Source organism: Clostridium mediterraneense (assembly GCF_900091705.1).
Lineage (GTDB): Bacteria > Bacillota > Clostridia > Clostridiales > Clostridiaceae > Sarcina > Sarcina mediterraneense.
This window is the reverse complement of the sequence record NZ_LT594785.1, coordinates 1,845,371-1,903,041: the sequence shown is the minus strand read 5'-3', so window position 1 is coordinate 1,903,041 and position 57,671 is coordinate 1,845,371. Positions and strand designations below refer to the sequence as shown.

Annotated in this window: 55 protein-coding genes (2 of these 55 running past the window's edge); 43 read left to right on the top strand and 12 right to left on the bottom strand. The window is 26.3% G+C overall.

The genetic code is table 11. From position 1 onward, the window contains the following. On the bottom strand, positions 1-655 hold the 5' portion of the coding sequence (locus BN8917_RS10965; protein ID WP_066874361.1) for a phosphatase domain-containing putative toxin. The gene continues 272 nt to the left of window position 1, outside the view; only the first 655 of its 927 coding nucleotides appear in the window; the start codon lies at positions 653-655; its stop codon lies beyond the left edge, outside the window. Between the two features lie 77 nt (positions 656-732). Then, complete coding sequence (locus BN8917_RS14655) at positions 733-1,488, bottom strand: helix-turn-helix domain-containing protein (RefSeq protein ID WP_066874359.1); 756 nt, start codon at positions 1,486-1,488, stop codon at positions 733-735. Positions 1,489-1,613: 125 nt separating this feature from the next. Here BN8917_RS14655 and BN8917_RS10955 point away from each other — a divergent pair, with 125 nt between their 5' ends. The 7 genes from BN8917_RS10955 to BN8917_RS10925 are packed head-to-tail and all read left to right on the top strand — an operon-like array spanning position 1,614 to position 8,025. Next, positions 1,614-2,366 carry a nucleotide-binding protein gene (locus BN8917_RS10955; protein WP_066874356.1) on the top strand — a complete coding sequence of 251 codons (753 nt, stop codon included), beginning with the start codon at positions 1,614-1,616 and terminating at the stop codon, positions 2,364-2,366. 11 nt (positions 2,367-2,377) lie between these two features. Continuing rightward, positions 2,378-3,265, top strand: a complete 888-nt coding sequence (locus BN8917_RS10950; protein ID WP_066874354.1) for an ABC transporter substrate-binding protein — start codon at positions 2,378-2,380, stop codon at positions 3,263-3,265. Between the two features lies 1 nt (position 3,266). Beyond that, positions 3,267-4,259 (top strand): FecCD family ABC transporter permease, encoded by a 993-nt coding sequence (locus BN8917_RS10945; RefSeq protein WP_235830003.1) that lies wholly within the window; start codon positions 3,267-3,269, stop codon positions 4,257-4,259. Then, positions 4,260-5,072, top strand: a complete 813-nt coding sequence (locus tag BN8917_RS10940) for an ABC transporter ATP-binding protein (protein ID WP_066874350.1) — start codon at positions 4,260-4,262, stop codon at positions 5,070-5,072. Continuing rightward, positions 5,062-6,318, top strand: coding sequence for a nitrogenase component 1 (locus BN8917_RS10935; protein WP_066874348.1), 1,257 nt, complete (start codon positions 5,062-5,064; stop codon positions 6,316-6,318). Before BN8917_RS10940 ends, BN8917_RS10935 begins: the two co-directional genes overlap by 11 nt. A 2-nt stretch (positions 6,319-6,320) precedes the next feature. Continuing rightward, positions 6,321-7,523, top strand: coding sequence for a nitrogenase component 1 (locus BN8917_RS10930; protein ID WP_066874346.1), 1,203 nt, complete (start codon positions 6,321-6,323; stop codon positions 7,521-7,523). A 40-nt stretch (positions 7,524-7,563) separates the two neighbouring features. Further along, entirely contained in the window at positions 7,564-8,025 is a 462-nt protein-coding gene (locus BN8917_RS10925) for a HugZ family pyridoxamine 5'-phosphate oxidase (RefSeq protein WP_066874344.1), read from the top strand. Between the two features lie 41 nt (positions 8,026-8,066). Here the strand turns inward: BN8917_RS10925 and BN8917_RS10920 are convergent, their stop codons facing one another. Then, the gene (locus tag BN8917_RS10920; RefSeq protein WP_066874342.1) at positions 8,067-9,176 is read right to left on the bottom strand and encodes a DEAD/DEAH box helicase; all 1,110 of its coding nucleotides are present in this window, start codon (positions 9,174-9,176) and stop codon (positions 8,067-8,069) included. 163 nt (positions 9,177-9,339) lie between these two features. Continuing rightward, positions 9,340-9,561 (bottom strand): hypothetical protein, encoded by a 222-nt coding sequence (locus BN8917_RS10915; RefSeq protein WP_066874340.1) that lies wholly within the window; start codon positions 9,559-9,561, stop codon positions 9,340-9,342. A 219-nt stretch (positions 9,562-9,780) separates the two neighbouring features. On the opposite strand from BN8917_RS10915, the gene namA reads away from it, so the two are divergent. From namA to BN8917_RS10895, 4 genes are all read left to right on the top strand, one after another. After that, positions 9,781-10,806, top strand: a complete 1,026-nt coding sequence (gene namA, locus BN8917_RS10910; RefSeq protein WP_066874338.1) for an NADPH dehydrogenase NamA — start codon at positions 9,781-9,783, stop codon at positions 10,804-10,806. Positions 10,807-10,972: 166 nt separating this feature from the next. Further along, positions 10,973-11,125, top strand: coding sequence for a zinc-ribbon domain-containing protein (locus BN8917_RS10905; protein ID WP_066874336.1), 153 nt, complete (start codon positions 10,973-10,975; stop codon positions 11,123-11,125). Positions 11,126-11,214: 89 nt separating this feature from the next. After that, on the top strand, positions 11,215-11,865 hold the full coding sequence (locus tag BN8917_RS10900; RefSeq protein WP_407641395.1) for a pentapeptide repeat-containing protein: 651 nt from the start codon (positions 11,215-11,217) through the stop codon (positions 11,863-11,865). Between the two features lie 200 nt (positions 11,866-12,065). Next, on the top strand, positions 12,066-12,218 hold the full coding sequence (locus tag BN8917_RS10895) for a zinc-ribbon domain-containing protein (RefSeq protein WP_066874332.1): 153 nt from the start codon (positions 12,066-12,068) through the stop codon (positions 12,216-12,218). A gap of 78 nt (positions 12,219-12,296) precedes the next feature. Here the strand turns inward: BN8917_RS10895 and BN8917_RS10890 are convergent, their stop codons facing one another. Then, complete coding sequence (locus tag BN8917_RS10890; protein ID WP_066874330.1) at positions 12,297-12,923, bottom strand: DNA-3-methyladenine glycosylase; 627 nt, start codon at positions 12,921-12,923, stop codon at positions 12,297-12,299. Positions 12,924-13,162: 239 nt separating this feature from the next. On the opposite strand from BN8917_RS10890, the gene BN8917_RS14080 reads away from it, so the two are divergent. The 3 genes from BN8917_RS14080 (at position 13,163) to BN8917_RS10875 (ending at position 15,143) form a co-directional block, all read left to right on the top strand. Next, the gene (locus BN8917_RS14080; RefSeq protein WP_084748611.1) at positions 13,163-13,663 is read left to right on the top strand and encodes a hypothetical protein; all 501 of its coding nucleotides are present in this window, start codon (positions 13,163-13,165) and stop codon (positions 13,661-13,663) included. Continuing rightward, the gene (locus BN8917_RS10880) at positions 13,650-14,360 is read left to right on the top strand and encodes a hypothetical protein (protein WP_066874328.1); all 711 of its coding nucleotides are present in this window, start codon (positions 13,650-13,652) and stop codon (positions 14,358-14,360) included. Before BN8917_RS14080 ends, BN8917_RS10880 begins: the two co-directional genes overlap by 14 nt. 384 nt (positions 14,361-14,744) lie before the next feature. Next, complete coding sequence (locus tag BN8917_RS10875; RefSeq protein WP_066874325.1) at positions 14,745-15,143, top strand: cupin domain-containing protein; 399 nt, start codon at positions 14,745-14,747, stop codon at positions 15,141-15,143. Between the two features lie 63 nt (positions 15,144-15,206). On the opposite strand, the gene BN8917_RS14650 is transcribed toward BN8917_RS10875, so the two are convergent. Further along, the gene (locus BN8917_RS14650; protein ID WP_235830002.1) at positions 15,207-15,659 is read right to left on the bottom strand and encodes a hypothetical protein; all 453 of its coding nucleotides are present in this window, start codon (positions 15,657-15,659) and stop codon (positions 15,207-15,209) included. A gap of 271 nt (positions 15,660-15,930) precedes the next feature. On the opposite strand from BN8917_RS14650, the gene BN8917_RS10865 reads away from it, so the two are divergent. The 8 genes from BN8917_RS10865 (at position 15,931) to BN8917_RS10830 (ending at position 25,880) form a co-directional block, all read left to right on the top strand. Continuing rightward, on the top strand, positions 15,931-16,857 hold the full coding sequence (locus tag BN8917_RS10865; protein WP_066874324.1) for a ComEC/Rec2 family competence protein: 927 nt from the start codon (positions 15,931-15,933) through the stop codon (positions 16,855-16,857). A 240-nt stretch (positions 16,858-17,097) separates the two neighbouring features. Continuing rightward, positions 17,098-18,195 carry a tRNA 2-thiouridine(34) synthase MnmA gene (gene mnmA / locus BN8917_RS10860; protein WP_066874321.1) on the top strand — a complete coding sequence of 366 codons (1,098 nt, stop codon included), beginning with the start codon at positions 17,098-17,100 and terminating at the stop codon, positions 18,193-18,195. A 188-nt stretch (positions 18,196-18,383) separates the two neighbouring features. Next, positions 18,384-21,731 (top strand): AAA family ATPase, encoded by a 3,348-nt coding sequence (locus BN8917_RS10855; RefSeq protein ID WP_066874319.1) that lies wholly within the window; start codon positions 18,384-18,386, stop codon positions 21,729-21,731. Positions 21,732-21,812: 81 nt separating this feature from the next. Then, positions 21,813-22,112, top strand: coding sequence for an ArsR/SmtB family transcription factor (locus BN8917_RS10850; RefSeq protein WP_096030723.1), 300 nt, complete (start codon positions 21,813-21,815; stop codon positions 22,110-22,112). Positions 22,113-22,238: 126 nt separating this feature from the next. Next, on the top strand, positions 22,239-23,576 hold the full coding sequence (locus BN8917_RS10845) for an MATE family efflux transporter (RefSeq protein ID WP_066874314.1): 1,338 nt from the start codon (positions 22,239-22,241) through the stop codon (positions 23,574-23,576). A gap of 28 nt (positions 23,577-23,604) precedes the next feature. Then, on the top strand, positions 23,605-24,015 hold the full coding sequence (locus BN8917_RS10840; RefSeq protein WP_066874312.1) for an arsenate reductase ArsC: 411 nt from the start codon (positions 23,605-23,607) through the stop codon (positions 24,013-24,015). 150 nt (positions 24,016-24,165) lie between these two features. After that, the gene (locus BN8917_RS10835; RefSeq protein WP_066874310.1) at positions 24,166-24,624 is read left to right on the top strand and encodes a hypothetical protein; all 459 of its coding nucleotides are present in this window, start codon (positions 24,166-24,168) and stop codon (positions 24,622-24,624) included. 140 nt (positions 24,625-24,764) lie between these two features. Beyond that, a complete protein-coding gene (locus BN8917_RS10830; protein ID WP_066874308.1) occupies positions 24,765-25,880 on the top strand; it encodes a chitinase in 1,116 nt (371 codons plus the stop codon). A gap of 64 nt (positions 25,881-25,944) precedes the next feature. On the opposite strand, the gene BN8917_RS10825 is transcribed toward BN8917_RS10830, so the two are convergent. Continuing rightward, positions 25,945-27,516: a hypothetical protein gene (locus BN8917_RS10825; protein ID WP_066874306.1), complete on the bottom strand. Its 1,572-nt coding sequence runs from the start codon at positions 27,514-27,516 to the stop codon at positions 25,945-25,947. Between the two features lie 358 nt (positions 27,517-27,874). On the opposite strand from BN8917_RS10825, the gene BN8917_RS10820 reads away from it, so the two are divergent. Next, complete coding sequence (locus BN8917_RS10820) at positions 27,875-28,402, top strand: TroA family protein (protein WP_066874304.1); 528 nt, start codon at positions 27,875-27,877, stop codon at positions 28,400-28,402. A gap of 45 nt (positions 28,403-28,447) precedes the next feature. Here the strand turns inward: BN8917_RS10820 and BN8917_RS10815 are convergent, their stop codons facing one another. From BN8917_RS10815 to BN8917_RS10800, 4 genes are all read right to left on the bottom strand, one after another. Beyond that, positions 28,448-29,086 (bottom strand): hypothetical protein, encoded by a 639-nt coding sequence (locus tag BN8917_RS10815; RefSeq protein WP_066874302.1) that lies wholly within the window; start codon positions 29,084-29,086, stop codon positions 28,448-28,450. Positions 29,087-29,114: 28 nt separating this feature from the next. Continuing rightward, the gene (locus BN8917_RS10810; RefSeq protein ID WP_066874300.1) at positions 29,115-31,280 is read right to left on the bottom strand and encodes a HelD family protein; all 2,166 of its coding nucleotides are present in this window, start codon (positions 31,278-31,280) and stop codon (positions 29,115-29,117) included. A gap of 120 nt (positions 31,281-31,400) precedes the next feature. Beyond that, positions 31,401-31,682: a hypothetical protein gene (locus BN8917_RS10805; protein WP_066874298.1), complete on the bottom strand. Its 282-nt coding sequence runs from the start codon at positions 31,680-31,682 to the stop codon at positions 31,401-31,403. A gap of 386 nt (positions 31,683-32,068) precedes the next feature. After that, on the bottom strand, positions 32,069-32,491 hold the full coding sequence (locus BN8917_RS10800; RefSeq protein WP_066874296.1) for a hypothetical protein: 423 nt from the start codon (positions 32,489-32,491) through the stop codon (positions 32,069-32,071). A gap of 464 nt (positions 32,492-32,955) precedes the next feature. Between BN8917_RS10800 and BN8917_RS10795 the strand changes: the two genes are divergently transcribed. From BN8917_RS10795 to BN8917_RS10775, 5 genes are read left to right on the top strand one after another with little or no spacing between them, the layout of a single operon-like run. Continuing rightward, positions 32,956-33,924 carry an ABC transporter permease gene (locus BN8917_RS10795; RefSeq protein WP_066874294.1) on the top strand — a complete coding sequence of 323 codons (969 nt, stop codon included), beginning with the start codon at positions 32,956-32,958 and terminating at the stop codon, positions 33,922-33,924. Next, positions 33,914-34,813 (top strand): ABC transporter permease, encoded by a 900-nt coding sequence (locus BN8917_RS10790; RefSeq protein WP_235830001.1) that lies wholly within the window; start codon positions 33,914-33,916, stop codon positions 34,811-34,813. The genes BN8917_RS10795 and BN8917_RS10790 overlap by 11 nt, the downstream gene beginning before the upstream one ends. Positions 34,814-34,830: 17 nt before the next feature. Then, entirely contained in the window at positions 34,831-36,405 is a 1,575-nt protein-coding gene (locus tag BN8917_RS10785) for an ABC transporter substrate-binding protein (protein ID WP_066874290.1), read from the top strand. A 46-nt stretch (positions 36,406-36,451) separates the two neighbouring features. Next, complete coding sequence (locus BN8917_RS10780) at positions 36,452-37,441, top strand: ABC transporter ATP-binding protein (protein WP_066874289.1); 990 nt, start codon at positions 36,452-36,454, stop codon at positions 37,439-37,441. A gap of 2 nt (positions 37,442-37,443) precedes the next feature. Next, entirely contained in the window at positions 37,444-38,340 is an 897-nt protein-coding gene (locus BN8917_RS10775) for an ATP-binding cassette domain-containing protein (RefSeq protein ID WP_235830000.1), read from the top strand. A gap of 71 nt (positions 38,341-38,411) precedes the next feature. Here BN8917_RS10775 and BN8917_RS10770 read toward each other — a convergent pair whose 3' ends face one another. Next, the gene (locus tag BN8917_RS10770) at positions 38,412-39,851 is read right to left on the bottom strand and encodes an MDR family MFS transporter (protein ID WP_084748609.1); all 1,440 of its coding nucleotides are present in this window, start codon (positions 39,849-39,851) and stop codon (positions 38,412-38,414) included. 511 nt (positions 39,852-40,362) lie between these two features. On the opposite strand from BN8917_RS10770, the gene BN8917_RS10765 reads away from it, so the two are divergent. From BN8917_RS10765 to BN8917_RS10695, 15 genes are all read left to right on the top strand, one after another. Further along, positions 40,363-42,975: a cation-translocating P-type ATPase gene (locus tag BN8917_RS10765; protein WP_066874285.1), complete on the top strand. Its 2,613-nt coding sequence runs from the start codon at positions 40,363-40,365 to the stop codon at positions 42,973-42,975. Positions 42,976-43,182: 207 nt separating this feature from the next. Beyond that, positions 43,183-44,580 (top strand): HAD-IC family P-type ATPase, encoded by a 1,398-nt coding sequence (locus BN8917_RS14835; RefSeq protein ID WP_066874283.1) that lies wholly within the window; start codon positions 43,183-43,185, stop codon positions 44,578-44,580. A 207-nt stretch (positions 44,581-44,787) separates the two neighbouring features. Beyond that, positions 44,788-45,612, top strand: coding sequence for a hypothetical protein (locus tag BN8917_RS10755; protein ID WP_066874281.1), 825 nt, complete (start codon positions 44,788-44,790; stop codon positions 45,610-45,612). A 613-nt stretch (positions 45,613-46,225) separates the two neighbouring features. Further along, positions 46,226-47,026 (top strand): nicotinamide riboside transporter PnuC, encoded by an 801-nt coding sequence (pnuC, locus tag BN8917_RS10750; protein WP_066874279.1) that lies wholly within the window; start codon positions 46,226-46,228, stop codon positions 47,024-47,026. A gap of 128 nt (positions 47,027-47,154) precedes the next feature. Further along, positions 47,155-47,826, top strand: coding sequence for a pseudouridine synthase (locus BN8917_RS10745; RefSeq protein WP_066874277.1), 672 nt, complete (start codon positions 47,155-47,157; stop codon positions 47,824-47,826). 339 nt (positions 47,827-48,165) lie between these two features. Continuing rightward, the gene (locus BN8917_RS10740; protein WP_066874275.1) at positions 48,166-48,909 is read left to right on the top strand and encodes a YveK family protein; all 744 of its coding nucleotides are present in this window, start codon (positions 48,166-48,168) and stop codon (positions 48,907-48,909) included. Further along, positions 48,900-49,556 (top strand): CpsD/CapB family tyrosine-protein kinase, encoded by a 657-nt coding sequence (locus tag BN8917_RS10735; protein WP_066874273.1) that lies wholly within the window; start codon positions 48,900-48,902, stop codon positions 49,554-49,556. The genes BN8917_RS10740 and BN8917_RS10735 overlap by 10 nt, the downstream gene beginning before the upstream one ends. 133 nt (positions 49,557-49,689) lie before the next feature. Continuing rightward, positions 49,690-50,829 (top strand): aminotransferase class I/II-fold pyridoxal phosphate-dependent enzyme, encoded by a 1,140-nt coding sequence (locus tag BN8917_RS10730; RefSeq protein WP_066874271.1) that lies wholly within the window; start codon positions 49,690-49,692, stop codon positions 50,827-50,829. Between the two features lie 18 nt (positions 50,830-50,847). Beyond that, complete coding sequence (locus BN8917_RS10725; RefSeq protein ID WP_096030722.1) at positions 50,848-51,483, top strand: sugar transferase; 636 nt, start codon at positions 50,848-50,850, stop codon at positions 51,481-51,483. Next, positions 51,452-52,234 (top strand): GNAT family N-acetyltransferase, encoded by a 783-nt coding sequence (locus tag BN8917_RS10720; protein WP_084748607.1) that lies wholly within the window; start codon positions 51,452-51,454, stop codon positions 52,232-52,234. Before BN8917_RS10725 ends, BN8917_RS10720 begins: the two co-directional genes overlap by 32 nt. A gap of 7 nt (positions 52,235-52,241) precedes the next feature. Beyond that, entirely contained in the window at positions 52,242-53,291 is a 1,050-nt protein-coding gene (locus BN8917_RS10715; RefSeq protein ID WP_066874265.1) for a lipid II:glycine glycyltransferase FemX, read from the top strand. Positions 53,292-53,316: 25 nt separating this feature from the next. Further along, positions 53,317-54,465, top strand: a complete 1,149-nt coding sequence (locus tag BN8917_RS10710) for a glycosyltransferase family 2 protein (RefSeq protein ID WP_066874263.1) — start codon at positions 53,317-53,319, stop codon at positions 54,463-54,465. 15 nt (positions 54,466-54,480) lie between these two features. Continuing rightward, complete coding sequence (locus tag BN8917_RS10705; protein WP_066874261.1) at positions 54,481-55,761, top strand: UDP-glucose dehydrogenase family protein; 1,281 nt, start codon at positions 54,481-54,483, stop codon at positions 55,759-55,761. 24 nt (positions 55,762-55,785) lie between these two features. Further along, positions 55,786-56,598 (top strand): glycosyltransferase family protein, encoded by an 813-nt coding sequence (locus tag BN8917_RS10700; protein WP_066874259.1) that lies wholly within the window; start codon positions 55,786-55,788, stop codon positions 56,596-56,598. Further along, a protein-coding gene (locus BN8917_RS10695; RefSeq protein ID WP_066874257.1) for an oligosaccharide flippase family protein crosses the window boundary here: on the top strand, positions 56,591-57,671 show its 5' portion. 203 nt of this gene lie beyond the right edge of the window; only the first 1,081 of its 1,284 coding nucleotides appear in the window; the start codon lies at positions 56,591-56,593; its stop codon lies off the right edge, out of view. Before BN8917_RS10700 ends, BN8917_RS10695 begins: the two co-directional genes overlap by 8 nt.

Here is a 57,671-nt window from a genome sequence, read left to right as displayed (position 1 = left end):
CAAAATAATTAACTCTTTCAGCACTTGGTAATTCTCCATCAGTTACAGGAATACGGTCATAAAATAATGAGTGAGCTTTAGTTAAGTCAAGTTCATTTTGTACCCTTTCAGGAACTATTTGTTCTTTAGAATTAGAAAATTGTAGAGGTTTATTAAGTTGCACAGAATTTAATAACTTATTTTCAGCATCTATAATTTCTAAAAAACTAAGACCTTTATTAGCATTATTATGTGCATTTTTCCAACTAACAGCTATTCCATTTATAAATCCGTGAGATTCTTCTCTTAAATCAATAACGTAAATAGGCATCTTATTTCCGAGAGCTTGTTTTACTACTAAAAGTTCATTTTCAGAAAATTGAGCACTACCAGATATATTTAACTTATCTAATCCATTTAAATTTAGATTTGGATTTTGAGAAGTATTTATTTCATCAGTACTCCTTCGAAATCTTTTTGGAAGCACAAGTACGTTATCAGCTTCCTTTACAAGACTTAAAGGTGGTGGAGTTTGTGCTTGATTAGGAGCTGGAGCAGGTGCTGGTGCAGGACTAGGAGTTGCAGTTGGTTGTGCATTAACATATCTAATAATCGGATTAAAAGAAATAAATATAATCGAAAATATTAATAAACTAATTTTAATAAATTTTTTCATATGTAAAACACCTTTCAATAATTAATATCTAATTTTAGTATAATCATTTCAAGGTGCTTTATTCATATTTACATTGTTTATAGTAGATTTCTATATTCTAGAGGTGTAATGTTATTTAATTTTTTAAAACTCATAGAATAGTAATTTTGACTATTAAATCCTACCGAAATTGCTACATCTAATATTGATAAATTAGAGTTTTTTAATAACTCTTTACTTTTTTCAACTCTAAATTTCTTTAAAAAATTAGTAAATGTTAATCCTGTCTCTTTTTTAAAGAGATTACAAAAATAACATTTATTAATATTTAATTGATCAGCCATAAAGTCAGTACTGATATTAGTATCAAAATTTTTATGAATATGTTCTATTGCCTTTCTTGTGTTTAGGCTCATAAAGTTTGCTTCTTTATCATTAATTAAACTATCATTAATAATTATTTTTAATAATTCACCCAAATATGAAAAACAGTATTCAGGTATAAAAGTAGCATTTGAACAGGAGTCTATATCTAATTCTTTAATTTCATGTCTAAAAGGAAAGAATACAAAGTAATGATTAATTAATTTATTGTTTGAAATAAAGATAACAGGTAACTTTAATTTATTAGTTAGATTTATAAATTTTATAGATTTAGAATTTTTTATATCATTATTAAGTTTTATATTATTAGAGATTTCTTTGATATAACAATCAGGCAAAGAAATATTATCATGACCTCCTTTATATATGATTAGATTATCTTTTGTATCTAACATTAAAATAGGTGATTTGGTTATTAAATAAAAATTTTCTAGTATCGTAGCAAATTGAGTGTTTTTTATTAGATTCATCTTTCATCCCCCTAAATTTAAATTATTTTATGTAAAAATAGTATAAAAAATCTAAAAATAATTAATAATGATAATCATTTTCATTATATAATAAATTTATAAATTATGGAAGGGTGTCAAAATAAATGAAAAAAATTGCTATATACGGAAAAGGTGGAATAGGAAAATCTACAACAGTTTCAAATTTATCAGCTGCATTATCAGTTTTAGGATATAAAGTTATGCAAGTTGGTTGTGATCCAAAGGCAGATTCTACTAAAAATTTAATGAAAGGTAAATTTATACCTACAGTTTTAAATGCTATGAAAGAAAAAGGAGATGACTTAGAACTTAGTGATATAGTTTTTGAAGGTTTTAATGGAGTTTTATGTGTTGAGGCAGGTGGACCAACTCCAGGAGTTGGATGTGCTGGAAGAGGTATAATTGCAGCATTTGAAAAACTTGAAGAATTAAATGCTTTTGAAGTATATAAACCAGATATTGTTATTTATGATGTTTTAGGAGATGTTGTTTGTGGTGGCTTTTCAATGCCAATAAGAAATGGATATGCAGAAGAAGTTTTTGTTGTAACATCAGGAGAAATGATGTCAATGTATGCAGCAAGTAATATTTCAACTGCTGTAAAACAATTTAGAAATAAAGGTTATGCAACTTTAAAGGGACTTATATTAAATGCTAAAAATGTTGAAAATGAAAAAGAGCTTGTTGAGAAGCTTTGTGAGGAAATAGATACAAGTATTATTAAATATATACCTAGAGATAAGACTGTTCAAACTTCTGAAAATGATGGAAAGACAGTTATAGAATATGATGAAAAGTCTGATATGGCTGGTACATATTTTGATTTAGCTAAAAAAATATTAAATAGTGAAAATTAGGGGAGAGAATTATGTTAAAAAAATTAGTGTTAAGTGTATTAGTAGGAGCAGGTTTACTTTTAGTTTCTTGCGGGGGACAAGCAGAAGAAAAAGTAGTACAAGAACCTAAAAAAGAATTAAAAATAGTTTCATCTACTGTTGCGGCTACTCAAGTTATGGATAAGCTAGATTTAGACTTAGTAGGTATTCCTACTACAAAATCTACATTACCTGAAAGATATAAAGATGTAAAAGCTGTAGGACAATCTTTTGAGCCTAATTTTGAGGTTATAACATCTTTAACTCCAGATCTTTTAGTTATAGATAGTAATTTTAAAGATAAATTTGAAGAGCAATCAAATAAATATGGAATAAATACATTCTATTTTGATACAACAAGTTTCTCAAATTTTAAAGAAAGTATAAAGAAACTTGGAGTAGAAACAGAAAAAGAGGAAGAAGCAAATAAATTAGCTGATGAGCTTCAAACTTCTGTTGATGATGTTTTAAAAATTAAAGAGAAAACAGGTAAAACTCCTAGTGTTGCAGTTCTTTTTGGAACATCAGAAAGTTTTATGTTAGCAACTGATAAATCTTATGTTGGAGATTTGCTTGATACTATTGGTGTTAAGAATGTTACAGATGATGTGGAAAGTGTAGATTCAGCATATTTAAACTTTAGTATGGAGCAAATCTTAAAGATGAATCCAGATTATATTTTAAGATTATCTCATGGAGATCTAGAAACAAGTAAAAAAGCTTTTGATGATGCTTTTAGTAAAGACCCAGCTTGGAAATCTTTAGATGCAACTAAAAACGGAAACGTAGTTGATTTAGATCCTACTATTTTTGGAGTATCTGCAAATCTTAAAGTAACAGAAGCTATTAAACAACTAGGGAATATAGTTTATGGAGAATAGTATGAAAAAGAAATCTTTAGATAAAAAAAAGCTTGTAATTATATGTACAAGCTTTGTGATATTAATAGCTTTAATATTTTTATTTGGAACAATAGGAAGTGTTAGATTATCTTTTAGTGAAATGATAGCAGGTTTATCTGGTGAGAATAAAATGGCATCAACTATTTTATATGAGATGAGACTTCCTAGAAATGTATTAGCAGTCTTAGTTGGAGCAAGTCTTGCAATAGCAGGACTTTTACTCCAAGCTGTTATGAAAAACCCTTTAGCTGATCCAGGAATAACAGGTGTATCTTCTGGAGCTAGTGTTATGGCTATAATAATTCTTTTATTATTACCTAAATATGTAGGAATTCTTCCTTTAGTAGCTTTTGTTGGAGGAGCAATTGCTTGTATTGTAGTTTATCTTATGGCTTGGAAAAATGGGCTAGATCCAATTAGGGTAGTTTTAGCTGGAGTTGCTGTAAATGCTATTTTAGGTGGAATAATAGCATTACTTACAACTTTATATAGCGATAAAATTCAAGGAGCTTTATTATGGCTTAATGGAAGCCTTGCTTCAAAAACCTGGGATGATGTTAAAATTGTAGCTTTTTATTCTGTAATTGGATTATCTTTATCATTATTATGTGCAAGAGGTGCAAATGTATTAAGTCTTGGTGATAGTTCTGCAACTAGCCTTGGATTTAATGTAAATAAAACAAGAGTATTATTATCAGTAGTAGCAGTATTTCTTGCAGGTACTTCAACAGCAATTGTTGGTATTATAAGTTTTGTTGGGCTTATTGTTCCACATATAAGTAGAATGATTATTGGTTCTGATCATAAATATTCAATTCCATTTTCAATGATACTTGGAGCAATAGTGCTTTTAGTAGCTGATACTTTAGCTAGAACTATACTTGGTTCATTAGAAATACCAGTAGGAGTAATAATGTCTATAGTTGGAGGACCATTCTTCTTATACTTACTTAGAAAAAGAGGTGCAAAATAGATGTTAAAGGCAATGAACATTAATGTTGGATATGAAAATAAGAAGATAATAAATGATTTATCTCTTCATATTAAAAAAGGTGAAATAGTTTCTATAATAGGGCCAAATGGTTCAGGAAAATCAACTCTTTTAAAATCTTTGTCTAGATTATTAAAAAAAGAGTGTGGTGAAATATTTATTATGGATAAATCTATGGATTTAATGAAAGATAATGAAATAGCTAAATCATTAGCTATACTTTCACAACATAATTCATCACCAAATGATATAAGTGTGAAAGATCTTGTTTATTATGGAAGAATACCACATAAGAAGTGGTATGAATCTAAAAATAAAGAAGATTTAGAAATAGTAGATTGGGCCTTAGAGAATACTGGAGTTAAAAAATATGAGGATAGAGCTGTTTCAAATCTATCAGGTGGAGAAAGACAAAGAGTATGGCTTTCAATGGCTCTTGCTCAAAAAACTAATATATTACTTTTAGATGAGCCAACTACATATTTAGATATGTGTCATCAGTTAGAATTAATGGAACTTGTTAAGAGTATAAATGAAAAATTTAATATGACTATTCTTATGGTTTTACATGATTTAAATCAAGCAGCTAGATATAGTCATAGAGTAATTATTATGAAAGACGGAAATATTGTTGCAGATGGAAAACCTGAGGATGTTATAAATAAAGAAATTATTCATAGTGTTTATAATGTTAAATGCTGCATAAATAAAGAGCCTATAAATAATAAACCTCAAATATATCCATTAGAAGTATGTTATAAAAGTGAGGAAAGGTGTAAGAACTGTGAATTATAATTTAGATGTTTTAAATAGATTAGATAAGATAAAAGAAGATAAAGATATTAAGGGATTAAGTTATGCTATTTTCCCTGGAACACATTGTCCTTTATTTGGAGTAGCTCTTACAGCTTCATATATTAAGGGATTAGCCTTATTAGTTGTTGGGACAAGCGAATGTACTTATTATACAAAGGTATTTTCAAATCACAGACATAATGGAAATGATAAAGTATTTTCTTTAGTTTTAAAAGAAAATGATGTTGTATTTGGAGCAGATAGAAAAGTTAAAGAAGCTGTTGAGTATATAGCTAAAAATAATGATATTACTGGAGTAATGGTAGTTACTACTTGTGTTCCAGAACTTATAGGTGAAGACTATGAAGGAATAGTTGATGAAATTTCAGATGATTTAGATATACCAGTTTTAGTTGTAAAGACTGAACATTATAAGTGTAATAGCCATATTCCAGGAATGACAAGATCAATATCAGCATTAATTAATTTAATGAAGAAGAAAGAAAATAATAATGGAATAAATATTTTAGGACATAGACAAGAGGGAGTAGAAAATACTGAACTTATCAAACTTCTTAAAGAAGAAGGGATAGAAATAAATACTATAATTCCTTCTAAATGTGAAATTGATGAAATTAGAAATGCTACTAAAGCAAAACTCAACATAGTTACAGATATGATAGCTTTAGATTTAGCAGAAAAAATGGAAAAAAGATTTAATGTTCCTTATATATTCTTTGACAAGCATATGAATAAAGAAACAATAGATGAGTGCTATAGAAAGATAGAAGAAATTTTAGAAATAAAATTACAAGATAAATTAGTACAAATAAGAGATGAGTATGATTGTCTATTTGTAGAAGCAAAGAAATTACTTGATAAAAAGAAATTTATATATGGTAATACTCCTATGATGGCATTTGAAACAGCTGAGTTTTTAGTTGAACTTGGACTTGAGCCAGAGTTAATACAAGTTAGAGAATTATATGATGTTGATATTAAGTGGAAGGATAAAATTTTAGAAAAAGGATTTAATCCTTATATAACAAGAATAGCTAATATTGCACCACTTAGACATTTATATGATAAGTTAAATTCAGAAATATATATAGGTCATGAAAATCCTATGCTATTAAAACAAAAAGGCTTAAAGCAATTAACTTTAGATGCTAATGCACAAAAAATAGGATATGAACTTCCTATAGGAATTATGAAAGTTTTAATAGAAAGTTTTAAGGAGGATTAGTAATGAATTTATATAAATATTATCCTGTTGCTTCAGATAGAATGGGAATTATATGGACATTATGTACTATAAAAGATGTTTGTATTATAGAATTTGGACCAGCTGGAACTACTCACTATGCAATTGAAGGAATAGGAACTTTAAATGCTGATGATTTATGTACTTTATATTCAACTCATATGGATCAAAGTGATATAACTTTTGGTTCATATAAAAGAATAGAAAATTGTATTAGAGAAGTTGATGTAAATGTAAAACCTAAATATATATTTATAATGGCATCATCAGTTTCATCTATAATTGGTGCAGATATTGAGAGTGTTTGTATGGAACTTGCAAATGAAGTAAATGCAAAGCTTATACCAATAACAACAGGTGGATTAAAGGATGATTACAATGCTGGAGTTGAAGAGGCCTTAGGATTAATAGCTAAAAATATGATTAAAGCTCCAAGTGAAAAGAAAGATACTTATAACATTATTGGAAGTACAGCTGATTGTTATAACTTTATGCAGGATAGTGTAGAAGTAAAAAGAATGATGAAAGAAGTATTTAATAAAGATTTAAATACTATATTTACTGCTTATACTTCAGTAGATGAAATAGAAAAAGCTTCAGAGGCTTCTTTAAATATCGTACTTAGAAAAGAAGGATTAAAAGTAGCTAAGTTTATGGAGAAAAAATACAATATTCCTTATGTATATAAAAAGCCTGTAGGTTTAACCCAAACTCTTGCTTGGATTAATGAAATTTCAGAACTTATGAAATATGAGATTAATAAACAAAGAGTAGAAGAAGAGGAAAAACTTATAAAGAAATATCTTTTTAGACTTAGATTTAAAATAAGAGGCTTAGAAAATAAAGATGTTGCTATATTTGGTGATAGAGATACTGTTATTTCTATGAAAGATTTTATAAGTGAGCTTGGTTTAAATGTTAGTAGAGCAGAAGTTTTACATGGTGTAAAAGAAAAATTAGATGATATTATTGTAAATTCTTCAGAGATGGAGAGAGAACAATTTTTAAGAGATAATAAATTATTTATGCTTTTAGCTGATGGTGTAAGTATAGATATGAAACATGAAAGTTCTATGGAACTTCAAATAAGTAACCCTAATATTGATAAAGTAAATATATATCCTTATACACCATTTGTAGGATTTAGGGGATGTTTATATTTATTAGAAAAGATATTATCAGCGTAATCAATAAAATTAAAAGTGAAAAAAATAGGGGGAAATAATAATGCAAAGTATATTAAATAAGCAAAAGACTTTAATAATAAGTTCTTTAGATAGTGAAAAAAATCCCAGAATAAGTTATGCACCATATGTTTTTATGGATAATAAGTTCTATATTTATATAAGTAAAGTAGCAGAGCATTACGATAATATATCAAATAATTCTAATGTAAGTATAATGGTTATTGAAGATGAGAGTAATGTTGATGTAACATTTGCAAGATCAAGAATATCATTTGATGCTGAGGCTAAGATGATAGAAGATAAAGAAGAAATTATGAGTAAGTTTAGTGAAATTCAAGGAAAAACTATAATGGATTTATTAAGAGGTTTAGACTTTAATCTATTTGAGATAAATGTAGGTAAAGGAAGACTTGTTAAAGGCTTTGGAAAAGCTTATGATGTTGAACTTAAAGATGGTGAGTGGCAAACTACTCAAGTTGTAATAGAAAAACAACATCAATAATAAAAAAAGAGTTACCTAAAAACTTAGGTAACTCTTTTTTACTATCTTAAAACTTCACGTCTAGGTATGCTAAATCCTAGTTTTTCTTCAATTTCAGCTAAAAGATTTTGATTCTTAGGATCTACAAATAAACAAGTATATCCTTCTTCACCAGCTCTTCCTGTTCTACCTATACGATGTATATAGCTTTCAGGAGTTTCTGGAATATCATAATTATAAATATGAGTAACTCCAGTAATATCTATACCTCTTGATGCAACATCAGTAGCTATTAAATATTGAATATCAGCATTTCTAAATGATTTCATTATTCTTTCACGCTTAGCTTGAGGAACATCACTATGTATCTTTTGACAATTGAATCCTCTTTGATGTAAAGCTATTTCAAGAACATCAGCTCTTCTTTTAGTTCTACAAAAGATTATAGCCATAAATGGATTATCTTCTTCTAAAACTTTGCAAAGAGAATCTTGCTTCCATCTATCAGTAGTTTCTACAACATCTTGTTTTATTTTATCAACTGTTACAGAATTATCTTTTACATCTATAAATATAGGATCATTCATATATCTATAAGCAAGTTTTTTTACTTTTGAATCCATAGTAGCAGAGAAACAAAGAGTTTGTTTCTTTTTAGGAGTAGACTTCATTATTTCTTCTATTTCATTCTTGAATCCCATAAGTAACATTTGGTCAGCTTCATCTATAACTACAGTTTTTAATTTACTAAGGTTTATAGTTTTTCTTCTAAGGTGATCAAGAAGTCTACCAGGAGTTGTAACAACTAGATGAATATTATTTTGTAATTTCTTTATTTGAGAACCAACATCTTTTCCACCATAAGCAGCTAATATATTTATTTCATTATTTGTATTAAGTTTATTAGCTTCTTCTGTTATTTGTATTGCGAGTTCTCTTGTTGGAGAAATAATTAATACTTGTGTTGTTTTACTTTCCTTTGAAATATTTTGAAAGATAGGAAGAAGAAATGCTAAAGTTTTTCCTGTACCAGTTTTAGCTTCACCAATAACATCTTTATTATTTAATATTGCTGGTATACTTTCAATTTGTATTTGAGTTGGATTTTTTATTCCATTCTTATTTAAAGTTTTTATTATGTATTCATTTATTCCTAAATTTTTAAAATCCACAATTTATGCTCCTTTCATGAGTAGAGTTTGTAGATAAAATAAAGTAGAGCTTGGCATCCGGCGAAAGACAAACCAAGCTCTACGAATAATTAGCACTTATGTACCAACTGTTAGATAGATAATAACATTTAATTACTTAATGGTCAATAGATATGAATTATTATTATGCTCTGTGATTAGTCATTATATTTTTAACCTCATCTATATATTCTGGTTTTATTAATTCTAACATTCTTGGAATAAAATTCATCATATATTCTTTATTAAAACTTCCGTCAGCTTGTTTTGCAAAACTTTCACTAAGTAATTCTTTTGCTTTAGCTTGCTTTTCTAATTCTACTCTTTCCATTATAAAGTTGAAAAATTTTTCTTGTCCTGAATTCATTAAGTTCATCTCCTTATGTAGATATTTTAGTTTAATAATTTATATTAAATATCTGGAATGTGATTTTAAAATTTATTTAATTATACTAGATATTTATAAAAATTAAGATTTAATTTATATGCAATAAAGTTGTAAATGCTATTTGGCATTATAATCAATTTGAAGTGATATAATAAATTTAAAGATGATTTTAATAGATAATTAGGGAGTGATATAGATATGAAGGGGATTTTTAAACAATATAATTTAAAGAATCTTTCTTTAAGAAATAGAGCAGTTATGGCACCTATGTGTATGTATATGGCTGAAAATGATGGTATGGTTAATAATTTTCACTATGTTCATTATGTAAATAGAGCTATAGGTGGAATAGGAGCTATAATTTTAGAAGCAACAGGGGTAGAACCAAGAGGCAGAATAACTGATAAAGATTTAGGTATATGGAGTGATGAACATATTACAGGCTTAAAGAAAATAGCTGATGAAGTAAAGAAATATGGTTCAGCAGTGGGAATTCAATTAGGTCATGCAGGAAGAAAGTGTGAAATAAAGGATGAAACAATAATAGCTCCTTCAAAAATTGCTTTTAGTGATAATTATGCTGTTCCAGTTGAAATGGGTAAAAAAGAAATGGAAGAAGTAAAGCTTGCATTTAAAGAAGGTGCGAGAAGAGCAAATGAAGCAGGTTTTGATTTTATTGAAATACATGGAGCACATGGATATTTACTTTCAGAATTTTTATCACCTTTAGCTAATACTAGAACAGATGAATATGGTGGAAGTATTGAAAATAGAACAAGATTTGTTGTTGAAGTAATTAGAGAAATTAAAAAAGTTTGGCCAAGTGATAAAGTACTTGCTATAAGAGTTTCTGCTGAAGATTATGCAAAAGGTGGTAACACTATGGTTGAAATGAGCAAAATAGTAGAAATACTAAAATCAGAAGGAATAGATTTAGTTAATGTAAGTACTGGTGCAGTAGTTGCAGATGCTAAAATAAATGTATTTGCTGGATACCAAGTTCCACATGCTGAATATATAAAGAAAGAAACAGGGGTTCCTGTTATTGCTGGAGGTTGTATAACTACTGCTAAGGAAGCAACTGAAATTATTGAAAATAGTAGAGCAGACCTTGTATTTTTAGCAAGAGTTTTATTAAGAGATCCATACTTTATGATAAATGAAAGTATAAAGGAAAATATAAAACTAGATTACATTCCAGAAGCTTATAGCAGAGGATTTTAACATTATATCTTATAAAAAAATATTGAAAGCTAATAATTTATATGATATAATAATATAAAACAAGGGAAACTTGTGGAATAAATAAAGAATTTTTTTTGAAAAATAATTTCTCTAAATTTAGAGGTTATTATCGAATTAGAATCTTTAAATTTAGGAGGAATTAATAATGACAGATAAGACAATCGTATGTAGAGATTGCGGATCAGAATTCGTATTTACAGTAGGAGAACAAGAATTCTACAAAGAAAAGGGATTCGATAACGATCCTGTAAGATGTGCTGCATGTAGAAAAGCAAGAAAAGAACAAAATAGAAGATAATTTTGATTTGTTTAATACAAAGCTGTGGGTTTTACCTACAGCTTTTTTGATTATATAATTAAAAAATATTTTTATAAAGGGGAATTTTAATGAATAAAAACTCAAATACTAAATTTAATTACAACAAAGCACAAAAGACAAATAAAAATTTTATGTATAATGATTTAAGAAGAAGTAATTGTTATAATACTGATTTTTCAGGATCAAATTTTAATTTTGCAAGTTTTAGAGGAGCTCATTTTAAGTCTTGCGATTTCTTTGCTTGTACTTTTGATTCAGCAGAATTTATAGCAAGTAATTTAAAGAAAAGTAAGTTTAAAAAAGCTATATTCCAAAATACAATATTTGAAGCTGTAAATTTAGATGGAGTAGATTTTAGTGGAGCAGAATTTAAAAATGTTATATTTATAGCAACTGATTTATCTAAGGCAAATAATTTAGAGTTTTCAGAAAAGGATGTTAAGATATTTGATACAATGCCAGAACTTAAAATAAGTGAGCAGTTAGAAGAGGCTATAAATTTAGCTATGGAAAATGAATTTATAAAAAAATCAAGAGTATTAGATACTAAAGAAGGGAATATAAACCCTATAAGCGTAATGATATTACTAGAAAACTTTAAGGAAAAATTCTTAATAGAAGGCTTAAAAATGATTTCAAAAGATTTAGAAAAAGATTTTTGTACCTTAAGTTATATAATTAAATTATTAAAAAAATATCAAAAAGAAGGGCTTATTTAAAATAAATTATTTAGAAATTAAATATTTTTTTAATATTTTATAAATAAATACTTGCTATAATTTTAAAACTGTGTTACTATAAGAGAGTAGCAGAAATGCTAACATATAAATAAAGAAAAAGTTTTAGTTAGGTAAATAGTTTCTCATAAATTTGAGATTATTATCGAAATTAGAATCTTTAAATTTAGGAGGAATTAATTATGACAGATAAGACAATAGTATGTAGAGATTGTAGTTCAGAATTCGTATTCACAGTAGGAGAACAAGAATTCTATAAGGAAAAGGGATTCGATAACGATCCAGTAAGATGTGCTTCATGTAGAAGAGCAAGAAAAGAACAAAATAGAAGATAATTTTAATTTTTGTATACAGACTGTAGTTTAACTACAGTCTTTTTTTATTTATAAGAATATCTAAATAATAGATATTCTTTATTTTTTTGATACATAAGGGTTATCTTTTATATAAAATCTCCAAGGGAAGTATTTTGCTTCTTCTGCATAATCTATACCTATTCTTGTAGTTTCAACTATTTCAAAATCTTTAAAATTATCATCAACAATATAAAGTTCTTCTTTTATATAAAGAGGATTATTTATTAAACTTTTATCTATAGAAAAAGCTTTGCATAGCTTTCCAGGCCCATTTGTTAAACCAAGTCTTTGTGATTTATTAAGTTCACTATAATTATTTTTATTAAATCTTTTTTCAGATAAATAATCAAATTCATTTAAAGGTTCTAAAGCTCTTATTAAAACACCCTCAGCTTCATCCTTTTTACCTGTAATAACATTAAAACAATGATACATTCCATAAATTAAATAAACATATGTAACTCCACCTTCTGCATATAAAGTTTCTGTTCTAGCTGTTCTTCTACCATTATAGGCATGAGATGCTTTATCTATTTTTCCTATATAGGCTTCAGTTTCTACTATGCGTCCTTTAAGTTCTAATCCATTAATATTTCTAACTAGTATTTTACCTAAAAGTTCTTTTGATAAACTTAAGCAATCTCCCTTAAAAAAGTCTTTTTCTAAAAGTGTAGCATCTTTCATTTCTTTCTCCTTTAAATAATACTTTTATAATTATTATATAATAAAATATTTGTTATTTTATAATTTATAAATTAAGAAGTGTACTAGTTTAGTATGTACTTAGAGTCAAGGATTTATTTGTATATAATAAAATACTTATAGTTAAAAGCTATTAAAATAAGTTTTTACAATTATTCATATTAGTATATCTTTTGGAAATAATAATATAGTGAATATTAATTGACTAGGAAGTGTGTTTTATGGAATTATTAAAAGTTAATTCAGTAGATGAATTGAAGAGAATGGGGAAACTTAAAGATTTAAAAGTAGTTATGAAAGAATATTTAAAAAGTAATTTAAATATTGATGATGAAAGTAAACTTATAAATATAAAGGCTAGAACTTATAAAGATATGTATAATAAAATTTTTATGTTAAAGCAGTTAAGTAATATAATTTATGAAAATTCAAATATTGATTCAAAGAGTATTTTAATTAATGATAATAAGAGTTCTGTAGAATATTTTAAGAGTGAGGAAGATAAGTTTATATATTATCTTTTAGAGTTAGATGGTGAATTAAGAAGGAAAAAACTAAAAATATATAGATCTCATTATAGTGATGCAAATAAAGCGAAAAAATGGTATAGAGATATAGCAAAGACTATTCACCCAGACAAAAGTAAAAATACCAAGGCTACATTAGCCATGGCTGAACTTACAACAATTTATGGAAGGATGAAGAGTAGTGCAACAAAATAATCAGCTTATAGTTATTAAAGGAGATTTTCAGAAGTTTAAATTTGAGAGAAGTGAGTTAAGTAATAATTTATATAATAGAACATTAACTAGCATAGAAAATGCTTTTAGAAATTGTGTTGTGGATAATAAAGGATGGATATGGGTTCCTGTATCAAAATTACATTGTATACTTAGAACTCATAGAAGTACAGCTATGTATTATATTGAGGGGGTAGATGATAGAGAGTTAAGTAATTTTGCAGGTAAGGATTATATACGAGGATCAAAAGTTATTAGTTTTTTATATAAGTTTATGGAAGAAAAAGAAAACAATGATTATTTAAAAGTTTCAAAAGAATATTATGATAGGCTAATGGACTCTGATAAGGTAGAAAATCTAAAGTTAAAGTATCATAGGTTATTAATAAAAGAACAAAAGATGCTAAAGAGAAAAAGAATATTAAAATATGGATTAAAAGTAGATGAGCTTACAGGTAAAATATTAGATACTATTAATTCTCAATTTCATCATATAAGAAATAAAGCTATTTATGTAGAGTTTTCAGATAATATAAATTGTGGAATTATAATAAATAAAGATGTACATGACGATATAACTAAAAATAATATAAAAGATGAAGACGAGTTATATGATTATTGTATTGAAAATAAAATGAATACAGATTGGTATGAGCGTTTTAAAGAAATAGTTAATTAAATATAGATAAATTAAAATATGAGTAAAAATAACATTAAAGAAATAACTTGGTAAATTTGATGCTATCAAGTTATTTTTTTGTTTAATGGAGTATTATTAGTAGCAATAGCTATAAATAAAGAAATAAGTGTACTATAAAATAAATTAGATAGAAATAGTAGTTAAAATATTATTAGTTGTTTTACTAATATTTTATAATTTAGTTAGTTTGTATAGATAAAAAAATATTAAAATAAAGCTTGACTTAGAGTTAACTTCAAGTAGTAAGATAAATTTAAATCAATTAAAGAAATAAAAGATAGGAATAAAAATTACTTTTAAATAGCTATTTGGAGGAAGAATTTAAAACTATATTAAATTTATAAAGAAAAGGAGAAATTAATAATGAATGAATTTAAAGATATTTTTCCAAGAGGAGATAAAAATGATGGATATGCAAAATACTTTATAGGACAAAGTTATCTTAATATGCTTACAATGGATAGTGCTATAATAGCGAATGTAACTTTTGAACCAGGATGTAGAAATAATTGGCATATCCATCATAAAGGAAGACAAATTCTTCTTTGTACATCAGGAAGAGGCTGGTATGTTGAAGAAGGAAAAGAAGCTAGAGAATTAGTACAAGGTGATGTTGTAAGTATATCACCAGAAGTAAAACATTGGCATGGAGCAGCAAAGGATAGTTGGTTTGCACATATTGCTATTGAAGTGCCAGTAGAAGGTGCTTCTACTGAATGGTGTGAAGTAGTTAGTGATGAAGAATATAGTAAATTAAAATAGTTATAATTTAAATTAGAATATTTAAAAAGCTATCTCATAAAGAGATAGCTTTTTTATTTTATATTAAGCTCTAATCCATTCGACAACTTGAGGTGTTAATGAAGCAACATCATTTGCATCAACTTTAGTTACAAAAATCATATCTTCTGATTGAACAACAGCTTTAAGTTTAGCTAAAATTTCTTCTGCACTTAAATCTGTTTTAACTAAGAAACTATGAGGCATCATATGAGCCCATGCTCCTAAAGTTTTGATTTCTCCAATTATTTGGAATTCATCTCTTGGATGTGTGTGCATGTGTTCTTCATGGCTGTGGTGGTCATGGTGTCCATGATTGTGGTCATGTTCGTGATGATCATGTTCATGATGGTCATGGTGTTCATGTTCATCATGGTGATGATGTTCATGATGTCCGTGATTATCATTTTCATGCTTATGATCTTCATGTTCATGATGATCGTGGTGATCAGCGTGAGTTTCTTCTTTTAAATAGTATGTAATTGTATAAACTGACATATTAGGTCCCACCTTTATAATTTTGTACAAGATATAAAGCCTCTTGCCAAAGCTAAGTTAATAATATACTATATACAAATTAAAATCTAACTTAATAATTCTTTTTAAAAGACTATCTTTTTAAATTAAGCTAGTAAATACTAATTAAAGTTAGTTTTATTTTAAAATTTTAATTTAATTGTAAATTAAAGCTATATTAATAGATTATTTAAGATTGAATTGTAAAAAATGTATATAATAGTTATAGTCTTTTAACGATTAGGGGGATAATATGGGAAAAAATTATTTTAAGTTAGCTATTATTACACTTTTTACTGGAGTAGCATTTTTAGTTTCAGGGTGTAGTAGTCAAGCTATTGATAGTAATAATACAAAAGTTGAAAGTAATAATAATCAAAATTCTAAAGTAAATAATTCTACTGAGGCAGAAGTTCATTTTATTGATACAGGAAATAGTGATGCTATCTTAATTAAGGGTGAGAAAAATGTATTAATTGATGGTGGAGATAATAATGATGAAAAATTAATAGTTACATATCTTAATAAACTTGGAGTGAAAAAATTAGATTATATAATAGCTACACATAATCATGCAGACCATATTGGTGGATTAGATGCTGTAATAGAAAATATAGAGATAGGAGATCTTCTTGTATCTAATGGAAGTGGAGATACTAAAACATATAAAGATTTTATAATGGCAGCTAGTGATAGAGGATTAAATCCTAGTGTACCTTTAGAAGGTAGAAAATTTGATTTAGGTAATGGGGCTTATATGCAATTTTATAATGTTAATGGTGGAAAAGATACTAATGAGCAGTCTTTAATTACTTTATATGTTAATGGAGATGATAAGTTCTTATTTACTGGTGATGCTGAAGCTGCAACTGAATCAGAGGTATTATCTAAAATGGTAGATGTAGATGTTTTAAAGCTAGGACATCATGGTTCAAGGACATCAACATCACAAGAGTTTTTAGATAAAGTAAATCCAGAGTATGGAGTTATAACTGTTGGCAAAGATAATAAATATAATCATCCTCATAAAGTAGTTATGGATAGAGTAAAAGATAAAGATATAAAAATTCATAGAACAGATGAATGTGGAGATATAATTTTTAAATCAACAGGACAAGGTATAGAAACTGATTGTGTAGAAGGAAGTTATTTATATAGAGATAAAGATGCTAAAAAGTAAGATTAACTTAAAGAAAATTTAGTATTTTATATATTATAAGAATTTTATGAAACTAATTTAGTTACTAAAAATAAATAATTTGAATTTATAAAAGATAACTACTATAATACTATTTATATATAGTAGTTATTTTTGTTTAATAATATTTAGGATAGTAAAGTAAAAAGTTACATAATTATTTATAGATTTAGGAATTTATAAAATGATACTGAAATAAAAAATATGGAAAGGTGATAAAAGATGGGAGAAACTCAAAAGAAAAAGAGAGTAATTCTAGGAATGTCAGGAGGAGTTGATTCTTCAGTTTCAGCTTTATTATTAAAAGAGCAAGGCTATGAAGTTATTGGTCTATTTATGAAGAATTGGGATGAAAAGAATGATGAAGGAATATGTACTAGTACAGAAGATTATGAAGATGTTGCTAGAGTTTGCAATCAAATAGGTATTCCTTATTATACAGTTAACTTTGTTAAAAAGTACTGGGATAATGTTTTTGAATATTTCTTAGATGAATATAGAAAGGGAAGAACTCCAAACCCAGATGTTCTTTGTAATAAAGAAATTAAGTTTAAAGCATTTTTAGAATATGCTTTAATGCTTGAAGCTGATTATATAGCTATGGGTCACTATGCTCAAGTTCAACAAAATGAAGATGGAAAGTTTGAACTTTTAAGAGGAAAAGATGATAATAAGGACCAAACATATTTCTTATGTATGTTAAATCAATATCAACTTTCAAAGGCTTTATTCCCAATAGGACATTTAGAAAAGAGTAAAGTTAGAGAAATTGCTTTAGAAGCAGATCTTGCAACTGCTAAGAAGAAAGATAGTACAGGAGTTTGCTTTATTGGAGAAAGAAACTTTGATAAATTCTTAAGTCAATACTTACCTGCACAAAAAGGTGAAATGAGAACTTATGATGGAAAAGTTGTTGGAACTCATAAAGGACTTATGTATTATACTATAGGTCAAAGAAAAGGTCTTGGTATAGGTGGAGTAGGTTCAGGTGAACCTTGGTTTGTAGCAGAAAAAGATGTTAAGAATAATATCTTATATGTTGTTCAAGGAGAAAATAACCCTAAGATACTATTCAAGGGATTAGTAACAAAAGGTGTTAACTGGATAAGTGGAGAAAATCCAACAGAACCATTTAAGTGTACAGCTAAAATTAGATATAGAAATGCTGATACACCTGTTACAGTTTGTCCAAAAGGAAATGATGAATATGAAGTTAAGTTTGATAAACCAATAAAGGCTGTAACAGAAGGACAATTCGTTGTATTCTATGATGGAGAAAAGTGCCTTGGTGGTGGAGTAATAGAAGAAGTAATTAGATAATTTTATAAATAAAAAAGATGATAGCTTATAAAGAGTTGACATCTTTTTTATTTATAGATAATTTAATAGTATTTGTAGTAGAATATAGAAGTAGAGTTAAAAAGCATAGGATTATACAATCCTATGTTTTTTTATATTTATAAATAAACAAATAGATTTTATACAAAATATTATTAAGAGGTGAGCTTATGAGCAATAAAGAAAAATTTAATAATATAGAAAAAACACTTAGAAATGAACTTATAGGACAAGATAACTTTGTATTAGAGTTATGTAATTATTTTGAGAAGAAAATAGAGAATGATAATAAGGGAAATATATTTTTACTTGGAGGCAAAGATACTGGAAAGAAGAGTGCAATTGAGCTTTTAGTAAATGAGTTAAATAAAGAGGGCTTATTCAAAAATAATATTATAGATGAAATAGATTTAAATACATATAATTTTAATTTAGGATATAACGCTTTTATAACAGATTTATATAATGTTTTAAATAGTGATTCAGAATTAGTAATTTTTAAAGATTTTAATAAAGCTAGTGACGAAATATTAAAAATGTTATCTAACCTATATCCTAAAACTTGTTTAATGCTTAATGGTAGCTATGTTATCAGAAATGAATTTTTAGTTGAAGCTGAAAAAGAAGAGCTTGGAAGTATTGATAATTTTATTTGTCATGAGAAGTTTTTTGTTTTTACTTCTAATGAGGATGGGATACAACTAAATAAATTATTTAATGATAAATTTATAAATAGAGCATTTGTTTTATATACAGAAGAATTAAGTACAGAAGATAGAGAAAAGGTAGTTGCTAGAGAATTTAATAAAGCTATTGATAGCTTAGGAGAATTTAAAATTGATTTTATATTTAATCAGGATGAGAATAAATATAAAAATTTAATTAGTTTTTTAAATAGTAATTATAAATCAGATAGTTCCCTTAGATTAAGAGAGTATATAGCATATGAAATATATAAACCTCTTAAAAAGTTCATATTATCTGAGGAGATAAAAGAAGGTCATAGTATAATTTTATATTTAGAAAATGAAGAGATATATTGTGAAACAGAAAAGGGAACTTTTAAATTAAGTAAATATCAAACAGCAACTTTAGAAGAAGTAAAGTATAAGCTGAAATCTATTATTGGAATGAAACAGCTTAAAGATTTTATGAATAGTATTGAAAATAATTATAAGGTGCAAAAGATAAGAGAAAAATTAGGACTTAAAACTTCTAAGATGTCTTTAAATATGATATTTGCAGGTAATGCAGGTACAGGAAAGACTAATGCAGCAAGAGTAACTTTTGAATATTTAAATGCTCTAGGCCTACTTAAAAAAGGAATTTTTAAAGAAGTAAGTAAGGCTGATTTTGTAACTGAAAATATAGAAGAAGCAGCAGGTAGAACTATAGAAATAATCGAGTCTGCTATTGGGGGAGTTTTATTTATTGATGAAGCTTATTCTCTTTGTGAAAATGAAGATGATAAGATGGGAAAAGAAATAGTAAATGCTCTTTTAAAGGGAGTAGAGGATAATAGGGAAGATTTAATAGTTATATTAGCTGGGTATGAAAAAGATATGGATAGATTCTTAGAATTTAATTCAGGTCTTAAATCAAGATTTCCAAATACAATAGTTTTTGAAGATTATAATCCAAATGAAATGTATGAGATAGCTGTAAATATAGCAAAATCAAAAGGGTATAAAATAAGTGATGATGTTAAGGATGAGCTTATAGAGTTATTTGTGAGAAATCAAACACTTGAAAAGAATGATTTAGGAAATGCTAGATTTGTTAGAAATGTAGTTGATAATGCTATTTTAGATGCTTCTAAAGAATATATGAGTAATAGTTCTAAGAAAATAGATTTACTTGAAAGAAATAATTTTAATTTTAAGGCAAATTCTAAATTTAATTTAGAAGAAAAGTTAAATGAAATTATAGGTCTAGAAGAGGTTAAGAATTTCCTTAGAAATCAATATAAGATAGTTATTGCTCAAGAAAAAAGAAGAGCAGCAGGAATTGACATAAAGATAGATCAAAATTTAAATATGGTGTTTGCAGGTAATCCAGGGACAGGTAAAACAAGTATAGCTAGAATTGTTGCTGAAATGCTAAATAGTATGGGAGCTTTAAAAGTTGGGCAGTTAATTGAAACTGATAGATCAAGTTTTGTTTCAGAAGTACCAGGTCAAACTAGTAAAAAGACAATAGCAAAATTTAAGGAAGCAATAGGTGGAGTTCTATTTATAGATGAAGCTTATATTTTAGCAGCAGATGAGATTGGTAGAGAAGCAATAGAAACTTTATTAAAGCTAATTGAGGATTATAGAGGAGAAGTAATAGTAATTCTTGCAGGGTATGAAAAAGATATGGAAGATTTCTTTGCCATTAATATAGGTCTTAAATCAAGATTTCCGCTTTGGACTACTTTTGAGGATTATAACCCAGAAGAACTTTTATCTATGGCTATTAAAATTATTAAGTCTAAAGGATTTGAAGTATCAGAACTTGCGTATAAAGAACTGAAAAAGAGTTTTAAAGATATTTATGAAAACTTAGATTCTCAATCAGGAAATGGAAGAATGGTTAGAAATTATGTTGAAAATCTTATTAGAAATCAAAGTATTAGAATTGCAGAAAATGATATAAGTGTTTATGAAATGAATCTTATAACAGAAAAGGATATAGAAAAAATAAATGTTTCTGAATATGATACAGATTTTGATATAGAAGAAAATATTAAGAGTATTGTTGGAAATGAAAATATAAAAGAATTTTTAAGACAACAATATAAGATTATTAAGATAGAAGAAAAAAGAGCCAAAAAGGGTCTTAATACTTATATAGATATGATGCAAAATATTGTATTTACAGGTAGTGATGGAACAGGAAAAAGATTAAGTTTAGATATATTTGCAAACATGCTTAGTAGTATGGGAATATTAGATAACAGTAGTGTTTTAGAAATAGGAGTATCTAAAATAATTTCTTCATATAAGAATGGAAAAAGTTTATCTGAAATAGTGAAGAATGTTAGAGGAAGAGTAATCTTTTTAAAGAGAGCAGATTTAATTATAGAAGAAGAAAATGATAAAGAGATAATATCAAATTTAGTTAACTTTATTGAAGAAAGTGGAAAGAGAAATATTATAGTTATTTCAGGTGAAAAAGAAAAGCTTACTAAGCTTATGAAAAGAAATGTTGAATTAAATTATAAATTCCCTCTATGGTTAAACTTTAAAGATTTTTCAAGTGATAATTTAATGGAAATGGCTTTAAATAAAATAGCTGATAAGGAACTTGAATTATCTGAAGGAGCAAAGGAAGTTTTAGATGAAGTTATAAAAGAGATATATACTAATGTAAGAGTTAGTAATGGTTTTGTTATTAAGACTTATGTAGATATTCTAGCTAAAACTCAGAGTGTTAGAGTTTATGAAGAAAATTGCTTTGATAGAAACGAAATAAATAAATTAACTAAGAAAGATATAATAGAAAGTAAAAAGGAATTTTTAAAGAATTTAATATAAATAACTGCATATTAGATTTAATATATTTTAAATTAAGTATTAGAAAATTTAGATTAAATATGTAGATATAACGAGGAGGCTATTTTGGATAAGTACGAAAAAAACTCTAAGATATTTAAAGCTTTAAGTGATCCTAAAAGATTAAAGATACTAGACTTATTATCTTGTGGAGAAAAGTGTGCATGTGAAATTTTAGAATATTTTAATTTTACTCAACCTACATTATCACATCATATGAAAGTTTTAATAGATTGTGGCTTAGTTGATACTAGAAAAGAAGGTATTTGGAATTATTATAAAATAAATAATACTATTTCAAATAGAACAGTACTTTTTTTTATGGAAATTATAACTGATACAGAAGAATGTATCTGCAAATAATATATAGAAATATATCTATATATTATTTATATAACCTCTTTAAAATGATATAAAAATATATATACATAGAATATAATCTATGTATATAATATAATGATATTGTTTGATTTAGTTTTAGGGGGGCTTATGAAAAAGATAGATTTAACAGAAGGTAATGTTATAAAAGTATTAGCTACGTTATCAATACCTATAATGGGAAGTTCAGTACTTCAATTTATGTATAACTTAATAGATATGATTTGGGTAGGTGGTTTAGGAAGTAATGCAGTTACTAGCATTGGTTCATCAAGTTTTTTTATAGGACTAGGATATTCAATTAATTCTATAGTTGTAATAGGAACTGGAATAAAAGTAGCTCATTCAATAGGAGCTAAAAAAGATATAGATATAAAAAGATATATAAATGCAGGGTTAATATTAAATGGAGTTACAGGCCTAATATATACTTTTATTATTATAGTATTAGGTAAGGAGTTTATAGGGTTTTTAAATCTTGGCAATATAAATGTAGTTAAAGACTCATATTTATATTTATTAATTAGTGCTCCTATGTTATTTTTTTCATTTTTTAATACTTTATATATAAGAATCTTAAATAGTTTTGGAAATAATAAAATTTCTCTTAAAATAAGTGCTATTGGGATAATAATAAATATATTGTTAGATCCAATTCTTATATATACATTTAAGTTTGGAGTTTTGGGAGCAGGGATAGCTACTTTAATATCTAATCTAGTAATGTTTATTTTGTTTAATATTTATTCTAAGGAAATGATTAAATTTAATCGTGGTGAAGCTATAGAATATAAAAAGATAGTCGAAATAATTAAGTTAGGTTTTCCTATGTCATTGCAAAGAATTATATTTACATTAGTAAATATAGTTTTAGCTAGAATTATATCAGTGTTTGGAGATAATGCTATAGCAGCTCAAAAGATAGGACTACAAATTGAAGCTGTAACTTATATGGTTATAGGAGGACTTAATGGAGCTATAGCAAGTTTTACTGGACAAAATTTTGGAGCAAATAAATTTAAAAGAGTAAATGAGGGATATATAACTGCTATAAAAATAGGAGCCATTTATTCTATATTAATAACTTTTATATTTATTTTATTTTCAGTAAATCTAGTTAAGATTTTTATTGATGATAGTGAAACTATTTTTATGGCAAGTAGATATTTAAAAATAATAGCAATAGCTCAGTTATTTAGTATGATTGAGATGGTATCTAATGGAATATTTACAGGGATAGGAAAGCCTAATATTCCATCTATTATTAGTATAGTTTTTACTTGTATGAGAATTCCTATGGCATTAATTTTGATAAAATATATAGGCTTAAATGGTATATGGTTAAGTATAGCATTTAGCAGTATATTCAAAGGAATTGTATCATTTTTAATTTATAGATTTAGAATATATAAAACTTATGAAAGTTTAAGTAATAAGTATCTAAATTAAAAAAATACTGAAGGAGTGGGGGAGTAAAATGAAACCAAAGGTAGCATTTGTATGTGTTCATAATTCATGTAGATCACAAATGGCAGAAGCTTTAGGGAATTTATATGGAAAAGATATTTTTGAAAGTTATTCAGCAGGAACTGAGTTAAAACCGCAAATTAATCAGGATGCTGTTAGAATAATAAAAAAATTATATAATATTGATATGAATAAAAAACAAAAATCTAAGTTGTTAAGTGATATTCCAAGTGCTGATATAGTTATTAAAATGGGATGTAATGTAGTATGTCCATATTTACCAGCTAAACATGTTGAGGATTGGGGATTAGATGATCCTACTGGTAAGAGTGATGATGAATTTATAATTATAGCAAGAAAAATAGAGGGAAAAATAAAAGATTTAGTTGAAAGAATAAAAAAATCAGAAATAAAATTTTAGTATAAAGAAATATATTTTGGTGTAATACTTTATGTTTTATTGGATTTTTTCTATAAAATTTGTTATATAATAAGAGAAATATAGTGAAAGTAGTTTACTTTTATTGTAAAATTAAGGTATCAACAATGACAATCAGGGGGGATTTTTAATATGTTACAAGTAAATGATGCTTTAATTTATAAAGATAGAGAATATGAAATTACTAATTTAGATATTTTTAAACCAAAAGATTTTGGGTTTAGATTAAGACCAATAGATAGTCAATGTTTTAGAGGATATAAATGCAAGTATGCTATTTATAATGAAACTTTATTAGTAAAACATTTATCAATAGCTAAAATGGCAGAAAGGCTTAATGCAGAGCTAATAAAAAATATCTATGCAGAAAGATTTGATGATACTAAAGTAAATTATAAATCAAGTAATTTTGAAGTACAATATAAGGATATATATTTAGAAACTAATTATACTGGACAAATAAAAGTTGCTCGTAGAAGCTCAGGAGATCAAGTTATTGAAGAAGTTTTAGAGTTTGAAAGTGGAAATTTAAAGGATACTAATGTTACTGTAAAAAGTCTTAGTAGTTATAGAGGAAATGTAGATATATAAATAAATTTTAAAAGTCATCTTTGTAAGATGACTTTTTTATTTTATTAATATAAATTTATTTAAAAACTTAATCTAAAATGATTACATTTTTATTTATTTGTGGTAATATATGTATATAAGATATTTAAGGGGGATGTTATATGAAAAAAGTTAGAAAAATTATTGCTTCAATAGTATGTGCTGCTACTGTTTTATGTTTAGGTGCTCAAGGGGATATAGCAGTTGCAAAAAATAATAATACGATGACTCAAAAAGAACTGAAAGCTGATGGACTTCCTGAAAAGGTTTTAGTTGGATATTGGCATAATTTTGATAATGGATCAACTACAACCCATTTAAAAGATACATCTTTAAATTATGATTTAATAGATGTTGCTTTTGCTGAATCTTTAAGTGATCAAGCTACTATGGTTTTTGAACCTTATAATGCTACTAAAGAAGAGTTCAAAAAAGAAATAGAATATCTTCAGAGTAAAGGTAAGAAAGTAGTTATATCAATAGGGGGACAAAATGGTAGATTAGATTTAGATACTAAGGAAAAAGAAGATAAATTTGTTACTAGTATGACTGATATAATTAAAGAGTATGGTTTTGATGGAATGGATATAGACCTTGAAGGTGGTGCTGTATCATTAGGACCTGGAGATGTAGATATAAATAATCCATCAACACCAAAGGTTAGAAATTTAATTAGTGGTACAAAAAGAATTGTTAAGGAATTTGGAGATAAGTTTATTTTAACAATGGCTCCAGAAATAACATATGTTCAAGGTGGAATGATTGCTTACTCAGGTCCATGGGGTGCATATCTTCCAGTTATTCATGGTTTAAGAGATGAATTAACACTATTACATGTTCAACATTATAATCATGGTTCACAAGAAGGTTTAGATGGAAACACCTATGCACAAGGTACAGCTGATTTTGAAGTAGCTATGGCAGAAATGATGATTACAGGTTTTGATATTGGAAGAAATCCTAATAATCATTTCCCAGGACTTCCTGCATCAAAAGTAGCAATAGGATTACCTTCATCTACTAAAGCTGCTGGTAGTGGATTTATATCAGAAGAAGAAGGAATAAAGGCTCTTGATTATCTTATAAATGGAAAGAGCTTTGGTGGAAAATATAAAATGCAAAATGAATCAGGTTATAAAGATTTTAGAGGTGTTATGACTTGGTCAACAAATTGGGATGAAACAACAAACTTTAAATTCTCAAATGCTTATAGAAGCTTTTTTGATAATTTAAAATAATAATATAAAGAGCTATCTTTTTTAGATAGCTCTTTATTATTGCTTAAAATATAATTTAAAACTTTTAAATTATATAAGTATGAGAATAATTATAAGGATTATTAGCAATAGTAAATAAAAGTTTTTGAGTTCTAGTACTATAATAAAGTTCATAGAAGACACAGGATTTAGTAGCTCGTATATAAAGCCTTATTTTCTTTAAGAAATAAACTCCATTTTTTATATAAGCAGCATTTAGAATACTAGCAGAATCAGGAACTCCAACTGTGTTAGAACAGCAGAAAGGTGGATTTAAACCTTCGAGGCCTGGAACATTAATAGTGCAGGTATTCATTTCATCTGTATTTGACATATTAGATGAAAAATTATTTAGTTCAGAGTACTTTGTTGTATTAAATTGATCTGCTTGTGTATTGGAGCTTCTAGAATTATTAATTTGAGTTGTTTGCCTATTTCGTGAGTTATTAAATGGTTCAAAAGCTTGATATCTAGTATCCATATATTGATTGTTAATTTGATCTATTTGTTGATTGTTAGTATCAGTAGAATTAAATTGATTTACTTGATTATTAAAATTTCTTGAGTTAGTAAATAAATTATTATCTTGATATCTAGGATCTACATTATATTGACTATTATTAGTCTGATTTATTGTTTGATTTTTATTATTAGGTGGATTGAATTCACCTATCTGATTATTAAAATTTCTAGAGCTATTAAAAAGAGTATTATCTTGATAGCTAGTATCAGTATTGTATTGATTATTATTTACTAAATTATTAGCTTGGTCTATTGTTTGATTTACATTATTTAAAGGATTAAATTGATTGTTTATACTTCTAGAAGTAATAATTTGATTATTTGAGCCAGAAGTATTATCTAGAATAGTATTTTGATTTATTTGTTCGTTATTAGTGGTATTTATATTAGAGCTTCTTGAAGCAGTAAATAGCTTAGGATTAGCTTTATCTATTTGTTCAGTATTATTTTGTAATAAGTTATGAGGGTTTATTTTTTCTTTAGATTTATAAATATTAGTGGAATCTCTAGTATCTGTTGAATTAGAGTTATATAAATTATTAATATCTTGTGTATTATTAATATCAATTGTTTCTTGCTGCTCATTAGTTTGAAGCTTATCAAGAGTTTTATTAAATTCATCAATTGTTACAGTATCATTATCTAGATTATCAGAATTCTCTGCAGAATCAGTAGTGATTTTAGTAGTAGTTACTTTAAAACTTGAATTCTTAGGTGCTTTAAATTTCATACTAGAGAAGAAATCTTCTTTAGAGCATTCTTCAAATGTATCTAGATGGGGATTAGGAACATATTTTTCTTGGGGAAAACTAATCGAGTCAATTAGTGAAGCAAGAGAATAATCTCTATTACTATAGAGTAGAAGAATATTTGATAATAAACTTAATTTTTTCTGAATATCTTCTATTGAGCTTAATTCCCCTGAAAATATTTTACTAAAGAGCTTTGATGCACATTCTGATACATTATCTTCAGAATCAAGGATAGCTTGAAGAGAGACTGTAAAGTCTTCTAAACTAGGAATTTTACTTTTACTTTTATGATTTTTAGTTAAATCAAGCTTTTTATCTTGATTTAAGTTATCTTCTTTATTCATTTGTTAATCACCTCATAAATTAAATCTAATTTTTAAATATAGAAGTTTAATATTTTAAACCTCTTCGATTTTGTTTATAGTATATAATAATATTTTCATGTTACTTAAGTTCCTTTATAAATAAGGAATGTAGTGATATTAAACTAAATAAAATATTTTAAATTTAATATTAAATATAAAATATTAATAAATAGTTATAAAAAAGTATCTATATTTAAATAAATTATACAAATAATATTAATTATTATAAAAAAACTAATATTCTTTGTAATTGATTAGTAATTTAATTTATGATAAACTTCAAATTATTAAATAATTATGAATTAAAAAAGAATAAATTATTAAGGAGATATGAAGTATGTGTAGTAGTGGTGGGTTATCAAAGGGAAAAATAGCAGCAGCTCTTGTAATAATAGTAGCTGGAGGAGCAGCAGTTTATGAGTTTAACTATGCTAAACAAGCTCCTAATAAAAATAATACAAGTATTTTACAAAGTAAACCAGTAATATCATCAGATTCAAAGATAAGAGTAGTAAATACTAATAATGAAAAGTTACATTTTAATAGTAGTGCAAAAAAAGTAATTGTACTAGATAGTAATACATATAATCTTATAAAGTCATTAGGAAAAGAAAATGATGTTGTAGGGGCTACTAGTGAAATGATAAACTCTAAAGAAGTTCCATCAAATCTTATTAATGTTGGCTCAGGTAATAATTTAAATATAAACGGAATTATTAAAACTAATGTTGATATAGTTGTGGGGAATACTAAAAATATAAATTCTAGTGTAATAGAGCAATTAAAGCAAAAGGGAATTAAAGTTATAGATATTGATGGAAGTAAAGAAAGTGAATTAGCTATATTAAAAGAAATTGTTGAATAAGTAATAAGGGTATATCTCAAATTAAATGAGATATACCCTTATTTGTTATTTAAGCCAGTCCCATAGATTTACTGTAGCTTTAAATGAAATTTCAAGTTCATTATTCTTTGTTTTGAAGCTTTGAATCTTTAGGTCAGGTAGATCTTTAAATGATAAAATTATATTATCAGCAGATTTATCAAATTGAACCATTGAATTATCAATTGCTTTTTCAAAGATTAAATCTTTTGGAATACTTATAAATCCTACATTTCCACTAACATAGTGTAAGATACCTTTTCCATTTTGAGCTGATGGTTCAAATACTAGCTTTGCTTCTAAAGGAATTCCTTTATACATAAATTCAATATAAGAATTTATGTATTTGCCATCAACCTGTGCTTTAACACCTGTTATTTCTATTTTATCACTATGAATTTGTCTAGCAGCTATTATAAATAAGCTAGTTAAATCAGTATCAGATAAAGTTGCAGTTGAATCAGCACTTATTTGTGTAAGACTTAAATCAAGCTTGTTTGGTATAAATTTCCTTAATAATTCTTTTTCTTGTTGCTCAACATTTTGAGATATTGGTGTTGTTGCAACTTGTGGTTTAAATGAAACATAATATGTTCCTATTACTAATCCTATAATTATTAAAATAATAACTACAATACTAGTAAAAATTTTCATTAGTTTATTCATGATAAAATCCCCTTTCTATCATTTAAATTTAGAATAATGAAGATGGATCTCCACTATCTACTATGTGTAATTCATGTAAGGCTCTTGTACAAACTGTATATAATAGATTTCTTTCAGAATCTCTATTGTAAGTTTTATTATCTCCATCAGGAATAATTACTGCATCAAACTCAAGTCCTTTCGCAATATATGATGGAATAATAGTGATTCCTCTAGAATAGAAGCTATTATCATCAATTATAAGATTTAATGAATTTATTCTATCTTTTAATTTATCATATAGTTCAGTTGCTTTAGTAGCTGTCTTAGTTATTATAGCTATTGAAGTTAAACTTCTTTCTCTAATATCTATTATTAGTTTTTCTAGAGTATCTTCAATAGAGTTATCTATATTATAAAATTGAACAGGAAGCCCTTTTCTATCAACAGCTTCTATAGGTTCAGCAAATTTTAATATATTTTTTGAGAAGTTTGTTATATCTTCTGTTGATCTATAACTCTTTGTTAAAGTTATAGTCTCAGTATTTTCTTTTCCAAATATATTTGAAATATCTTCTTTAGCACCTATATTAGTATTGCTAGAAATTCTTTGGTTTAAGTCACCAAGAATAGTAGCAGAAGCAGCAGAGAAAGTTTTTCTTAAAAGTTTATAGAATAGAGGACTGTAATCCTGACATTCATCTATTATTAAATGTTTTATATTTTTATAATCTCTGAATCCTTCCATGTATGATCTAAGATATAAAGCTGGTGTTATATCTTCAAAATTAACTAGAAGTTCATTTAATGATTTTAAAGTAAGATTTGCAATGTCACTAACATCTTTATTTGTATAATTTTCTATATCAAGCCATAAAAGTTTGTATATATCAATAGGATTTAACATAGTGAACATAGCATTAACTTGAGCATTTACTTCATCTTCTAAATAAGCTTTGAAATTATCACCATGATCTATATAGTTATAACCAAAATCAGAAGCATTTTTATTTTTAGCTTGTTGATAGTATTTTGTTTCTATTTGAGAAAGTAAACTTTCCTTTAAAATATCTATTCTATTTAAGAAAGGAACCTTATTAAATCTTTCAACAAATACTTTTTTCACTTTATCTTTTGAGATAATAACTTCATTACCTAAAATAATATCTGAAAAGCTAGGTAGTATATCTGGAAGCTTAGAGCAGAATTTATCTAATATTTTAGTAAATTCAATACTGTTTTTAAACTTCATTGAAGCTTCTCTTATAGTATACTCCTTATTTAAATCAGTAGAGTAAGTATATTCAAGATATTCATTTTTCTTTTCATATCTATAAGTAGAAGGTAAATAAGTTTTATAGAAACTTTCAAAAGTTGTTTGACCTATATTTTGTTCTCCAAGAGCAGGTAATACATCAGAAATATAATCACTAAAAACATCATTAGGAGAGAATATTAATATATTGTCAGCGTTTAAAGTTTTTCTATATTTATATAAAAGATATGCAGCTCTATGCATTGCTATAGAAGTCTTACCTGAACCAGCAACTCCTTGTAAAAGTAATATTTTAGCTCTATCATTTCTTATTATTTCATTTTGCTTCTTTTGTATAGAAGAAACTATATTTTTCATCTTATCTGAAGTATTAGCTTGTAAAACTTCAAGTAAGGATTCATCATGTAGGCTAGAATTGGCTTCATGAATAAACTTTATTTCTCCATTTTTAATATTATATTGTCTATTTAAAACAATTTCTCCTTCTATTTTTCCATTAGGAGTTTCATAAAAAGCATTACCCATTTCAAAATCATAAAACATATTGGAAATAGGAGAACGCCAGTCAACAACAAGAAAATCAAAGTCATCTTTAAGAATACTTGAAATTCCTATATAAAAACTTTCAGCTTCATTTTCACAATCTTCTTTAAAATCAATTCTTGCAAAATAAGGAGAATTTCTTTGAGTTTGAAGAGTATTGATTTTACTCATATTTTTTAGATAGATTTTTTCTTGCATAGCCATATCTTGATTAAATTGTTGTACTTCAATTTCATCAAGTTCACTAAAATTATTCCAGAAATCTTTTCTATCATTTTTGATATCTTTATTTTGTTTTTGAGATGAAACACCAAAAGATTCAAGTAGCTTATCAATAGCTTCTATAGTTTCATCTAAATATTTTTTTTCATCTTCTTTTTTTAAACCTATAATCATTTAAGTATCTCCATGTATTAAAATTTATTTGAATATTATATCATAATTGCTTAGATATATCTTTAAAAGAAAACTTCCGAATCTTATGTGTTTAAACATTAAGATAGGAAGTTAGGGTTCTTATAAAGTTCTTAGAAGATTTTCTATTTCAGTTATTTTATTTACTACTGCAAGTCTTTTTTCATAAACAATTTTGTTATCGCAGTTACCAGCTCTAACATAAGTTTTATAATCGTTATCTATTTCCTTTAATTCAAAGAAAATTTTTCTAACATCTAAACCTGCGTTAGCCATTTTTCTTGCTGCAAGCATTCCTGTAACTTTTGATATTTTATCATCTATTACAGTAAAACGGCCCATTTCTTCTAATGAAACATTTCTGTTTATATCTTCATAAATCATCTTTTGTAAACCTCAATTCTATATAAATTATATTTATAGTATAATTATTATTTTACAATATATTTGAAATTAATAAAGGGATTTAGGAGAAAAATTAAAGAATTTGTAAACTATTTGATATAAAACTAGCTTTTATATAATTGATTTTAATTAGTAAAATATAAATACAAAAGGGAAAAAGAATAAAGAGGAAAATAAACATAGGTTTTATGTTTATTGGAGTAGGGCTTCTATGGTGGCTGTAAATTGGGTTAATAAAAAGGGTAATAACATATATGAAAAAACAGACTATTTTATATAGATAGCCTGTTTTTTTATGTATAAATATAAAAACAAATTATATTTTATAAATAATAATATTACTTAAAGTGTATAGAATAAAAAATCTATGAGATTGAAGATTTTTTATCTAAATCTAAATTAATATCAATAAACTCATCTTTTTTTAGTGCTGGAAATGGAATACTTGAAAGAGAGCGAATTAATAATTCACTTTCTTGCGCACTAACTTTATCTTTCATTTCTAAAATGACTTCTAGATATCTTTCAATAGAGTCTTTATATTCTTCTAATTCTTTAGAGAATAGATTCTTTTCTTTTAGGATTGAAAAGGAGTATATAAATTTATTTATAAATTTAACTAAATTTCTATCGTGTTCATCATAAGATTCTAGGTCATAAATAATATCTCTAAATTTACTATCTTTAAAATAGCGAGTTCTTTTAAAGTTTGTAGGCAGTATTATAAAGCTGTTTACAGTATATTCAATTGTATAGTCAGCAGTTTTTGCATTTTCAATATCATTCATATGAATACCTCCCAATCTTTGATTTTAGTAATATTTTTAAAATATAAGACAGACAATATAGTTTTAGTAAAGACTTATATAGTTATTTAAAAATTATTTATTAAAAAGATATTTAAATAAATGCTGAGTTTTATTGGTAATTGTAAAGATTAAAATATTATTATCCATAATTATTTTGTGCATAATCAACTTTTATATTAGCGTTATTAATTTTTTGTATTAGGGAATTGCTTAAGTAAATGTATATAAAAGTGAAAAAAATATTTATTTTGGAATTTAAGTAAATCTTAAAAGATAACTATAATTTAGATATTTTTTTTAGATTTTTTAGTTTAATAAATTTTTATTATTAGAAAAAATATTTTATTGATAATATTTTACTAAATAGTAATAAAAACAAAATTGATATTATATAATCAATAGAGAATTAATTATCAATTAGTTTAAGGGGGGAAAAGTTTTGAATGATTAAAAAAGTGGTTCAAATTGTTTTTTCTATATTTATTTTATCTTTTGTAGTTTTTTATATGGGAAGACTTGCACCAGGGGATCCATTAAAAGCTTATTACGGAGAAAGTATAGAGAGAATGAGTACAGAGGAAAAGGATTTAGCTAAAGAAAAATTAGGTTTAAATAAACCAATTTATAAGCAGTACTTAATATGGCTAGAAAATGATTTTGATGGTGAGTTTGGGATTTCATATAAATATAAAGAGGATGTAACAACAGTTATATCTGATGTGTTTATAAATACTTTGATTTTGGGAGGACTCTCATATATTTTAACTTTTACATTATCATTACTTCTTGGAGTTTTTTGTGCGATTAATGAAAATAAATTAATAGATAAAATAATATGTATGATTGGAAATGTTATAAATTCTATACCTACATTTTGGATTGCTTTAGTTTTAATTTTATTATTTAGTATAAATTTTAGTATTTTACCTAGTAGTGGAGCTTATGATATTGGAATGGAGCACAGTATATTAGGTAGGATAAAACATTTGATATTACCTTTAATAGTTATGATTTCAGGACATTTATGGTATTACGCTTATATGATTAGAAATAAACTTCTTGAAGAAATAAGAGAAGATTATATTCTTTTAGCAAAAATGAAGGGAGTTAGTAATGTGGGGATTTTATTTAAGCATTGTCTTAGAAATATAATGCCTGCTTTTATAAGTATAATGGCAATTTCAATACCTCATATTATTGGCGGAACATATGTAGTAGAAAAAATATTTTCATATCCAGGACTTGGAAGTTTAACTTTTGAAAGTGCGAAATATCATGATTATAACATGTTAATGGTTTTATGTCTTATTACAGGTGTAGTAGTTATTTTAGCTAATATAATTGGAGATATTATAAGCAATAAGATAGATCCTAGAACAAAGCATGCTAGGAGGGATACACTTGAAACTTAATATAAATGATTTTGAGATTGTAGGGAATAAGTATAAGGCTGATGAAGAAAAACAAGATATAAAGACAATGAGTAAATTTAAAGAGATTCCATATAAGTCTATTTTAGTTCTCAGTATTATAGTTATTTGTTGTATATTTGCAGATTTTATTATGACTAAGGACCCTACTTATATGGATTTAGCAAATACATCTCTTAAACCAGGAAGTGAATTTTATTTCGGAACAGATACTATGGGAAGAGATATATTTTCTATGATTTGGTATGGAGGTAGGATTTCACTTTTTATAGGAATTTTATCAACAATAATATCAACATCAATAGCAATTTTATATGGGACTATAAGCGCTTGTTCAAATCAATTTATTGATGATTTAATGATGAGAATTACGGAAATGATACTTAGTATTCCTTCAATATTAATAATAATATTTATTCAAGGAATAATTAGAAATACAAATATTATATCTTTAGCTATTGTTATAGGAATAACTAGTTGGATGAATATAGCTAAAATTATAAGAGCAGAAGTAAGACAAATTAAGAATAGTGAGTATATAATTGCATCTAAAACTATGGGGGCTAGCTTTTTCTTTATATTGAAAGAACATATGATATTGAATTTTCTTCCAGCAATAATGTTTATGGTTGTAACAAATATAGGAGCAGCTATTGGTACTGAAGCTACTTTAAGTTTTTTAGGAATAGGACTTCCTATAGAGATTATTTCCTGGGGAAGTATGCTTTCTTTAGCTGAAGGAGCTTTATTATCAAATTTATGGTGGATAATTTTAATTCCAGGTATATTTTTAGTTCTAACATTAGTGTCTATAACTAATATAGGAAATTATTTAAGAGAAAAATCAAATAAAAAGATTAGCAATTTATAAATTTAGGGGGATTTAAAATGATTGGGAAAAGAAAATTTAAATTATTAACTATCGCATTAACAATGTTTTTAGCTATAGGAATGTCTGCTTGTTCATCTGGTGTAAAAGATACAGGGAAAGCACCAGTAACAAAATCTAATGAAACTTTAGTTTATGGAAGTGGAGATTATACTAGTATAAATCCAGCTTTATATGAACATGGAGAAATAAATTCATTATTATTTACAGGACTTACAGCTCATGATAAAGATAATAAGGTAATTCCAGCACTTGCTGAAAGTTGGGAGTTTGATGAAAAAACTAATACTTATACATTTAAATTAAGAAATGATGTAACTTGGCATGATGGAGAAAAATTTACTGCTAGTGATGTAAAGTTTACTTTAGAAACTATAAAAGATCCAAAGAATATGTCAGAGATAGCTTCAAATTATGAGGATATAACTAATATAGAAGTTGTTTCAGATTCAGAAGTTAAAATAACTCTTAGTAGCCCTAATATAGCTATGCTTGATTATTTAACTATAGGAGTTATTCCAGAGCATATTTTAAAGGGAAAGGATATAACAACTGATGAATTTAATAAAAATCCTATAGGAACAGGTCCTTATAAATTAGAAAAATGGGATAAGGGACAAAGTATTTCATTAGTTAAAAATGATAAATATTATAAAGGTGAACCTGAAATTGATAATATAGTATTTAAAATAGTAACAGATGTAAAAGCTAGAGCAATGCAACTTAAATCAGGAGAACTTGATTTAGCTCAAATAACTCCAAAAGATATGTCTGTTTTAGAAGGAAATAAGGACTTTGAAATATATAAAATGAAGACAGCTGATTATAGAGGAATACTTTATAATTTCAATGCTCCTATCTTTAAAGAAAATAAGGGACTTGCTAATGCTTTAAGTTATGGAATAGATAGAAAAGCAATAGTTGATAATGTTTTATTAGGATATGGAGTAGAAGCTTATTCTCCATTACAAATGGGACCTTATAATAATAGTGAAATTGAAAAGTTTACTTATGATGAAGACAAAGCTAAAGAAGAACTTGAAAAGCTTGGATGGAAGCTAGGAAGTGATGGAATCTATGAAAAGAATGGAAAAAAATTATCTTTTGAAATAGTTTGTGGTGAAGGTGACCAAGTAAGAATAGATATGGCTAATATTTCTGCACAACAATTTAATAAAATAGGTGTAGATGCTAAAGTTGCTGTTAAATCAGAAATAGATTGGGAAAATCAAGATTCATATTTAATTGGTTGGGGAAGTCCATTTGATCCAGATGATCACACTTATAAAGTATTTGGAACAGATAAAGGAGCAAATTATAGTTCTTACTCAAATAAAAATGTAGATAAGATCTTAAAAGAAGCAAGAGAAACAGAAGATGATAGTGAAAGACTTGCTTTATATAAAGAGTTCCAAGAGGAATTAACTAAGGATATGCCATATACTTTTATTGCTTATATAGATGCTATTTATGCTGCTAATTCAAATATAAAAGGAATTTCAAAAGATACAGTTCTTGGACATCATGGAGTAGGTATATTCTTTAATATAGATGAATGGAAGTTAGAAGATTAATTTATAGATTAAAACTAAAGACATTAGTTTTAAGGGGGCGCATAAATTGGATGAAATATTAAAAATTAAAGATTTAAAAGTTAATATAGAAACAAAAGCAGGAACTGTTAAAGCCGTTAGAGGAATTGATATTGAGTTAAAAAGAGGAGAAGTCTTAGCTATAGTTGGTGAATCAGGTTCAGGTAAGACAATTTTATGTAAAAGTATAGCTGGAATACTACCTAATAATGCTAAGAAAATTCAAGGAGATATCAGTCTATTAAATGAAGAGGGGAAGGTAGAAAAAACAAATAAATTTAGTATGAAGGAAATATCTATGATATTTCAAAATCCAATGACTAGTTTAAATCCAACTATGTCAATAGGAAAGCAAATAGTAGAGGGCATTTTAAATAGTAAAAAGATATCTAAGAAAGAGGCAAAAAAAGAAGCTATAGAAATTATGGAGGCTGTTGGGATAGAGTTTGCAAGAGAAAGATTTAATTCGATGCCTCATGAGTTTTCAGGAGGAATGAGACAAAGAATAGTTATAGCAATAGCTCTTTGTTTAAAGCCTAAAATTTTAATAGCAGATGAACCAACTACAGCTTTAGATGTTACTATGCAGAAAGTTATTTTAAATCTAATTATTGAATTACAGCGTAAAATGAATTTATCTATAATTTTTGTTACTCATGATTTATCAGTTGTCGCAAATGTAGCAGATAGAATTGCTGTAATGTATGCAGGAAAAATTATTGAGTTTGGAACTGTTGAAGATATATTTTATGATCCAAGACATCCTTATACTAAGGCACTTTTAAAATCACTTCCTACAGATAATAAGGAAAGAAGTTTATTTAGTATAGAAGGTATGCCTCCTAGTTTAATTAATTTATCAAAGGGTGATAGCTTTGCAAGGAGAAATAAAGAAGCTTTAAGAATAGATTTTAAAGAAGAGCCTCCAATGTTTGAAATAAGTAAAACTCATAAAGCCGCTACTTGGCTATTACATCCTTTAGCTCAAGAATTAAATAAAAAAATAGGAGTAGTTTAATAGTGGAAAAAATATTAGAGCTTAAAAATTTAAGAAAAAGCTTTAGCATTGGTAAGAAAATAAAGATAAAAGCAGTTGATAATATATCATTTGATTTATATAAAGGAGAATTTATAGGAGTAGTTGGAGAATCAGGATCAGGTAAATCAACTCTGGGTAGATTAATTATGAATATTCATACTCCAAACTTTGGAAGTATAATTTATAATAATTTAGAAATTACAGATAAGAAAGTATATAAAGCTAATAAAAAAGAGATTGTAAAATCAATGCAGATAATATTTCAGGATTCTATAAGTTCTCTAAATTCAAGAAAAAATGTTTTTCAAATAATATCTGAAGCACTTAGAATAAATAAAGGTTATGAGAATAAAGAAAGTTTAAAACAGATAGTTTTAGAAATGATGAATAAGGTTGGACTTTCAGATGAAGATTTATATAAATATCCTTCAGAATTATCTGGAGGACAAAGACAAAGAATAGGAATTGCAAGAGCTTTAATAATGAATCCAGATTTTATAGTGGCTGATGAACCTATAGCTTCATTAGATGTTTCTATGCAGGCACAGATAATAAATTTATTTAAGAATTTAAAAAATGAGAGAAAGCTAACTTGTATATTTATAGCACATGATTTATCAATGGTTAAATATATAAGTGATAGAATAGCTGTGATGTATAAGGGGAAGGTAGTTGAGCTTGCTAGTACTAAAGAAATTTATGAAAATCCTATACATCCATATACTAAGCTTTTAATGGCTTCTAGATTAATTCCAGATCCAAAATTTAAAAACTTATCATTACAATCTTCTTATAATGAAAAGATGAAGGGATTTGATTTTGAAAATTCTAAATTTGAAGAAATTAAAAAAGGGCATTGGGTTTATAGGAGTAGTTAATGTAAAAAAATAAAGAGCTAACAAAATGTTTTTTCATTTTGTTAGCTCTAATTTTATTATTTAATTATTTATTAAGCAGTTTTCTTTTTACCTTTAATAGTAAAGATAGCAAGAAGTAATGCTATAAATGTAACTCCTGTTGCGATTAAGAATGATAAGTTAAGTCCGTGAACTTGAGCCTTAATCATTAAGTTCTTTCCGTGTTCTGTAGCAGCATTATTTGTTATATAGTTCTTCATTCCGTTAGACATAACTGTTACAAGTAAAGCTGTTGAAATTGAACCAGCAATTTGTCTAAGAGCACCATTTGCAGCAGTTGCATGTGAGAATAATCTCTTATCTACTTCATTTAATCCTGTTGTTGTTACAGGCATCATTACAAGACCAAGACCTATAAGTCTTAAAGCATACATTCCAGCAACATATCCTATTGGTGTTGTATCTGTAAGGAATCCAAATGCTAATGTACCACCTGTCATTAATATAAGTCCTATAATTGCAAGAAGCTTAGCTCCGATTTTGTCGAATATTGCTCCAGAAAGTGGGCTGACAACAAGCATACATAAAGCACCAGGAAGTAATGTAAGTCCTGAATCAAGTGATGAATATCCTCTTGCTTCTTGAATATATAATGGAAGTAATACTTCAGATGCCATAAATCCTCCGAAGATAACCATTATTATAAGTGTTGAACTAGTAAATACTGTGTTCTTGAAGATTCTTAAATCTAAGAATGGATCTTCCATCTTTAATTGTCTCCATACAAATATAATTAATGAAATTACACCAACGATTATAGGAACTAAAGTTTTTTCACTTCCCCAACCATCTGTACCAGCATTACTGAATCCAAGTAATAATCCACCAAATCCAATGATTGATGTTATAGCTGATAAAATATCAAGTTTAGCTTTTTCAGCACTTTTTATGTTTTGTAATAAGAAAATACCTGCAAGTAAATCTATTACTACAAGTGGTAATGAGATAAAGAATAAATCGTTCCATTTATAGTGTTCAACTAACCAACCAGAAAGAGTAGGTCCTATAGCAGGTGCAACACCAATTACTATACCCATGATACCCATGGACATACCTCTCTTTTCTTTTGGGAAGATAGTTAAGAATACTGTTTGCATAAATGGTAGAATCATACCAGCTCCGAAAGCTTGTAATGTTCTAGCTGCTAAAAGTGTATCGAAGTTTTTAGCATATGCACCGATTGCAGTACCTATTGTAAAACTACCTATTGATAATATAAATAATCCCTTTGTTGAGAATCTTTTTATTAAGAATGGTGTAGCAGGTATCATTATACCAGCAACTAACATATAGATTGTTGTTAGCCATTGTCCTTGTGATGCTGTTACATTTAAATCTTTCATTATCATTGGTAGAGCTGTTGTAAGTGATGTTTCATTAAAGAATGAAACAAAAGCTCCAAGTAAAAATATAGCAGCAATTAAAGGAACATTAACTTTTTTTTCTTGATTGTTTGAATTAATGTTTTCCATAATGTATAATTCCTTTCCTTTAATTTTTCTTTTGTAATATTATTGCTTAAAAACTTTTAAGTTCTAAAAAAACTTATCAGTTTTTGTTGATATATGAATTATATTATGAATTTTTGTTTACGTCAATGTCATAAAATGTTTAAATTTAAATTTTTTATAGTTTTATTATTCCAAATTATTTGAATTATATTAAATGAAGTGTTTAAAATAAGATAAAGTTATAAGATTTATTTTAACAGATATTTAACAATTAAAAACATATAATATTAAATTGTTAAATAAAAATTGAATTAGGAGGGTTTATATCAAAAAAAATATATTTTTAATAATAAAAAGATAATAAAATATAAAAAGGAGTGAATATTTAGGAATTTACAAATAAAAACTCGATTTTATTTAAATGTTATAATTAAATTAAAGAAATATTAAAAATATGGTTGGTATACTAATAATTTAAAGTTTTTATATAAATTTTATATAATTACAAATAACAAAAGACAAGGGGAGAGAAATGAAACGAGGACTTGATAAACAACAAGTAGAAAGAAATAGACAGAAATATGGAGATAATATAATTCATGAGGCTAAAATAGAAACTTTCTTTGATAAGTTTAAAGCGGCCTTTGGAGATCCTATGATAAAACTCCTTTTAGGTATTACTGCAATTATGGCTGTTATGGCCATATTAAATTATGCGCAGTGGGGAGAAATTATAGGAATAGTTGTTGCTATATTTTTAGTTACTATAATTTCTGCAAAAACAGAAATGGCGTCTGATAAAGAATATAGAAAACTTAAAAATAATGCTGAGAAAGATAAATGTAAAGTTTATAGAGATGGGCAGATTGTCGAGATAATTATAGATGAAATAGTTACTGGAGATTATGTTATTCTTCAAGCAGGAGATAAAATTCCAGCTGATGGATATTTAATAGAAGGTAACATAAGTGTAGATAACTCTGCTTTAAATGGAGAAGCAGAAGAATGTAAAAAAGAAGCCAACCCTTCTTTAGTAGATTCTGATATAGAAGCTGAAGTAGCTGTTACAGGAGAAATATTTGTAGATAAATATTCTTTATTTAGAGGAGCAGTTACTATTGATGGTTCTGGAGTAATGCTTGTAACTAAAACTGGTATGAAAACAGTTATGGGAGCTATGGCAGAGGATATGGCAGCTGATGAAGTTGAAAGTCCATTAAAGCTAAAGCTTACAGACCTTGCTAATAAAATTTCTAAGTTTGGATATATTGGTGCTGTTGTAATAGCTATAGCATTACTTTTCCAAAGTATAATTTCAGTTGGTGGAGTTTCAGCTTATTTAAATGAAGGATTTATCTTCATATTTAAAGATATACTTCAAATATTAATGATGGCTATAATAATTATAGTTATGGCAGTTCCAGAAGGTTTACCTCTTATGATAGCCATAGTTCTTATGAAGAATACTGCAAAAATGCTTCAAAGAAATGTTTTAGTTAGAAAGCCAATAGGGATTGAAACAGCAGGTTCATTAAATATATTATTTAGTGATAAAACAGGAACAATAACAAAAGGTCAATTAGAAGTTGTAGAATTCTTTGATGGAGATATTAAAGATACTTATAATGAAAGTTCAAAAATTAATGAACTTATGGCTTTATGTATAGGAAAAAATACAGGAGCTATGTTTGATGTAAATGGAGAAGTTGTTGGAGGAAATGCTACTGATAAGGCTTTACTTAATTTCCTTGGAAAAGATACTTTTAATAAGTATGAAAGTCTTGAAATAAAAAATGCTCAGCAGTTTAATTCAACAAATAAATATTCATCATCAGAATTAGAAGGGAAAACAGTTTATAAAGGTGCGCCTGAAAGATTATTATCTAAGGCAACAAAGTATATAAATGAAAATGGTGAAATTGTAGATTTAGATAAGGATAAGATTAATAATAAGATAGACTTATTAGCAACTAAAGCTATGAGAGTTTTATCATTTGCATATAGTGAAAAACCTCTTACTCCAAATGAATTACCAGATGATTTAGTTATTGTTGGTTTTGTTGGTATAAGAGATGAAGTAAGAACAGAAGCTAGAGAAGCTATAAATGATGTTAAAAATGCTGGTGTCCAAGTAGTTATGATTACTGGTGATAGAAAAGAAACAGCAGTAGCTATAGCTAAAGATTGTGGACTTATAGAAAAGGAAACAGATATTGCTTTAACTTCAGAAGAGCTTAATAAGCTTTCAGATGATGAAGTTAAAAAAATATTACCTAATTTAAGAGTTATAGCAAGAGCACTTCCAACAGATAAATCAAGAATGGTTAAGCTTTCACAAGAATTAAATCTTGTTTGTGGTATGACAGGAGATGGAGTTAATGATGCTCCAGCACTTAAGAGAGCAGATGTTGGATTTGCAATGGGATCAGGTACTGATGTAGCAAAAGAAGTTGGAGATATAGTTATTTTAGATGATAACTTTAAATCCATAGAAAATGCTATTCTTTATGGAAGAACAATTTATAATAATATACTTAAGTTTATAAAATTCCAATTAACTATAAATGTTGCTGCTGTTGCAGTATGTGCAATAGGACCTTTTATAGGGGTAGCAGAACCATTAAGTATTACACATATTTTATGGATAAATCTTATAATGGATGGACTTGGAGCTTTAGCACTTGGTTCAGAACCAGCACTTAAGAGTTATATGAAAGAAAAACCTAAGTCAAGAAGTCAAAGTATTGTATCAAAAGATATGATGGGACAGGTTTTAGTTTCAGGTGCATGGTTAGCTGCATTAAGTATAGTATTCTTAAAGTTACCTCTATTTGTGAATATGTTTGAAAATCAACATGTATTAACAACTGCATACTTCTCATTATTTGTATTTGTAGTTGTATTCAATGGATTTAATGTAAGAACAGATAGTCTAAATATAACTTCTGGCTTAAAAGAAAATATGAGCTTTGTTAAGGTTATGGGAATAATACTTGTAGTTCAAGTTATCATAACTTATATAGGTGGAGATGTATTTAACTGCTATCCTTTCGAAGCTAAGTATTGGCTGCTAATATTAGTATTAGCATTAACAATAATACCAGTAGATATGATAAGAAAAACAGTTATGAAAGCTGTGAAATAATTAAGAAAAGAATTGTCTTTTTTAAGGCAATTCTTTTTTTGTTTTGTTAATAGTTATATAAAATTTAAGTTTAAAGAATAAATAAATTTTATATAAGTTTAAATTCTAATAAGTTATAGTTATTCCATTATTTTGTTACTAAAGTTTTTCTTTTATTATAAGCTTTAGGTGTAAACTTATATTTGAAGAATTGGAAGGAGAAAACAAATGAAGAAATTACTTATAGGAATAATTGTAGCAGTAGTAGTTATTGGAGGAGTAGCGTGTTATATAGGTTTTAGCAATACTTCACAAGTTAAAAATACAGTTCAAACTAATCAAATAAATGATAATAAAATAGCAGTAAATAAAGCTGACTCTGAAAATATAAAGAATACTAGTTCAACTACACAAGATAATGTATCTGTAGATCATAGTTCAAATAATATAGATACTACTGTAAATAATCCCAAAGTAGCTATTGTAAGTAAAGCTGTAACAGGTAATAATTCTAATACTTTACCAAGTGATCTTTCTACAATAGATGTTGCAGCTGGTCAAGATTATGCTGAACTTGGTGCTAAAGCATATAAAATGGGGCTTTCAGTTGGTGCGCTTAGAGAAATGGTTTATAATGCAATAAAAAATAAAGTACCTAATAGTGGCTATATTAATTTAACTAAAACCCAACAGGATATTCTTTTAAATGGAACCAAAGAACAAAAAGAAGCTTTAGTTAATGAACTTGGAGCGAATAAACTACTTATAAATGTTGCTTATAAAACAAATTTACCAATTAATGAATGGCNGCTTTCACAAGAATTAAATCTTGTTTGTGGTATGACAGGAGATGGAGTTAATGATGCTCCAGCACTTAAGAGAGCAGATGTTGGATTTGCAATGGGATCAGGTACTGATGTAGCAAAAGAAGTTGGAGATATAGTTATTTTAGATGATAACTTTAAATCCATAGAAAATGCTATTCTTTATGGAAGAACAATTTATAATAATATACTTAAGTTTATAAAATTCCAATTAACTATAAATGTTGCTGCTGTTGCAGTATGTGCAATAGGACCTTTTATAGGGGTAGCAGAACCATTAAGTATTACACATATTTTATGGATAAATCTTATAATGGATGGACTTGGAGCTTTAGCACTTGGTTCAGAACCAGCACTTAAGAGTTATATGAAAGAAAAACCTAAGTCAAGAAGTCAAAGTATTGTATCAAAAGATATGATGGGACAGGTTTTAGTTTCAGGTGCATGGTTAGCTGCATTAAGTATAGTATTCTTAAAGTTACCTCTATTTGTGAATATGTTTGAAAATCAACATGTATTAACAACTGCATACTTCTCATTATTTGTATTTGTAGTTGTATTCAATGGATTTAATGTAAGAACAGATAGTCTAAATATAACTTCTGGCTTAAAAGAAAATATGAGCTTTGTTAAGGTTATGGGAATAATACTTGTAGTTCAAGTTATCATAACTTATATAGGTGGAGATGTATTTAACTGCTATCCTTTCGAAGCTAAGTATTGGCTGCTAATATTAGTATTAGCATTAACAATAATACCAGTAGATATGATAAGAAAAACAGTTATGAAAGCTGTGAAATAATTAAGAAAAGAATTGTCTTTTTTAAGGCAATTCTTTTTTTGTTTTGTTAATAGTTATATAAAATTTAAGTTTAAAGAATAAATAAATTTTATATAAGTTTAAATTCTAATAAGTTATAGTTATTCCATTATTTTGTTACTAAAGTTTTTCTTTTATTATAAGCTTTAGGTGTAAACTTATATTTGAAGAATTGGAAGGAGAAAACAAATGAAGAAATTACTTATAGGAATAATTGTAGCAGTAGTAGTTATTGGAGGAGTAGCGTGTTATATAGGTTTTAGCAATACTTCACAAGTTAAAAATACAGTTCAAACTAATCAAATAAATGATAATAAAATAGCAGTAAATAAAGCTGACTCTGAAAATATAAAGAATACTAGTTCAACTACACAAGATAATGTATCTGTAGATCATAGTTCAAATAATATAGATACTACTGTAAATAATCCCAAAGTAGCTATTGTAAGTAAAGCTGTAACAGGTAATAATTCTAATACTTTACCAAGTGATCTTTCTACAATAGATGTTGCAGCTGGTCAAGATTATGCTGAACTTGGTGCTAAAGCATATAAAATGGGGCTTTCAGTTGGTGCGCTTAGAGAAATGGTTTATAATGCAATAAAAAATAAAGTACCTAATAGTGGCTATATTAATTTAACTAAAACCCAACAGGATATTCTTTTAAATGGAACCAAAGAACAAAAAGAAGCTTTAGTTAATGAACTTGGAGCGAATAAACTACTTATAAATGTTGCTTATAAAACAAATTTACCAATTAATGAATGGCCATACCCTATTTATCCTGAAAATTTTGCTAGAGGTAAGTTTTATTATTCATTTTTTGCAGCACCATTATCAAAAATGGCTGAATCAGTTCAAAATTGGGGAACTTATAGCGGGATGATTGATAAAGATGGTAATCTTTTACCTGTTAATACTTATAATGAGCTTTGTAATACAAGATCAATATATACATTAAATATAAATTCAGGAATTCCATCATATCCATTAGCAGGTGAAGTAAATATATAAAATATAAATATACTTTTAAGTAAAATAAAAAAAGAATTATCTTTTTAGAAGGATAATTCTTTTTTTATTTTGTTATATAAGTTATATAAATAGAGAGAAGATATTATAAAGGGGGGAGAGAGAAATAATTATTGCTAAAATTCTTATTAATCCTATCATATTTTTTCTTTACAGGAATCATCACAATAATTTTCAGTAGAAATAAGCTTTTTTCCACAATAATGACATCTACTTATTTTCATATTTAATAACCTTCTATTTTTATTTAGTGCTAATTAAGAAATAGTACTGTTTTTAATAATATTATAATTAATAAAATCTTAATATCTAATATAAGTAAAAGGATAAGTTGGTTGATGAAATTATTAACAGAATATAATAAAGAATAGTTAGAATAATATTCGTATTTTTAGAGAGATTCTTATTGATTTAATAATAAAGATTATAAAAAGTAATAAAAAATTCAATAATATTAGATATATAAATTTATATGATAAAAATTTCTGTAATTATTGAAAAATTATTTGTATACTTATAAAATTAAATATGTATGATTGTTAATAAAATATTAATATATCATTCAAATAAAATAGAAGAATAAAGTGAGGCAGAAATGAATTTTTATAGAGCATTTACACCTTTTCAAAAAATATTTTTTAATGTTTTTATGATTTCAAGTATTGCTACTTTTTTTGTTCCAGCATTTATACATGGTGGAAATCTTGGTAGTGTATTTACAGTGGCTGGTATTATAGGTCTTGTTGCAACTATTTCAGGAGTTATAACATCAATTTATCAAGCTAGGGCAAATTTAATTGTTTATAGCTGGTGGATATTAAATACTTTAGCTATGACAGCAATTTCTTTCATGGGAGGATTATATGGAGAAGCAATGAAGAATTTACTTCTACTTATACCTTTAGAAATAGCAGGATTTATTTCATGGAAGAAGAGTACACAAAAAACAGGAGATGGAGTAGTAGAGGCTAGAAAGTTTACTAAAAAACAATGGGTTGCTACTATAATAATTATGCTTACAGCTTGGGGGCTATATGCTTTATTATTAAAGAACCTACCAAGTATAATGTTAAACTTATTTAATAAAGAGATAAAACCAGATCCTTCATATATAATGGATTCTTTATCATCAGTTGTAACAACATATGCATTATATTTAACTTCAAGAAGATATGTAGAACAATGGTTCTTCTGGATGTTATCAAATATAGGATTTATAGTATTTGTTGAAACTATGATTAAAAGCTCAACTTTCTCAATAGGAGATTTATCAGGAGCTATGACTTGGCTTCAATATGGAGTAAGCTCAGTTTATGGATATTATATGTGGAAGAAGATTTATAATAGTAGAAAAGCTAAAAAAGAAGAGATTGAAGCTGATTTAGCAGTAGCTTAATTAGTTAATAAAATATATAAGAGGATGTTTAAAATAGACATCTTCTTTTTTATTTTATAAAATTACTTATTTTTTTATATGATATAATTTATTTAATTATGTAGAGTTCTGAAAGGAAATATTAAAAAATGAGGATAAATAAACTTTTAAGCAATTTTGGATATTGTTCAAGAAAAGATACTAGAAGGCTTATAGAGGAAGAAAGAGTAATAATAAATGGAAAACTTGCTATTCAAGGACAATGGGTTGAAATAGATGAAGATGAGATTCTTATAGATAATCAGCCTATAAAAATGAAGAAAAGAGTGTACATAGCTTTAAATAAACCTGTGGGTATAACTTGTACAGCAGCTAAAGAAGTTAAAGATAATATAATAGACTATATAAATTATGGGGAATATATATTTCCAGTTGGAAGACTAGATAAAGAATCACAAGGGCTTATAATCTTGACTAATGATGGAGATTTTGCAAATGATATTTTAGAAGCTGAAAATGGTCATGAAAAAGAGTACATAGTAACTGTAGATAAAGAATTTGATGATGATTTTATTAAAGGGATGGAAAATGGTGTAGAGATATGTGGTACTATAACAAAGCCTTGTCAATTAACTAGAATAGATAAAAAAACATTTAAAATTATTTTAACTCAAGGATTAAATAAACAAATAAGAAGAATGTGCCTAGCATTTGGATATAAAGTTCAAAAGTTAGAGAGAATTAGAATTTTAAATTTGACTATTGATGGATTAGAATATGGTCAGTGGAAACATATATCAAAAGAAGATATTTTAAATTAATAATCTATTACTTATGAACATATTAAATTTTTAAATCTATGAAAAGATACTAAATAACATAATTTAGTATCTTTTTTATTTTAATTTTATTTGTAGATTACAGAGTAAATAAAATATTTATACAAATGATACATAATATATATAATTTTGAATATGTATATATAAATATTGATTTTAATTGAAATAATAGCTGAGGTGAACTTAATTTGAAGTAAAAAGATTTTAATATACTTATATAAAAAATATCAACTAGATAATTTACATAATAATAAATGCGTACATATAAATATTTACTTAAATTAGTTTGCTGTTAAATAAATGTGATATAGGGGGAAAGAGATGAGAGAAGAGGGGATAAATTTAAATGATATTTTTTATATTATAAAACAAAGATGGAAAATGATAATTCTAGTTACTATTTTTACTACATTAGTAGCTGGAGTATTGAGTTTCTATGTTATAAAACCTACTTATGAAGGTAGAGTTAAGGTCTTTATAGGTAAAGAAGGAGCTACTAGCGAGTCAAAAGATTACAGTAATAATGATGTTACTATGTATCAAAATCTTATGAAAACATATGCTGAAATTATTAAAACAAAAGATTCAACTAAAGAAGCTTTAAAATTAACAGGAAAGGATACAAGCTTATCAAATGTATCAAGAGTACTTTCAAATCTTACAGTAATACCAGGTGAAAATACTCAAATTTTAGATATTGCATATAAAACAGGAGATAAAAATGAAGTAATTAATATTTTAAATGGAATTACAAATGTATTTATAAAAAAATCAGCTGAGCTTATACCAAATGGAAATATTAAAGTTATTCAAAAAGCTGAAGTACCAACAGTTCCAATTGCCCCAAATAAAATGCTTAATATAACAATTGGATTTTTACTAGGTTTAGTAGGAAGTGTGGGACTAGCCTTCCTTTTAGAGTATTTAGATAATACTTTTAAAGAATCAGATGAATTAGAATCCGTTTTAGATATTCCTGTAATAGGAATTATTATGAGTGATATAAAAAAATATAAAAGAAAAAATATAAAGCAAAAAAATAAGGGGGAGTTAGAGTGTTTATAGTTAAGGAGAATCCTAAATCAATAGGTGCAGAGGCTTATAAAATTTTAAGAACTAATATACAATATTCATCTTTTGATGAAAATACAAAAGTAATTATGATAACAAGTTCACAGCCAGAAGAAGGTAAATCTACAATAGCTGGTAATTTAGCTCTTTCAATGGCTCAAGATGGAAAAAATACTATACTTATAGATTGTGATCTAAGAAAACCAACAATTCATAAAAAATTTAATATAAGTAATAGTTCAGGACTTTCTGAAATTATAGTGGGAAAGGCTAAACTATTAACAAGCATAGTAGAAATTGATAAAAATTTAACAGTTATAACTTCCGGAAAAACTCCTCCCAATCCTTCAGAGATGCTTGGGAGTAAAAATATGCAAACACTTATAGAAGAATTAAGAGAACATTATGACTGCATAATTATTGATACACCACCAATACTAGCAGTAACGGATGCTCAAATTATTTCAAGAAATACTGATGGAATAATCTTAGTTGTTAGAGCAGGATGTACAAAGAAAGATAATGCTATAAAGGCAAAAAAGCAAATAGAAAATGTAGGTGGGAAGATAATAGGAACAGTATTTAATGATGTAAAACGTAAATATAGTAAAGATAAGTACTATTATTATGGTGAAAAATAAAATTTAATAATAAAAAGTGCTGAAGAATTAAGAGATAAGATGGCAGTTATTGTTCCAACATATATAAGGGAAACAGAAAATATGGTAGCTGTAACAGAGGTGAAGAATTGAATTAATGTGTTAAGGAGGAAAAATGAATAAAAGAATATATTTATCCTCACCACATATGGGAGGAACAGAACAAAAATATGTTAATGAAGCTTTTGAAACAAATTGGATAGCACCCCTTGGTCCCAATGTAAATGAATTTGAAAGAGTAGTGGCAAATTATGTTGGAGCTAAAGATGCTGCAGCGCTAACTTCTGGAACAGCAGCGATACATTTAGCTTTGAAAGCTGTAGGGGTAAAAAAAGATGATTTAGTTTTTTGTTCTAGCTTAACTTTTGCGGCTAGTTGTAATCCAATTATTTATGAAGGAGCTATTCCAGTATTTATAGATTCAGAAGCAGATAGTTATAATATGAGTCCAAAAGCACTTGAAAAAGCTTTTAAGTATTGTGAAGAAATCAATAAGATGCCTAAAGCTGTTGTTATAGTTAATCTTTATGGTCAAAGTGCTGATATGTATCCATTAATGGAACTCTGTAAAAAGTATAATGTTCAAATTATAGAGGATGCAGCAGAAAGTTTAGGAGCTAGCTATGATGGAAAGAAAAGCGGAACTTTTGGTGATTATGGGATATTTTCATTTAATGGAAATAAGATAATAACTACATCAGGTGGTGGGATGCTTGTTTCTAATAATGAGGAGGCTATTAAGAAAGTAAGATTTTGGTCGACTCAAGCCAGAGAAAATAAGCCTTACTATGAACATAAAGAATTAGGTTTTAATTATAGAATGAGTAATATAGTTGCAGGTATTGGTAGAGGGCAGATGGAAGTTCTTGAACAAAGAATTGCAAAGAAAAAAGAAATATTTACTTTATATAAAGAAGCTTTTAAAGAGATATCACAGCTAAAAATGGCTAAAGAAATGGATTATGGTCAGTCAAATTATTGGTTATCTATAATGACAATTGATGAAAAGTCAGAAGTTAAACCAAAAGATATAATAGAAGTTTTAGAAAATAATAATATAGAAGCAAGACATATATGGAAGCCAATGCATATGCAACCATATTATAAAGGATATAAGTTTTTTAATCATAATGATGAAAATAAAGAATCAGTAAGTGAAAAAGTATTTAAAAATGGAATTTGCCTTCCAAGTGATACTAAGATGACTATTGATGATCAATGCAAAGTAATAAATTTAATAAAAAAATTATTTTAATATCTATTGGAGATGATTATGAAAGAAAAAAGAATTCAATTCCTTATAAAAAGAATAATTGATTTTATTGTAGCTTTAATTGGTTTAACAATATTATCACCATTAATGTTGCTAGTAAGTATATTAATTAAAATTAATTTAGGAAGTCCAATTATATTTAAACAAGAAAGACCAGGGTATGAAGAAAAAGTTTTTTGTGTATATAAATTTAGGACAATGATGAATGCTACTGATGATAAAGGTAACATCTTACCAGATCACTTAAGGTTAACTAAACTAGGAATTATATTAAGAAAATTAAGTTTAGATGAAATTCCTCAATTAATAAATGTTATTAAAGGAGAAATGAGTTTAGTTGGGCCTAGGCCTTTATTAGTAAGATATTTACCTTATTATACAAAGAAAGAGAGAAAAAGATTTGATGTAAGACCAGGTATAACTGGATTAGCACAAATAAATGGTAGGAATACTTCTAGTTGGGATGAAAGGCTAGCTTATGATTATATGTATGTAAAAAAGTATAGTTTAATATTAGATCTTAAGATATTAATTTTAACTTTATTTAAGGTTTTTAAATCTGAGGGGGTAGTAGTAGATACTAGTAGTATAATGCTAAATTTAGATGAAGAAAGAGGAAAGAATATTATTGAGTAGTATTGTTTTTAAAGATATAGAGAAGTTTTATATAAATGACATAGTTAAGTTAATTAGAAGTGAATTTAAAAAAGAATATTTAGAAAAAACTATATTTAATTGTAGTGGTATAGGGGAATATTTAAACATTAGTATAGAAAATAAATTTACTAATAAATATAGAACAGTTTGTCTATTAGATAAAGAGATTGTTGGATATATAGAATTTATAAAATTTCAAAAGATGATACATATAAATTATTTAGTTGTATCTAGTAAATATCAAAGGAAGTCTATAGGTAAAAAATTAATTTTACATGTATTAAGAAAATTTAAAGATACAGAATTTATTGAATTATATGTTGATAGTAAAAATAATAAGGCTAAACAGTTTTATTTAAACTTAGGATTTAAGGAGTTAAAAAGAAAGAATTTATTTGAAATTGAAATAGAAGAATCAAAATATAATTTCAATAATTTTATTTTAGATGACTATGAAAAATATAAAATGATTTATGATAAATTTGGATTTTCTGAAATAAGTATAAGAAACTTGGAGAAGAGTTATAAAGTTGGTGTACTAGGTGAAGAGTATTATCAAATATATAATGAGGAGTTGATAGAGAATAAGGAGATAATTAATTTTATAAAATCTTTTGATAAGAAAAGAAAATTAATAGTTTGGTCTGAAAATTATATTGATGGTTTAAAACTGGTGGATTATAAAATTTTGTTACAAGTGTCTAGTAGAAATTTGTTAAATAGGAAGTAGGATTAATATGTATAGAGTATTAGGTTCAAAGAATAGAAATGAGTGGAATAACATAATAAATAGTTTTAAAAAGAAAGATATATATTTTAAATATGATTATATAGATTCTTTTAGACTAAATGGTGATGGTATACCAGAAATGTTTTTTTTAGAGTGTGAATATGGAAAAGTGGCAAATATTTATTTTAAGAGAGATATAGCAGATTTAGATAAATTTAAAAATAAAATAGATAAAAATAAATTTTTTGATATAGCAACTCCTTATGGTTATGGTGGAATTTTATATGAAGGTAAGGAGATAGACAAACTAAGAGAAATTTATAAACTTGAATTTGAAAAATACTGTATTAAAAATAATATAATAAGTGAATTTATTAGATTTAATCCTATGATAGATAACCATAAATTTTTAAAAGATTATTATTCTGTACAGAAGATAAGAAAAACAATATATATAGATTTATCTAAGGGAGAGGAATTTATATGGAATGACTTGAAAAGTGAAAATAGAAATATGATAAGGAAAGCTATTAAAAATAACTTGAAAATAGAAGTTAGTGAATCTATTGAAAGTATGGATAAACTAATTGATTTATATTATGAAACTATGGATAAAGATCATGCTAGTGAATATTACTATTTTAATAAAGAGTTTTTTTATTCAATAATAAAAAATTTAAAAGGAAATTTTAAAGTATTTTCTGCTATATATAAAAATAAAGTTATTGCATCAGCAATAATATTATATGATGACGAGTTTATTCATTATCATTTATCAGGATCTAAAAAAGAATATTTAAGATTTTCTCCTAATAATTTATTGTTATATGAAGTTGCTAAGTGGGGAACAAAAAATAATAAAAAGTTATTCCATTTAGGTGGTGGATATGCTGGAGATAATGATAGTTTATTTAAATTTAAGAAATCATTTTCTAAAAATAATGAATTTGATTTTTGGATAGGAAAAAAGATATACAACAATTATATATATGATTATTTAGTTAATATAGAAGAATGTAATGTAGAAGGTAATTTCTTTCCTAAATATAGAATGTAAAAATAATATTAGGGGGTATAAGGTTATGAAATTAGTGTTTTGGATAAGTATATTACTTATATTTCATACATTTATAGGATATCCTATAAGCTTACTTTTAATAAATAAATTTTTAAAAAAAGATAAATTGATTATAGATAAAAATTATACACCTAGAATTTCAATAATAATACCTGCACATAATGAAGAAAAAGTTATAAAAACAAAACTTGAAAACTTGTCTAATTTAAATTATCCCAAAAATAATTATGAAATAATAATAGCATCTGATAATAGTACAGATAGGACTAATGATATAGTAGCATCATTTATAAACAGAGTTAAAGATATAAGTATAAAACTATATAAAGTAAATAAAAGACAAGGTAAAACAAATGCTCAAAATGAAGCAGTTAAAATTTCTAAAGGTGAAATAATCATATTTTCAGATGCAAATTCAATTTTAGAGAAAAATGCACTTAGAGAATTAGTTAGTTATTTTAAAAATAAGGATATAAGTTATGTTTCAGGAAGGCTTATATACACAAATGAATTTAGTTCAGATTCAAGTCAGACAGAAAATTCTTATTGGAATTATGATTTAATGATGAGAGAGTGGGAATCTAATATAAGTTCCATAACAGCTGGTAATGGTGCAATATATGCAGTAAGAAAAAGTGATTATATAAATCTTAATCCAGTATATTGTCATGATAGTATGTTTCCTATAAAGTTGGCTATTATAGGAAAAAAATCAAAATATAATAATAATGCTATTGCTTTTGAAAAGGCTGGAGAAACAACAGATGATGAATTTAAAAGAAAAGTTAGAATGGCTAGAAAAACTTTAAATATATGTTATTCGGATTTGATAAAATATAATCCATTTAAATGTGGATGGTTTAGTTATTTTTATTTTTCACATAGATATTTACGTAATTCTTTATGGATACTCCATATTTTAATATTTATATCAAATATATTTTTAGTAAGTATTAATAAACTTTATTTAATGTTATTTATGGGACAAGTAGTGTTTTATTTACTAGTGATTTTAGGAGATAAGTTGAAAAATAAAATAATGTATGTTTGTTATTACTACTTTATTACAGTATTTGCTCAGCTTAAAGGGGCTATTAATGAATTAAGTGGAAAATCAAAACCATTTTGGGAAAAGGCTGAAAGTACAAGATAATTAGGGGAGGATAAAATGAAATTAGTTGTTGCAGGAACAGGATATGTTGGATTAGTTACAGGTGCTTGTTTATCAGAAGTGGGACATAATGTTATTTGTGTAGACATAGATGAAAAAAAGGTTGAAACAATGAGAAGAGGGATTTCTCCAATTTATGAACCAGGATTAGATGAACTTTTAGATAAAAATTATAAATCTGGTAGGTTAGATTTTACTGTTGACTATAAAGGTGCTTATAAAGATGCTGATGTAATTTTTATAGGAGTTGGTACTCCAGAAAGAGAGGATGGTTCTGCTAATTTAGATTATGTGTTTACTGTATGTAGGCAAATTGCTGAGAATGTTGAGAAAGATTGTTTAGTAGTAGTTAAATCTACTGTCCCAATAGGTACTAATGATAGAATAGAGGAATTTTTAAAAGATAATGTTAAAAATAATGTAAATATAGAAGTAGCTTCAAATCCAGAATTTTTAGCACAAGGAACAGCTGTTAGAGATACCTTATATGCTAGTAGGATAGTTATAGGAACTGAGTCAGAAAAGGCTAAAGTCATACTAAGAGAAATATATAATGCATTTAATCAACCGATAGTAGCTACAAATAGAAGATCAGCAGAAATGGTTAAATATGCTTCAAATGATTTTCTAGCATTAAAAATCTCATTTATAAATGAAATTGCAAATCTTTGTGAATTAGTTGGAGCAAATATTGAAGATGTAACTAAGGGTATGAGCTATGATAAAAGAATTGGAGATAAATTTTTAAATGCAGGATTAGGTTATGGTGGATCATGTTTTCCTAAAGATACAAAAGCACTTCATTGGTTAGCAAATGACCATGGATATGAGCTTAAGACTGTTAAAGCAGCGATAGAAGTAAATGAAAATCAAAAGTATAAGTTATTTAGAAAGGCAAAGCAGATTTTCGGTAGCTTTAAAGGGAAAAAGGTAGCAATTTTAGGTTTAACATTTAAACCAGGTACAGATGATTTAAGAGAAGCTCCATCAATAGTTAATGTTAGAAGATTATTAGATGAAGGTGCTGAGATAATAGCATATGATCCAGTTGGAATTAATAATTTTAAGAAAATTTATCCTAAAGAAATAACTTATGCAAATAGTGTATCAGAAGCTGTACAAAATGTGGATATGATATTTGTATTTACGGAATGGAATGAGATAAAAGATATAGAAGTTAGTCAGTTAGAAAAATGTAAATATATATTTGATGGAAGAAATTGTTGTTATAAGCTCAGAAATATTGAAAATCTAAATTATTATTGTATAGGGATATAAAGTTTTATTATTTAGGAGTTAAAAATGAAATATAATAGTGAGAAAAAAATAGTTTTTATAGTTGTAAACTATAAGAACTATAAGGAAGTTGTTAATTATTCTAATCATCTAAATAATGTATTAGGTAGTAAAAATATAGATATTGTAATAGTTAATAATTCAGAAAAAAGAGATGAATTTTATAATATAAACTCAAATGTACAAGTAGTTGAGTTAAATGACAATTATGGATACTTTACAGCTTTAAATAAAGGTTTGGAACATTATATTAAAATTAAAAAAATACCTAAATGGGTGGTAATTTCAAATACTGATATTAAGATAAAATCTAGTGATTTTATATCAAAGTTAGATAATGAGGATGCTATTTGTATAGCACCTAAGATAATTAGTTTAGAAACAAAGAGAAATCAAAATCCATTTTTAATAGGAAGAATAAAAGATAGAAAATTAAAGATTCTTAAAATCTTTTATTCAAATAAAGTTTTCTTCTATTTGTTTAATAAATTAGCAAAGATAAAATCAGATTTTTTTAGTAGTGAATTTACTGATAAGGTAGATAAAATTTATGCAGCACATGGATCATTTATTATAATAAATAAAGAATTTTTTACACTTGGAGGAACATTAGACTACAGTAAATTATTATATTCAGAAGAAATTTACTTAGCTGAACAAATATATAGATTTGGTAAGCAAATAAAATATTTAGATAATATAGAAATAGAACATAATGAGCATTCTACAACAGGAAAAATTAAAAATGATATTAGAAGATTAAAAAGGTATGAATCTATATCGTATATATTAAATTGGAGGAATAGGCAATTTGAATAATTATAATTTAAAAAGCAAACTTAAAAGCAATTTAATATTCTTATACATTTTACAATTCTTTATGCAGATATTCCCTGTACTATTAATGCCATATTTATCACGAAATTTAGGAATGAACAATTATGGTATATTTCAATTTTCTTATCTTTTAGCAGGATATATATGTATAATAAGTGATTATGGTTATTCACTCAGTGCTCCAAAGAAAATTGTTAAGATAAGAAAAGATATTAAAGAATTAAATTTATATTATACAAGTGTACAAATAGGAAGATTAATATTACTTTTAGGTATATGTATATTAATAAGTATCTTTTTTAGTTTTTCTGATATATATGGAATTTATGAGAAGGGCTGTATTTTATTTATGATTTATAGTTTAGGCAATACTATTTATCCTATATGGATGTTTCAGGGACTAGAAGATATGAAAGCATCTTCTACTATAACTATGTGTTCAAAAATTTCTCAATTATTTTTAGTTTTTACTTTTGTATATAATGATACCGATTTATATAAATGCATAATAATATATTCAATAATATCAGTAGTACAAAGCTGTCTAGGAATGTATTATCTTTATCATAAATACAGAATTCATTTTGTTAAATTTAAATTTAATGATGTTTTATTAACTTTTAAAGAAGGATGGACCTTGTTTGTTTCACAAATATCAACTACTTTATTTAGTAATATTAATGTTTTTATATTAGGAGCATTTGCAACTTCAGAGATAGTGGCTAGTTATTCTATTGGAGAAAAAATAGTTAGAACAGCTGTAGGGCTTATAAGTCCCCTTAATAAAGCAATATACCCAATTAGTAGTGAGAAATTTTCTAAGTCTTTAGTTGAAGGAATGAATTTTATAAGAAGGATAATGAAAAAAGGGACACTTCTATTTATAAGCATATCTATTTCTCTTTTTGTTTTTTCAGATTTAATAGCTAAGATTTTTGTTAATTCATATGTATCTTACACCTCTTTAGTTATAAAAATTTTATCTATAATACCAACAACTATTTTTTTGAATAATTTATTTGGAACACAGATAATGATAAATATTGGGATGGAAA

What these genes read in the sequence shown, in the direction of transcription:
- BN8917_RS14655 (WP_066874359.1), bottom strand. Translation starts at nt 1,488, where the DNA reads ATGAATCTAATAAAAAACACTCAATTTGCTACGATACTAGAAAATTTT.
- BN8917_RS10955 (WP_066874356.1), top strand. Translation starts at nt 1,614, where the DNA reads ATGAAAAAAATTGCTATATACGGAAAAGGTGGAATAGGAAAATCTACA.
- BN8917_RS10950 (WP_066874354.1), top strand. Translation starts at nt 2,378, where the DNA reads ATGTTAAAAAAATTAGTGTTAAGTGTATTAGTAGGAGCAGGTTTACTT.
- BN8917_RS10945 (WP_235830003.1), top strand. Translation starts at nt 3,267, where the DNA reads ATGAAAAAGAAATCTTTAGATAAAAAAAAGCTTGTAATTATATGTACA.
- BN8917_RS10940 (WP_066874350.1), top strand. Translation starts at nt 4,260, where the DNA reads ATGTTAAAGGCAATGAACATTAATGTTGGATATGAAAATAAGAAGATA.
- BN8917_RS10930 (WP_066874346.1), top strand. Translation starts at nt 6,321, where the DNA reads ATGAATTTATATAAATATTATCCTGTTGCTTCAGATAGAATGGGAATT.
- BN8917_RS10925 (WP_066874344.1), top strand. Translation starts at nt 7,564, where the DNA reads ATGCAAAGTATATTAAATAAGCAAAAGACTTTAATAATAAGTTCTTTA.
- BN8917_RS10915 (WP_066874340.1), bottom strand. Translation starts at nt 9,561, where the DNA reads ATGAATTCAGGACAAGAAAAATTTTTCAACTTTATAATGGAAAGAGTA.
- namA (WP_066874338.1), top strand. Translation starts at nt 9,781, where the DNA reads ATGAAGGGGATTTTTAAACAATATAATTTAAAGAATCTTTCTTTAAGA.
- BN8917_RS10905 (WP_066874336.1), top strand. Translation starts at nt 10,973, where the DNA reads ATGACAGATAAGACAATCGTATGTAGAGATTGCGGATCAGAATTCGTA.
- BN8917_RS10900 (WP_407641395.1), top strand. Translation starts at nt 11,215, where the DNA reads ATGAATAAAAACTCAAATACTAAATTTAATTACAACAAAGCACAAAAG.
- BN8917_RS10895 (WP_066874332.1), top strand. Translation starts at nt 12,066, where the DNA reads ATGACAGATAAGACAATAGTATGTAGAGATTGTAGTTCAGAATTCGTA.
- BN8917_RS10890 (WP_066874330.1), bottom strand. Translation starts at nt 12,923, where the DNA reads ATGAAAGATGCTACACTTTTAGAAAAAGACTTTTTTAAGGGAGATTGC.
- BN8917_RS14080 (WP_084748611.1), top strand. Translation starts at nt 13,163, where the DNA reads ATGGAATTATTAAAAGTTAATTCAGTAGATGAATTGAAGAGAATGGGG.
- BN8917_RS10875 (WP_066874325.1), top strand. Translation starts at nt 14,745, where the DNA reads ATGAATGAATTTAAAGATATTTTTCCAAGAGGAGATAAAAATGATGGA.
- BN8917_RS14650 (WP_235830002.1), bottom strand. Translation starts at nt 15,659, where the DNA reads ATGTCAGTTTATACAATTACATACTATTTAAAAGAAGAAACTCACGCT.
- BN8917_RS10865 (WP_066874324.1), top strand. Translation starts at nt 15,931, where the DNA reads ATGGGAAAAAATTATTTTAAGTTAGCTATTATTACACTTTTTACTGGA.
- mnmA (WP_066874321.1), top strand. Translation starts at nt 17,098, where the DNA reads ATGGGAGAAACTCAAAAGAAAAAGAGAGTAATTCTAGGAATGTCAGGA.
- BN8917_RS10855 (WP_066874319.1), top strand. Translation starts at nt 18,384, where the DNA reads ATGAGCAATAAAGAAAAATTTAATAATATAGAAAAAACACTTAGAAAT.
- BN8917_RS10845 (WP_066874314.1), top strand. Translation starts at nt 22,239, where the DNA reads ATGAAAAAGATAGATTTAACAGAAGGTAATGTTATAAAAGTATTAGCT.
- BN8917_RS10840 (WP_066874312.1), top strand. Translation starts at nt 23,605, where the DNA reads ATGAAACCAAAGGTAGCATTTGTATGTGTTCATAATTCATGTAGATCA.
- BN8917_RS10835 (WP_066874310.1), top strand. Translation starts at nt 24,166, where the DNA reads ATGTTACAAGTAAATGATGCTTTAATTTATAAAGATAGAGAATATGAA.
- BN8917_RS10830 (WP_066874308.1), top strand. Translation starts at nt 24,765, where the DNA reads ATGAAAAAAGTTAGAAAAATTATTGCTTCAATAGTATGTGCTGCTACT.
- BN8917_RS10825 (WP_066874306.1), bottom strand. Translation starts at nt 27,516, where the DNA reads ATGAATAAAGAAGATAACTTAAATCAAGATAAAAAGCTTGATTTAACT.
- BN8917_RS10820 (WP_066874304.1), top strand. Translation starts at nt 27,875, where the DNA reads ATGTGTAGTAGTGGTGGGTTATCAAAGGGAAAAATAGCAGCAGCTCTT.
- BN8917_RS10815 (WP_066874302.1), bottom strand. Translation starts at nt 29,086, where the DNA reads ATGAATAAACTAATGAAAATTTTTACTAGTATTGTAGTTATTATTTTA.
- BN8917_RS10810 (WP_066874300.1), bottom strand. Translation starts at nt 31,280, where the DNA reads ATGATTATAGGTTTAAAAAAAGAAGATGAAAAAAAATATTTAGATGAA.
- BN8917_RS10805 (WP_066874298.1), bottom strand. Translation starts at nt 31,682, where the DNA reads ATGATTTATGAAGATATAAACAGAAATGTTTCATTAGAAGAAATGGGC.
- BN8917_RS10800 (WP_066874296.1), bottom strand. Translation starts at nt 32,491, where the DNA reads ATGAATGATATTGAAAATGCAAAAACTGCTGACTATACAATTGAATAT.
- BN8917_RS10795 (WP_066874294.1), top strand. Translation starts at nt 32,956, where the DNA reads ATGATTAAAAAAGTGGTTCAAATTGTTTTTTCTATATTTATTTTATCT.
- BN8917_RS10785 (WP_066874290.1), top strand. Translation starts at nt 34,831, where the DNA reads ATGATTGGGAAAAGAAAATTTAAATTATTAACTATCGCATTAACAATG.
- BN8917_RS10770 (WP_084748609.1), bottom strand. Translation starts at nt 39,851, where the DNA reads ATGGAAAACATTAATTCAAACAATCAAGAAAAAAAAGTTAATGTTCCT.
- BN8917_RS10765 (WP_066874285.1), top strand. Translation starts at nt 40,363, where the DNA reads ATGAAACGAGGACTTGATAAACAACAAGTAGAAAGAAATAGACAGAAA.
- BN8917_RS10755 (WP_066874281.1), top strand. Translation starts at nt 44,788, where the DNA reads ATGAAGAAATTACTTATAGGAATAATTGTAGCAGTAGTAGTTATTGGA.
- pnuC (WP_066874279.1), top strand. Translation starts at nt 46,226, where the DNA reads ATGAATTTTTATAGAGCATTTACACCTTTTCAAAAAATATTTTTTAAT.
- BN8917_RS10745 (WP_066874277.1), top strand. Translation starts at nt 47,155, where the DNA reads ATGAGGATAAATAAACTTTTAAGCAATTTTGGATATTGTTCAAGAAAA.
- BN8917_RS10740 (WP_066874275.1), top strand. Translation starts at nt 48,166, where the DNA reads ATGAGAGAAGAGGGGATAAATTTAAATGATATTTTTTATATTATAAAA.
- BN8917_RS10730 (WP_066874271.1), top strand. Translation starts at nt 49,690, where the DNA reads ATGAATAAAAGAATATATTTATCCTCACCACATATGGGAGGAACAGAA.
- BN8917_RS10725 (WP_096030722.1), top strand. Translation starts at nt 50,848, where the DNA reads ATGAAAGAAAAAAGAATTCAATTCCTTATAAAAAGAATAATTGATTTT.
- BN8917_RS10720 (WP_084748607.1), top strand. Translation starts at nt 51,452, where the DNA reads ATGAAGAAAGAGGAAAGAATATTATTGAGTAGTATTGTTTTTAAAGAT.
- BN8917_RS10715 (WP_066874265.1), top strand. Translation starts at nt 52,242, where the DNA reads ATGTATAGAGTATTAGGTTCAAAGAATAGAAATGAGTGGAATAACATA.
- BN8917_RS10710 (WP_066874263.1), top strand. Translation starts at nt 53,317, where the DNA reads ATGAAATTAGTGTTTTGGATAAGTATATTACTTATATTTCATACATTT.
- BN8917_RS10705 (WP_066874261.1), top strand. Translation starts at nt 54,481, where the DNA reads ATGAAATTAGTTGTTGCAGGAACAGGATATGTTGGATTAGTTACAGGT.
- BN8917_RS10700 (WP_066874259.1), top strand. Translation starts at nt 55,786, where the DNA reads ATGAAATATAATAGTGAGAAAAAAATAGTTTTTATAGTTGTAAACTAT.